This window comes from Alteromonas lipotrueae (assembly GCF_019249255.1).
Classification (GTDB): Bacteria; Pseudomonadota; Gammaproteobacteria; order Enterobacterales; family Alteromonadaceae; genus Alteromonas; species Alteromonas lipotrueae.
Genome location: NZ_JAESDJ010000021.1, coordinates 1 through 51,763 on the forward strand (window position 1 = coordinate 1; position 51,763 = coordinate 51,763).

The window sequence follows — 51,763 nt, forward strand, 5'->3', positions numbered from 1 at the left end:
ATACCTTGAAGGGGGTTAATAGTGGAGAAACATAATGAAGCTTAATAACTCAAAAGAACTGGCTGATTATATAAAGCTGCATCGAAATAATCTGGCGCGTACGCAGACCGATGTGGCCGAGCATGTTGGTTTAAAGCAAAAAACCATCTCGGCTATTGAAAATTCCGCCGGTACCTCCCGTATTGATACCCTCTTTAAAATTGCGCATGAATTAGGTCTCTCTATTGAGCTGAAGCCAAAGCAAGAAAATGAAAGCGGCCAAAAGACCGATAGTGGCTGGGATCAGGAGTGGTAATATGGAGCTGATGGTAAGCCTTAACGGGGTCAAAGTAGGTACACTGTTAAAAGACAAGAGCGGTGGGCTCCATTTTTCTTATACCGAACGTTGGATGAAGCGCGCAGGCGCACGGCCTATTTCTTTGTCGCTACCTATTACTAAGCAAAAATACGCTGGCGACGTAGTGTATAACTTCTTCGACAATTTGCTTCCCGATAGTCTAACCATACGAAATAAAATACAGGCTAGGTTCAATGTAGGCTCTGGACATGCGTTCGATCTTTTAGCGGCGGTAGGCAAAGATTGTGTGGGCGCTATTCAATTAGTTTCAGAACAAACCGAGTCTGTACAACAGCTAAACTACAAGGTGCTGTCAGATCTAGACGTTGAGAAGTTATTGCAAGGCTACAAACATACAGCGCTTGGAATGGAAAATGACGATGATGACTTTCGGATTTCAATTGCTGGCGCCCAGGAAAAAACCGCGCTACTTAAAATTGGCCAACAATGGGTGAAACCGACGGGCTCAACACCAACAAGTCACATAATGAAATTACCCATGGGCGAGTTACCGCAAGTGGGTATCGATTTAACCGATAGCAGTGAGAACGAATTTATTTGCCTAGAGCTGGCGAGAGCCTTTGATTTTAATGTGGCTAATGCAGAGGTGCTTTACTTTGGCGACCAGAAAGTTCTAAGCGTTGAACGCTTTGACCGTAAATATGCATCTGACGGTTCATGGCTCATGCGCCTACCCCAAGAAGATTTTTGTCAGGCAATGGGCATTTCATCTGCTCAAAAATACCAATCTGATGGTGGCCCAGGAATTACAGACTGCTTAAATTTGCTCACGGCTTCGTCTAACGGGAAAGATAGAGAAACTTTTTTTAGGACTCAGTTATTCTTTTGGCTAATTGCTGCTATTGACGGTCATGGTAAGAATTTTAGCGTATTTTTAGAGCCTGAAAACACGTATAAAATGACCCCTTTATATGATGTCGTGTCGGCGTTTCCTGTAATGACTAAAAAAGCCTTACAGCCGCAAAAGATTAAAATGTCCATGTCTTTAAAAGGTAAAAATACGCACTGGAAATGGAACGATATTCAGCCTCGTCATTTTGTATCGACTGCATTACAGGTGAAATACCCTTCGGACAAAGCTGCATCACACTACGAATACTTTGTCGATAATGTTGAAAACGCTATTGCTAAAGTCGAAGGTAAAATTCCCGATAACTTTCCCCCCTATGTAGCGGAGGCAATTTTTTCTGGACTGAGAAAGCAAGCATCTAAAAAGTTGTTATAAATAACCAAAGATTAAGCGCAACTATCTTGGCCAGTTGTTCTTTTAAAATTCGACACAAGAATTCGAGGAAAATGGCGCACCCGACAGGATTCGAACCTGTGACCTTCGCCTCCGGAGCGGAATTTTTGGGTGTTTTTCAGTGAACAGCAATGAACCACAAAACACCAAATAAAGACGGTAAACCACTGTTTTATAACAACTATATAAATTCATAGTTTGTTCATAGTGGTTCATGTAAACTCACCCAACATCACTCACTCTGCTACATATTTGCTACATATACGAGTTATGGCTATCAAAAAGAAGATTACTAACAGCAGTATAAATGCCCTTAAACCTGATGATAAACGACTTAATGATACTGAGTTATCAGGCTTTCATGCACGTATAACTCCAACAGGAAGAATTACCTACTTTTTGTTTTATCGGCATAACGGAAAACAGCAAAATGTGAAGCTGGGTTCCCATCCTGAAATTACTCCTGCTCAAGCCCGTGATGCTGCAAAAGTAGCAAATGCATCCATTGTGCAAGGTATTGATCCGCATGAAAGTAAGAAAGAGTTAAAAGCGAAAGAGAAGCTAGCACGGCTTACTACCCTTCAAGCGTTTATCGATTTAGAGTTTGCTAAGTGGTACGTGGCCAAGTATCCAAAGTCGGGTGAGCAAGAACTTAAAAGCCTTAAAAAGAATTTTTCTAATCTACTCCCTATGCAGCTACGAGATATTAACGCTTCATTGTTAGAAAAGCTTCGTACTGAAATGCTTACCCAGAAGAAAAGCAACGCTACCATCAATCGGAGATTTACTACGTTAAAGTCCGTAATGAGTAGAGCGGTAGAATGGGATGTAATACCCAGCCATGATTTACGCAAACTGAAAGCGCTAAATGAAGACAATAGTCGCATTCGTTATTTGGGTTTTGATGAGGAAGAGAGACTTAAAAAAGCGTTATCGGCAAGAGATTTTAGAATTAAGCGAGAACGGGAAAGCGGGAATAAGCACAGACAAGAAAGAGGCTACCCTCTTTTGGCCGATTTGAGCGAAAGGAAATTCGCTGACTATTTAGAGCCACTGGTTATTTTGGCGATGAATACAGGCTTGCGTAAAGGTGAGCTACTTTCACTTACATGGCAAAACATAAATCTAGAACGAGACTTCATCACCGTAATTGCTGCAAATGCTAAAAGTGGAAAAACGAGGCATATTCCCCTTAATCAAAAAGCTAAGTCAGCACTAACAAACTGGAAAGGCGACTGTAAAAGCCTTCACTGGGTTTTTGAACGTGAAGAAGGGCAACCACTCAAAGATATTAAGAAATCGTGGTCAGCGATCTTAGAGAGCGCCAATATCAAGGATTTTCGCTTTCATGACTTACGACATCACTTTGCCAGTAAGTTAGTTATGGCTGGGGTAGACTTAAACACTACACGAGAATTACTGGGGCATGGCTCACTGGATATGACGCTCAGGTATTCGCATCTAGCACCTGAGCATAAGGCCGCAGCGGTTAATTTGATATAATTAATCATTACAGTTTATTAGCAATAAATTACTCTGCATGAAATTTTATCAAATAGAAACTCTATACCGTACTTCAGTAAAGTGATTAGAATTAGTATTTGAAGAAAACTTAATCTAGTGTTTCACTGGGTAGGATTTCTGTATACATCTTAAAATATAATCAAAAGGAACTTGAATGAAATTTAACTTACTCGCTATTACGCTTTTTGCTTCCATAAGTTCTCATGCCGCTTCAATCGATAAGGCTCAGACATATTCGCAATTTGGGTTAATCGAAGATGCGAAGCATGAGCTTATCGAAGTTTTATATGAAAAGTCTAGTGCAGAAAATAAAGCTGAGGCCTTATACCTTCTAGGCTCTATCGCTTTTGACGAAAGTAATATTGCAGTAGCATTAAATACATGGACTGACCTAGTTAAGAAATATCCGAGTTCTCAGCAGGCTAGCCAAGTTATAGAGCGTATTGATGTTCTTCAAAGCATCGCAGGCTCTACATCAAAAGAGAAATTAGAAAACGCAGTCGCGCAAGCCTATCTTAAGAATGCCGACTTTTGGTCTGATGACCGTTCTAACGTCTTTACTATTGATGCGAGCTGGATTCCAAAGGTAGAAGCGTCATTGCATTGGTATGACAAGGTGATTTCAGAGTTTCCTAATACTACTGCTGCAAAGGTCGCTTACCAAGATAAACTTAAGACCCTAATAGGGTGGAAGGAATCGGGTAAATATGGGAGTTCTTATGGAGTAAGAAAAGACTTCGCCCAATACATGCCTATGCTTTTAGAAACATTCGATAGTTTTAAGCAGGAATTCCCAGAGGCATCTACTCTTCAAGCATTTAGATATCAAATAGCGCAAGTTTATTGGTCACAAAAAGACTGGGTAAATACTAGAAAATGGCTAAACGAGATAATTAGTACTGCGGGTGACAAAGATAGTTTCTATAGCGAAACTGCAAAGCTGAGACTCAAAAAAATCGAATATTAAAGAAGAGTGGTTAGGTAGTTCATCGATTACTACCTAACCTCTATTTTATTTATTCTTAAATTAGATTGATTTCAGTTCATCTTGTCTAAGAGATATCCGTTGATAAGCTTTTTTCTTGCATGGTACAGACCCTCTTACATCATAATCCCACCCAAAACCGCTAACAGATGTTGGATTATATAAACGCTTGGTTGGTGTAACTCACCTTTCATATTCTTTATATATTGATAAAGTATCAAGAATACTTAAAATTCTTTTTGGTGTAAAAAGCTACTTTGAACAGTGCCCACCATGCTGTCGCACAAGAGATTGGCAACTACTTTTAGCATAACCACAGCGCCTTTCACCATTTATTACATGACAATAAGAATCATAACTTCCCTGAGTTTTTGGCGTGTGACAATGGTAATCACCTGTCCTGCTATTTGTATGGCAACCGTTAGCATTAGTTCCACCGCCGTGAGAGCTTACAGGTTTTGAGATTAAAAATGATGCGCATAGAAGTAGTGCGATTGAGAGAACTTTCATAGGATTTCCTTATCAAGATTTGGTTTCTTTAAAAGAGTAAGAAACCTATACTTTAGTATAACATGATGTAGTAAAAACAAAGAGACTTTCGATGATCGAAAAAAAGTATTACAGAACCCCCGAATTTAAAAACCATTTTAATTTCAACCATTTCGATTATCAGTATCTTTGTGAATCCTTTAATGTTCCCGTCCATATATTCAGTTATGCCCGTTACTTCATTTTAGCGGAACGAATACCGAAATCTTTTAAAAAAATCATTCGAGGAGTCGCATTTTATAGTGGGGTTGCAGAGTTATCTTTAAATGATAAGAAGTTACTCTTAAGGGATGGTTCAGTTTCGGTGAAGACAGTTTTTTTAGATAATATTGGAAGTATCCAGACATTGGAGTCTTGCTCCAGAGAGGTGTTAGATGTGCTACTCAAGGACAACTACGAAATAGACTATGTTTCTAGTACAGCAGAATTAGACCTCTCTCAATGTGATGCAATTCTTATAGATGAAGAAAATAGAGATTTACTTCATCAGAAAGATACACCGCTACCAGAAAGTTTAAATATTAAGTTTGAAGACTTGGTTTTAAAGCGAGAGTTAGTGGATTGGTGCAAACTTCAACTCAATATTGAGGAAACTACTCCCGATACTCGCGAGCATGCAATAAAAGAACAAATTAGAATTATCCACAGAGACAACCCAAGCTTGGGGGGCACTAAACTTTATAAGCTCGTTTTGGATAACTATGAAAACGATATCGATACTACCGACCCCCTCAGCATATTGATAAGCATAGATAGAGACGAACTTATTTGGGGGAAAGCTGGCCGAAATGAATACACCATATCTAAAAAACGCTTTCTTAATATTTTCTCAGAGATAAAAAATAGAAATTAATTTTTCCCGCCTAAGTTCCCGGGAAGCCTGGGAAAGATAAATTCAGCCCTAACTTCGGAAGAATAAGTAGGGTTGAACCATGAATAACGAGATTAAAAGTAGAGCACTTTCTGAAAAAGAAGCTTCATCATATATCTGCATGAGCCGTTCTTTCCTGCGCCAAGCGCGCATGGACGGCAATCGCGAAAACCGCACTCCAGCGCCACCATTTATCAAAATAGGTCGAGCCGTTCGCTATCTTCGAGAAGATCTCGATGCTTGGCTAGAAAGTTTCGTTCGTCGCACTCACCTTTATCAAGATGAGAGAGCAGCGTAATGAAAAAACTATCTCAACATCAATTATTACTGCTGCGTTTTTTCGCTAATGGCGGAGCTGTTGTATTTTGCACTAGCGTAAGTAGTCAATTAGGCACATATCACTTCCCATCGACTAAGCCTGAAAAGTTTTCGAAAACTATTTTCTTTTCGTTAACTCGTTTCGGTTTCATAAAAGAAGAAAACGAAGAAATTGAATTTGGTATTCGCTGGAGTAAATTCGGTATTTCTGAACGCGGTTTGAGCTTCCTCGATAACTTGGAGGATGAAAATGAGGAGATTTAGAGAATCCCCAATAGCTAAATCATTAGATATGATGGGTGGTGTGTTCGGAGATTTTTACCGCTCGCTGTCATTAGAGGATAGGCAATTCGTTAAGGAGCAAATTTCCCACTTTCATAACGATATTCAGAAAATTTTAATTCGAAAATATCAATCTTTTGATAAGCCTTTTAACGCTAATACTTATCTCAGAAAAATGAGTGATGACTTGAATGCATTGCTGCCAGAAAAAATTATCCCTTATTTTGATGCTGGCGAAAATGAACTTCGAGAGCTGGCCGAAGAGAACTCACAGCGCTGTAAGCGATTTGAAATCTACTCGCTTAATAACAGTATTACCCGTAACGTAACGGGTAATAATCCCGTTAACGGGAATTTAGCGCTTTATGACCTTAATGCTGAATTCGTTAACGGGTTTGGTATCAACCCACCTGAGGTATCAAAATCCGTTACGTTAACGGGCGCATTGAAACGAATGCAGGATAAATATTGGTGGCTTAGAAAGCTGCGTAAAGTCATAGCCCGTAAACGAGAAGCAGTGTTAATTCATTTAGGGCAAGTTAATAGTCGAAAGGGCAAATACTGTAGTGACTACACTGTTGAATATCGACTAATTCAAAAAGAACTTCAACGAAAAATGCTAGAGAATCTCGTTATCGTTAACGAGAACAACGAGTCATTTTCTCTTGCGGAATTATCAGATAAAAATGTCTCGAATCCCGTCAACCGAAAAAATGAGCTTATGACGCGTATGGCGGGCTATGAAAAAATAGCGAAAGAATTTAATCATAAGCCGCTATTCGTAACAATTACTTGCCCTTCCCGTTTTCATAACACCTATGCAAAATCAGGCGACCCGAACCTCAAATGGGATGGCTCTACACCTTACGACGCACAGCAATATTTAAATGACTTGTGGGCATTAGCACGTGCTGAGTTAAACCGAAAAGAAATTAAAGTTTACGGCTTTCGTATTGCTGAACCCCAGCACGACGGAACACCGCACTGGCACATGCTTATATTCGTTCAGCAAGAGCAGGCTGAACAGTTCAAAGCAATCATTGAGCATTATGCGTTACGCGAAGATGGTGACGAAGCGGGCGCGATAGCAAACCGCTGCGACTTTAAAGATATTGATTACTCAAGAGGGAGCGCAACGGGCTACATAGCAAAATACGTAAGTAAGAACGTAAATGGTGCGAACTTAGACAGTGATATTGACGGTGGTAATGCAATAGAAGCATCGCAACGTGTAGAGGCTTGGGCTAGCTGTTGGGGTATACGCCAGTTTCAGCAAATAGGGGCAGGCTCAGTAACCGTATGGCGAGAACTAAGAAGACTAAAAGAGTTATTAGGTGAAAACGAAAGCTTCTCAAAAATACATGACGCCGCTGACAAAGGTTCATGGGCTGAATTTGTAACCTTAATGGGTGGTGTATTCTGTAAACGTGATGAGCAGCCTATACGCCCTTTATACAAAGAAAAAGTCGACACAGCTACGGGGGAACTCAAACAAACTTACTTTGATGAAGTTATCTCGATTTCTTTGCGAGGCGTGAAGCTAGGAGAAAAAGAAGTGATTACTCGAATTCATGAATGGCGCATTGAAAACCGTGGAACTAGAGCCGCATAGCGGCTCAGATGCTTTTACTTGGAGTTCTGTAAATAAGTGTACTAACTTATGCTAACTCTCTAGAAGTTGACTTTTTCTACCTAAACCCTATATTGTAAATACATGCTGTATATACAGGTTGAATATACAAAAGCGGGCTGACAATGTATAATGTGCACCAATTAAAGGGAGTTAAATATTTTGGAGTTGAAGTTTTCAGAGAAAGTGATTGCTAAACTCAAGGAAAAACATAACGTTAATACTACAGAGGTGTTTGAGTGTTTTTTCAATAATGAGGGCGAAAGGTTTTTAAAAGACACTCGAGAGGATCATCAAACAGATCCACCGACACTTTGGTTCGTATCTACAACTGATGCTGGGCGCATATTAAAAGTTTGTTTTATTAATACAGGCAGGGAATTGTCAATTAAGACAGCCTACGAAGCAAACGATGTAGAAATTAACATTTACAGAAAATTTGGAAATTAGAATAAAAAAATCCACAAATCAAAAAGGTGGTTGTGATGACTAAAAAAACAAAAGGTCAGGAAAGTATGGAAAATACCATTGAGAATTGGGAAAATGGTACGCTAGGTAGAGATGAAGAGTTTGTAAAAATAGCTGAAGAGTTATCTGTCTCAGATGTGAATGAACTACTTGAGCTTCAGATGATATCAATAAGACTTCAGAAAGGAATGATCAAAGATCTAAAAGCTATCGCTCAATATAATGGATTAGGCGGTTATCAACCTCTAATTCGTAGAGTCCTTGAAAGATTCATTAACGCAGAAATGAAGCTTATAGCTAGAGACTCCTTAAATAAGAAAGTTGAAGATAATGAAACTTCTGAGAGAGAAGTTACATACACTCAAGAGCAAATTGCAGCTTGTGGTTAGAAAGTTATAAGTAAAAAAGCCCGCTTTTAGCGGGTTTTTTTATATCTAAACACAAGTAACCAACGCTACATATTTGCTACACATATCAAAAAATGAATTTTTAGAAAAAAGATACGGAGCCACAGCCCTTTAAAAATGGCGCACCCGACAGGATTCGAACCTGTGACCTTCGCCTCCGGAGGGCGACGCTCTATCCAGCTGAGCTACGGGTGCATTGAAAATGGCTTAATGTGATAAAAATTTAACCTGTTCTAAAGGAATAAGAACGTGGTGTAGGTAAACTTCCTGCTTAAGCGCGGCGTAATAATACTTAGGCCATGGGCTCGCATCAACTGGTTTATGTAATTCTCTTACTTTAATGGGTTTTAAAGGTACTTTATCCTTACTTTTTATAGGTAATTGGTAGCAAATAGTTGTTCGCCCTTGAATTCCCGTTATAATCTGGCCAGTTATACTTTAATTAAAGTTCGTGATTGCCTGGAGACAGATGTGAAATTGAAAACCTGGTTTATTGTTGCAGCTACAGCACTTACTGTGTTTGCGGCGCAAGCACAAGAAATGAGTAACGACGATATTGCTAACCGTATTAAGCCGGTTGGTCAGATACACGTAGCTGGCGCTGAAGCTGCTGGCCCTGCTGCTGCAGGTGGTGGTGCTAAGTCGGGTGAAGATGTTTATAACTCTGCCTGTGTAGCGTGTCATAGTTCTGGCGTACTTGGTGCACCAAAATTACACGTAGCCGCTGATTGGCAGCCTCGTTTAGACGAAAAAGGCCTAGACGGCGTTTGGCAAAATGCCCTTAACGGCATTAACGCTATGCCTCCTCGTGGAACTTGTGCTTCGTGCTCTGATGATGAAATTAAAGCCGCAATTGAGTACATGATTGAAGGTATATAACCTTCCTCATTTACTAACAATTTGTTGGAAAAAGTAGCGTTTTTCGAGTAGATCGGGTAATTTAACCGCATCTAAGAATAAGCTCTTTTTACTTGCCGGCGAACGGAATGTCATCAGATTCAACGCAATATGAGTTGACAGAAGAAGAGCTGCGGGAAATTATACCGCAGCTTCAACAACTCACTAATAAATATAAGCGTGCTGAACGCGTTCAGAAAGCGCTATTCGACATTTCCGAGCTTGCAAGTTCTGTTAGTCATCTAAACCGCCTTTATACTGCTATTCATGAAATCATTGCTGATTTCATGAACGCTGATAATTTCTTTGTTGCCTTCTATGAACAAGAAAGTCAAATTGTCGACTTCACCTATTTTGTTGACGAATTTGACGAGCAAACTGTGAAGCAATTACCTGCCGATTCGTTAATGGACGGTATGACTGGCTATATACTGCGCACCGGTCAGCATTTGTTTTACAAACGTTCAGAAGAGCAAGTGTTCGCTGAAGATCATGGTATCAAGTTAGTAGGCTCACAGCCTTTCGAATTACTTGGGGTTCCTTTGAAACGTGGCAGCCAGGTAATAGGTGCCATGGTGGTTCAAACCTACGACGACGGCGTGCATTACACCCAAGAAGACTTAGAAGTACTGCTGTTTGTTTCTCAGCACATTGTGACCACGGTTGACCGGGTTAAAAACCGCGAACTTACCGAACGTACCATTCGTGAACGTACTCGCCAGCTAAGAAAAATTAACGACGACCTTCAAGAAGAAATTCTAGAGCGCCAAAAAGTAGAGTCGTTACAGCAAGCCTTGTTTGAAATTTCTGAATTAGCAGCAAACCTAGAAGGCGACATGTCGGTCTTCTATTCTAGCTTGCACGAAATTCTAGCCCGCTTAATTAGTGCACCAAACTGCTTCATCTCTATTATTGATGAATCGAAGCAAATGCTGGAGTTCCCGTATTTCAGTGATATGGAACATGCGGAAGTGGAATCTCGCCCTATGGGGTTGGGGTTAACTGAATTTGTACTGCGTACCGGCCAAGCTGAACTGATTAACCCACCTAGGGTATTAGAACTTGCCGAGGCGGGTGAAATTGACGTGTCTGTTGCCCAAACCATGCTAAACAGTGCCAACTCTTGGCTAGGGTCGCCCCTAGTGGTAGATGGTGAAGTGTTTGGGGTAATTGCGGTGCAAACCTATGGTAAGCACGCCAAATACACCGCAAGAGACTTAGAGCTACTACGCTTTGTTTCGCACCATATTGCAGTAACCATGGAGCGTAAGCGCAGTACTGAAGAAATTCATCGCCACAACAGTGAGCTAGAGCTTAGAGTTGCTGCGCGCACAGCCGAGCTTGATAGAGCTAACAAATACTTAAAGCAGCAGATTGAAGAGCGTAAAGAAATTGAGCTTAAGCTTATTCACGACGCGCATCACGACTCACTTACCGACCTTCCGAACCGGTCAATGTTTACCAGTAGGCTTGAACTAGCCATTGCCAGTAAGCAGCGCTACGCCGAAAACTACTTTGCTGTTTTATTTATCGACTTAGATAGGTTTAAGGTTATTAACGATACCTTAGGCCATCACGCGGGTGATGAGTTCTTAGTTGAAGTGGCTAGGCGTATTGCAATATGCATTCGTGGGCATGACTTGTTAGCCCGATTAGGTGGCGATGAGTTTGTTGTATTACTCGATAATTTTGAAGATTTAACCGACGTACAAGAAGTTGCGTCTCGTATTATCAACTCTATTTCAGAACCATTTTTATTAGACGGCCGCGAAATGTATTCGGGTGCCAGTATCGGTATAGCTAATTTAGAATCGTATTATCGTAGTGCCGATGAAGTACTGCGTGACGCTGATGCCGCTATGTACCAAGCCAAAACTTTGGGCCGTGGCCGATTTGTTATGTTCGATAAGAGCATGCGCGACCGCCTAATTGAAGAACTTGAACTAGAAAACGAATTTCGCCGGGCCTTGCGCGATGAAGAGTTTGAATACTTTTTACAGCCTGTGATTGATTTAAGAGACAACACAACGCTTTATAACGAGATGTATGTGCGTTGGAGTCACCCTACTTTTGGCAAAATAGCCCGAGAGCAGTTTCGCCAAGTGGCTGAACAAAGTGGCTTAACGTTAGATTTAGATTTGTTTCAGTTACGCAAAGCCTGTGAGTTACTGGCCCACGCGAAAACGACAGGTGAAGACACTGGCCGTATTGCGGTGAACGTTTCTATTATTCATTTGCTGCAAGCGTCTATGGTGAATCAAATGATTTCGCTGATAGACGAATACAAAATATCGTCACATGATCTGGTATTCGAGTTCGATGAAAACGACTTAAATCGCCGTTCACAGTTTATATTACCTGCTATTAAGAAGTTGAAACGCGCTGGGGTTACCTTGGTGCTAGATAACTTTGGTAGCGGTTTAGCATCGCTTAGTTACTTATTTGCCTACCCGTTCGATTTCATCAAAATAGACCACAGGTTTGTGCGTTCGCTACCGCGTTCGCAGCGAAACCTTAAACTTATTCAATCAGTAATGCTTATTTCTGAGCACCTTAAATTTAAGGTTATTGCCGAAGGCGTTGATGCCCCCGCACAACTAGATGCGCTAACTGACATTGAGTGCAATTATGGGCAGGGTAAAGTGCTTACTCGCGCTACCGTTCTTGATATGAAAAAGCTAGCAGGCTAGCTGTTTGTTGTTATTATCCCCCCGCTATTTATCACTAATATCTTTTCATTCAGATTATCAGTGAGGGTTGTTGCTGTGACTTGTATCACCCTACAATAGTAACCGTCTGCGCTACTTTTTACCCAGCATGTCTCTTAAATTAGCGATACTACTTTGCCCTTTTTGCTGACGCACTTCGGCACTTTCTTTAGGCTTTTGATTTTCCCATTGAAGATCGTCTGTGGGCAGCTCATACAGGAAGCGGCTTGGCTCGGGGTTGATGACTTCACCGAATTGACGACGCTCTTTTGCTAGACTAAAAATAAGCTCTCGCTGCGCGCGGGTTATGCCTACATACGCCAAGCGACGCTCTTCTTCTACGTTGTCTTCATCTACACTGCTTTGATGCGGTAACAAACCTTCTTCCATGCCCACTAAGAACACAATTGGAAACTCTAGCCCTTTGGAAGCGTGCAGTGTCATTAGTTGTACTTGATCGCCATCGCCGTCGTCTTCGCCTCGCTCCATCATGTCGCGTAAAATAAGGCGGTTTACTACTTCGGTTAGGTTCATGGGACTATCAAGCTCGTTGCCTTCTAGCATGTCGGTTACCCAGCCAAATAGCGTACTCACGTTAGCCATGCCCATTTCAGCCGCTTTAGGGCTAGCGCTTTGTTCGTATAACCATTCTTCGTAGCTCATCGACTTGATCATGCCACGAAGGGCGTCCTTAGTGTCGCCACGAGTTGCGTTATCAGCCACTTCTACTATCCAGCGAGCAAACCCCGATACGGCATCGTAAGCTTTACCAGATAGCACACTGTTCAAATTAGGATGGGTAGCCGCTTCAAACATGGGTACGCCTAAGCTATTGGCAAAGTTGCCGAGTTTTTCCAGCGTTACACGCCCTATGCCGCGACTTGGCGTGTTAATTACCCGTAGTAATGCGTTGTCATCATCTTGGTTCACCAACAAACGCAAGTAAGCCATGATGTCTTTCACTTCGGTGCGCCCGAAGAACGACATACCACCACTAATTTTATATGGAATACGGTTGCTCATCAGTAGCTTTTCGAACAAGCGACTTTGGTGGTTTCCTCGGTATAAAATGGCGTAGTCTTTAAACTTAGTACGGTTCATAAACTTGTGCGCTAACAGTTCAGCCACCACTCGTTCAGCTTCGTGTTCTTCGTTTTTTGCTTCTATGACTCTAAGCTGCTCACCGTATTGCAGTTCTGAGAACAGGGTTTTGTCGAACAAATGGGGGTTGTTCTGAATAAGGATGTTCGCGCAATGCAGTATTCGCCCTGAAGAGCGGTAATTCTGCTGTAGCTTTATTACATTCAAGCGCGGGAAATCTTGCTGTAGCAAGTTTAAGTTTTGTGGCTTAGCACCGCGCCATGAATAAATAGATTGGTCGTCGTCGCCTACCACGGTAAAGCGCGAGCGCTCACCTACCAATAGCTTTACCAGCTCATATTGACTGGTGTTGGTATCCTGGTACTCATCCACCAGCAGATAACGAATTTTGTTTTGCCACTTGGCTCGTGCGGTTTCACTGGTTTTTAATAGCAGTGTGGGCAACAAAATAAGATCATCGAAATCAAGCGCGTTGTAAGCACGTAAGTTATCTTGATAGCGCTTATAAGCTTCGGCAAATTCCCGTTCACCGGTACTGGTGGCTTGCTTTAATAACGCCTCGGGCAGCAGTAAGTCGTTCTTCCAATTCGAAATACAGCTTTGTAATAGCGAAAGCTGATCTTTGTCGCCGTCTAGCGTGTCTTCGGTTAAATCGGTTAATAGTGCCAACGAGTCTTTGTCATCGAACAATGAAAAACCAGGCTTTAAGCCTAGCTCTTTAATATGGGCTTTTATAATGGTTAGCCCCATGGTGTGAAAGGTACATACCTTCAAACCGCGTGCTTCTGGCTTACCTAAGGTTTCGGCTACCCGCTCTTTCATTTCTCGGGCGGCTTTGTTGGTAAAGGTTACCGCGGCGATATACCGTGCTGGCATATCGCAATTTCTTACTAGGTGCGCAATTTTGTTGGTAATAACCCGAGTTTTACCACTGCCGGCACCGGCTAAAACTAAGCAGGGGCCCGACACAAAAGTGACAGCTGATTGTTGCGCATCGTTTAATTTCATTGCGTTCCTAAAACCTAACAGGTGTAATGTGTGCCATGCTTTTCTTTAATGTGCTTTTTCATTGCAAGAAGTGGCGATACCGATAGAATAGAAGCCTATTCTAACGAAGCGCATTATAAGGGAAATCCATGTTGGATCCGAAAAAACTCGAAGATTTAGCGAAACAGATTGCTGACGCCGTACCACCGGGTGTGCGTAACATGGCTGAAGGCGCAGAAGGTAAAATTAAACAGGTTTTACAGTCGCAGCTTTCGAAGCTTGATTTAGTCACTCGTGAAGAGTTCGATATTCAAAGCCAGGTGCTTATTCGCACTCGCGAAAAGTTAGACGCAATGGAAGCTCGCATTGTTCAATTAGAAGCGAAAGCGGCAGAAACAACCAAACCTGAATAGCTTTTTACTCATTAATGATAAGCGGTTCATTGTGTTAGCTAATAACTGAACCGCTTAACCTATCCAAAAATTTGCCACTAAACCTAACGTAAATACCAAGCCCACATAGTGATTTTCAATAAAGGCCGTAAAGCAGCCTTCTCGCTGTCTGTTCTTAATAAATTGATACTGGCGGTAAAACAGCCCTGCCCCTATGATTAGCGATAAGTAATACGGCCAATGTGCTTCGATAGCCACGCCAATAAAATACAAAATAACTAGCATGGTGGCTTGAAGCCCAATAATGATAGGCACGTCGTATTTGCCGAATAAAATGGCGGTTGATTTCACCCCTATTTCTAGGTCGTCGTCTCTGTCTACCATGGCATACATGGTGTCGTAGGCTACCGTCCATAATAGATTCGCCACAAACAGCCACCAACCATACGCTGGCACAGTTTCAGACACGGCCATAAACGCCATGGGTATTGCCCACCCAAAGGCAGCACCCAATACCACTTGCGGTAAGTGGGTGTAGCGTTTCATAAAGGGGTAACTAGCAGCTAGTAACAGCGCAATTACAGATAAAGCAACGGTTTGCCAATTTAGCATCAGCACTAACAAGAAGGCCAATACGATTAGACCCGCAAACAGGGTTAGTGCTTGGTTAGTGGTAACTTCGCCCGTGGCCAGTGGCCGCGTGGCAGTGCGTTTTACGCTGCCATCTACTTTTCTATCGGCGTAGTCGTTAATAACACAGCCCGCTGAACGCATAACTACCACGCCGGCGGTAAAAATAAGCGCGATGCCGACACTCGGTAAGCCTTCAGAGGCCATAAGTAATGCCCAAAAAGTAGGCCAAAGCAGCAGGTAAATACCCACTGGCTTATCTAGCCTCATCAGGCGAATATAAGCAGATGGATGCTGCTTTATATGATTGATATTCTGGGCTAGATTAAGAGTCAGTGCCATTGTCGTACCTTGAATAATAAACGGGGGCATCGGGTAGAAATACTTCAGCCACTATCATGCTGTCTTCACCCAACGTAAACAATGAACGTCTGCCCCATAATTGTTGGTCGCGTTCAAAGCCTAATGCTATTGCTGGCAAGCAACATAGTTCAAATTCTGAACGTAAAAACCTAGCATCATTAAACAGTCGCTTACCTAAAGGTTCACTGCCTAAATTTGCTAACTCAGCTTCAACCAAACGCTGAGGAATAACCGAACGAGCAAAAACCCATGGTAGAGTATTGCCACACAACAGTACTTCTCGCACCTGGAATGCCTGTGAAGTCTGATGTGTTAGCGAATTCGATAGCAGGCTTTGCTCATTGGCATGAAGTGCAGTTTCAGCCTGCCCTAGTACGTTTAACGAAAATTGATGGCAAAGCGACTGCACCCGCTCGGTTAACGAACCTGTATCTAACAACCAATTTTTTAAATATGGATTGTTACGGGGCGCACTGTCGGCTTGCATCCACTCTACATTTAGGCCAACGGGAAAGCTGCTAGGAAAACTCACTACCAAATCTCTGTCATAATTTTGCACGATAAAAAAAGTATCATATCACTTGTTGGTGACATGGTGGTTTATCTGATTGCAAATAGCTAGCATATTGATTTTACGTGTACCTTAGTACTTTTGCAGTAGTGTCATTAACCTATGATTTGCTACACTACAGCCTGTCATTTAAATTAATTGGTATTTTCGGCTCAAATCATGACAAAGTCACTTGCTTCACGTTTTATAGCTACCGCTCTATTAGTTAGTAGTGCTTTCACGCCTGCATTTGCGCAAGAAAAGGCAAACTTTGCTTATCTTGGGTTAGAGCCAGACATCGTTACCAATTATATTGGCGAGTCTTCAAAAAAGCTGGGGTACGTTCGCGTTACCGTTGAATTAATGATTTATGACGTAGATCAGTTAGAAATTGCGGAGCACCATATGCCGCTATTACGTGCAACCGCCATCGATATTTTCGGCAGACAACCTGAAGAAAAAGTAAAATCGCTAACGGGCAGAGAAGATATTCGCCGTGCCATTCTTAAAGCGCTTCAAGATCATATGAAAAAAGAAACCGGTGGCGAGGTTGTCAAGAACGTTATTTTCACTAAGTATTTATATCAGGGCTAAACGCTACTACAGCAGCACCGAGTCAATAAAGCAGGCGCTATTGCCCCTGCTTTCGTTTATCGGCCCCAAGACTTAGCAGCCCCGCTAGTAAACAGCCGGTAATTAACCCCGCAGTGTGCGCCGCGTTGGCCATATTCACCCACAACACATCGGCAAAGCCTAATACTAGCCACACCAACATAAAACCAACTACCGATTTAGGCAGCGACAAGCCCCACTGTGGCTTCAACCAACCTAACCACCATACAAAGCCCATTACGGCGTATACTACTCCTGACAAGCCGCCAAAGAGCATTAAGTTACCCTGCACTGGCGTGGTAAACATGGCTTGAGCCACGTTTGATATAATGGCCGACAGTGCAAACACCACAAGCAGCATACTTTTGCCAAAAGTACTCTCAATTTTGGCGCCTAGCATGCACCACCAAAGCAGATTGAAGATAATATGTAGTGCGCTGAAATGAATAAATGCGGGGCCTAATAGCCTCCACCATTCATGATTTTCGGCAAGCACACTAAGTGGCTGCATGAGTAAATGTTGCGCGATAGGACTGAATAAGCCTAACAACGATAAACCGTATACCAGCACGCAAAGCAAAAACACAATGCTAGTAAAAGGCACTGATAAAGCGTTGCTAATAAACCCTTTTGCATCGAACTGACGTGAGGGCACTAAATCGACGTTCTCGCCATGCTGCCAAGCGGCTTGCTGGTATTTAGGATTGTTCGGTTGCTGAATAAATTCTTCAGTAATGGCGCGGGCTTTCAGCGCATCGTTGTCGTCTGCCAATAATACAACAAACTCATCCCCCGCTTCAGTAGGCTTAACCGTGGCGCGAATATTCTGGCTACCTAAGTAGTTAGCCAGTAAATGCGCCACGCCTTGCTGACGAAAAGCAATTAAAGGATGGCTCACGAATTTTCAGACACCACAGACTGGCCTAATCGCCATGCTTCAAAACCGCCATCCATACTATAAACGGTGTTAAAACCTTGCTCAGCAATAACCTGCGCGGCTTGCTGGCTGCTTACGCCGTGATAGCACACCACTACAACAGGGGTTTCTTTTGGCGTTTGTTCTACAAAGGCCGCGAAGTTATCGTTATTTAACGGCTTCGCTTCTGGCATGTGACCATTGGCAAATGATTGTGGGTCACGAATATCTACAATGGCTACATCGCCATTGAAGTTTGCTACGTCTTGTACACTAATGTGTGAAAATGCTGTCATTATTGCCAGTCCAGTATAACTTTGCCTGATTGTCCTGACCCCATGGTATCAAAACCTTTCTGAAAGTCATCAACCGAAAAGGTATGTGTGATGATTGGCGATAAATCTAAGCCACTTTGCAGCAGACTTGCCATTTTGTACCAGGTTTCGAACATTTCACGACCGTATATACCTTTGATCACCAAGCCTTTAAAGATAACTTGGTTCCAATCAACTGAAACATCTTGTGGTGGAATACCTAGCATTGCCACCTTACCGCCGTGATTCATTTTCTTTAGCATGTCGCGAAAGGCTACCGGTACGCCCGACATTTCAAGGCCAACATCAAAGCCTTCACTCATACCAAGCTCGTTCATCACGTCTTGCAAGTCTTCTTTGCTAACATCAACGGCGCGAGTAGCGCCCATCTTGCTGGCAAGCTCTAGGCGATACGGGTTGATGTCGGTGATAACCACATGGCGGGCACCCACGTGACGCGCCACTGCAGCTGCCATAATACCAATAGGGCCTGCACCGGTAATGAGTACATCTTCACCCACTAGGTCAAAACTTAGTGCGGTATGTACGGCATTTCCAAATGGGTCGAAAATAGAAGCCAGTTCATCAGAGATGTTGTCAGGGATTTTGAACGCGTTAAAGGCAGGAATAACCAAATATTCTGCAAATGCGCCTGGACGATTTACGCCTACACCTTCGGTATTGCGGCATAAATGGCGACGGCCTGCACGACAGTTTCTGCAGTGACCACAAGTAATGTGGCCTTCGCCAGACACTCTATCCCCAACAGCAAAGCCGCGTACTTCTTGACCCATGCCAACCACTTCACCAACATACTCATGGCCCACTACCATAGGTACAGGAATGGTTTGTTGAGACCAATCGTCCCAGTTGTAAATATGCATGTCGGTACCGCAAATGGCGGTTTTACGAATTTTGATTAATAAATCGTTGTGGCCAACTTCAGGCTCTTGGGTATCTTGAAGCCAAATACCTTTTTCGGCTTTTGCTTTAACTAACGACTTCATGCAATCACTCCCATTTCACGGCCTACTTCAATAAATGCATCAATGGCTTTGTCTACGTGTTCAATAGAATGCCCTGCTGACATTTGGGTACGAATTCTGGCTTGTCCTTTTGGCACTACTGGGTATGAGAAACCAATCACATAAATGCCTTTTTCAAGCAGCTTGTCTGCCATGTCGCTAGCAATGCGTGCATCGCCTAGCATTACCGGAATGATGGCGTGATCTTTACCAGCAAGGGTAAAGCCCGCGTCTTCCATGCGAGCACGGAAGTGTGCCGAGTTGCGCCACAGTTGTTCGCGTAGTGCGGCGCCATCTTTCATCATCTCGAATACTTTTAAAGACGCCGATACAATAGGTGGCGCAACAGAGTTTGAGAATAAGTAAGGACGAGAGCGTTGACGCAACCATTCAACCACTTCTTTTTTACCTGATGTATAGCCGCCTGATGCGCCGCCTAGGGCTTTACCTAAGGTGCCGGTGATAATATCAACGCGGCCCATTACGCCGCAGTATTCATGGCTACCTTTGCCATTTTCGCCTAAAAACCCCGTGGCGTGGCAATCGTCTACCATTACCAGTGCATCGTACTTTTCAGCCAGATCACAAATGCCTGCTAGGTTGGCAATAACACCGTCCATCGAGAATACGCCATCTGTGGCAATCACTTTAAAGCGTGCCCCGTCGGCAATGGCTTGCTTAAGCTGGTCTTCCAATGCTTCCATGTCGTTGTTGGCATAACGGTAGCGCTTAGCTTTACATAAACGTACGCCGTCGATGATGCTGGCATGGTTTAGCGCATCGGAAATAATAGCGTCTTCTGGGCCAAGTAAGGTTTCAAATAACCCACCGTTAGCATCGAAGCATGAGGGGTATAAAATGGTATCTTCGGTACCTAGGAAGCCACTGATTTCAGTTTCTAGCTGCTTGTGTATGTCTTGCGTACCACAAATAAATCGCACAGACGCCATACCAAACCCGTGGGTTTCAAGGCCGTTTTTGGCCGCAGCGATAAGGTCGGGGTGATTAGCCAACCCCAAATAGTTGTTCGCACAGAAGTTGATGACATGCTCGCCATTAGCCACGTCTATATCTGCTTGTTGCTGTGAAGTAATAACACGCTCTTTTTTATACAGACCATCTTCTTTAGTGGCCTCAATTTGCGCTTGCAGGTGAGAGATAAATGCCGCTGACATGTCAGACTCCGAAATTAAAAAAATGTATTTTAAAGAAAGCGATAGAAAGCTTACACAAGAAAGGGGGCGTTTTAACAGTATTAAAACTCGCAGCCGTAAACTTTTTCGTACACTTGTTAGCTATAGCTAACAAATCTAGCAGGCTAGTAGGCCTTACTCGTTAGATTGCGTGCTGTCCCATATGCCCAAGTGTACGTTTTTGCTTAGGGTAGTCCAAATATCTGGCTCTGGAATAGGCCGACTAATTAAGTACCCCTGCCCCATCTGACAATCAAAGTGACATAGCATTTCAAATTGCTCTGCTGTTTCAATACCTTCAGCTACCACAATTAACCCCATTTTTCGCACCATGGCAATAGTGGAATGCACGATGTTTCTATCGTCAGCATTCTCGATGATATTGGCAACGAATGAACGGTCGATTTTTATGAAGTCTGCAGGTAGTGATTTTAAGTAACTGAGTGACGAATAGCCCGTTCCAAAATCATCAATGGCCAGTGTACACCCCATATCTCTAATAGTACGCATAATAGAGGTTGCCCGCTCAATATCGGTGACCAATACCGTTTCAGTTAATTCCAAACATACTTGGGATGGCGAAATATCATTGCGAATAATTTGTTGCTGTAAAAAATCAGGAAGACTGGGATCGAGAAACTGCCCCGCAGAGAGGTTAATCGCTAACTTCACATTCGGGTAACCGTTCGCGTTAAGCTCTCTAATGAGGTAGGTAGCCTTGGCTATCACCCAGTAATCAAGCTCTAGCATGAAAGAGGTATTTTCAAGCGAAGGAATAAACTCTGCCGGTGATATGGTGCCCTTAACAGGGTGATACCAACGAAGCAGTGCTTCGAACCCTATTAACTCATTGGTTCGCAGGTCGATTTGTGGCTGCAAGGCTAAACTAAACTGACTTTCCCTTAGGGCCACCCGCGCTTCGGCTTCAAGTTCAACCTTTTTCATTACCTTCAGGTTCATGGTGGCATCGTAAACTCTAAAGCTCGCGCCTTTTTTCGATTTTGCTTCGTACATAGCAATATCGGCATGCCGCAATAGCTCCACTGGCGTAGCTCTGGCATGGCGGCTCACGGCTACACCTATACTGATAGAGACGTAGAATTGCATGCCATCCACTTCAATGGGCTGGTCGAATTCTTCAATAATTTTCTTCGCAACGTGTTCCACTTGTTCTTTGTTTTCGATGCTAGATAACAATACAACGAACTCATCACCACCAAATCGTGACGCAATATCGGTTTCCCTGATAGGTCGTGATATCCGCATAGCGGCTGCTTTTAAAAGCTTATCCCCCACGTCATGACCATAGCTGTCGTTGACTTTTTTAAAGTCGTCTAAGTCCATGAACATCAGTGCAACCAACCTATCGTCTCGCGCGGAGTGGGCAAGTTGGTTTTCAATCTGAAAGGTCAGCATATTCCGATTTGGCAGGCCGGTAAGCACATCAAACATAGCCATTTTTTCAAGCTTGGCAGTATTCACCGCCATTTGGCCATCGAAATCTTCCAACTGTTTTGCCAGTGCATTGGCGGCATCCTCTACCACATCAAGTTCGTCGTTTAATCGCCAAAGCGATGCGTGCTGCTTTTTTTCAACCAGTTTGCGGTATTCGATAAATTTGTGGTCGGCAAGCATAGGCAAACGTTCACTTATACCTAATAGCCTCAAGCGGTATTGATTAAGAAAGAGCCTTAGAAGCAATGAGAACACGATAAACAGCACAATCGCACTGATTATAACCAGTAGTTCGTACTGCTCTTTTTGATGTACTAATGCAGAAATATCTTGCACAACCATGAGGTAAGGCTGCTCTGTTAAGCTGTGGGGGAAGGCCAATAAACTGACCGATAGTTCTTTTCCTTGAAACGACACCCGAAGCCCTTTAACCACTAACTTTTCTACACTCCAATCTTTAGGGAAGGCGGCAATGAGCTCGGCTAAATAATCTTGGTTAGATTGTGAAAGCTGGCTGGACAGCGTTAAGGCGGGTTCATTTTCAGTGCCTTGTTTATGCTGAACCATCACAACCTTATGAGCGTCGGTAGAGCGATTAAACAACGACAAAAGTTCACGCAATGAAGCAGACAAAATAACGACAGGAACCACCTCGTCATCGGTCATAATAGGCACTGATAAATAATGTGTGCATACACCCTCGCAGCGAATTAACGCTCTACTGCTAAGAGACTGCTGCGTGCTACGCACCAATTTTAGAACAAAATCACTGACGGGGGCTGGCTGCTCTCCTACTACGCCGTCTTGGTCAAACAGATACAACTGTTCCACATGAAAGTTCAGCATCAGGTATTCCTGATTTCGCTGAAGTTTTTCATAAAAATAATCTAAATCTTGATGCTTCGCCATTTCGATGTGGCTAAACATGTCTACCCATAACACCATACGGTTATGCAGAATATCTTCAAAAAGCTGAAGTCGACGCTGGTTTTTTAGTTGCTCTTCTTGCTGCTGAAAAACCAGGCTTGAATCAGACTCTCGAATCAGCACCATAGAAATGACCACTGTGACGGTTAGCACCATCGCCATCAACATAATGATGGTTTTAGTGGTAAAGGACATCTCCACTTTCATGAGTTAACCTAGAACCAGTACATCAGCTGTACAGACCACATACGCCAGTGTTCCTGCGAATGATCTCTTATACTAGGGTCGAGTAAGCTCACGACTCTTGCGGCTCCGTCAACCCAATGATGCTCGGCCTGTAAACGCCATCTAGGCGAGATATCCCACCTTGCCCCAACGGTCACTGTATCCATATAACCAAAGTAAGAAGGAACAAGGCCCCCAGTACTTATTTCAAGGGCATCCCCATTGGGATCATTGTCGTTGTTCACATAGGTGTCGTAGCCAATAAGGCCGCTAAAACGGTTGTTAAATAGGTACCTAAATTGAACAAAACCGCCTTCACCGGTTAGCCTATCGACATAATCAGGTGCAAAGAGGCCATCATATTCTTGTAATTCTCTTACTAGCTCGGTACTTAATTGCCATTTTTCGCTAAAATATTGCATAGAAAACATTAATCTACGAATGCTAGCGCCACCGTCTAATCGATTGTCCACTTCTGCTGCCTTATATCCGAAATCGGACTCAAGCCAACTTACGCCAACTCTCCAAGCCATACTAGCCGGTTGCCAAAAAGCGCTGGCTTGGTGCACAAAGTCTTGCTCTATACTCCCCTTGGCATCGTCGCCTAGGAAGAAGTCTCTTTGAGCGTCATTCAATGGAGAACGACCGTAACTCCAATTTACTTCCCAAATGTTGTCCGTTGAGTATTTCTTAAATTTTGCCTGAAGCCCGTCACTACCTAACGCGATATCACGAAAGCCATCGAAGTAAACTGATTGAGGGAGAAGCGTGGTATCTCTCGTTTGGGGAACATCGCGAGTTACTGAATATAACCAGTGCGTATTTTTGAAGCGGCCTATGTGTACTTGTGCTTGCCACCCAGCCACATCGGGCATAGTCCAATCTACAAACAGATAATCTAACCTTGTCCCCTTTTCAAACCTATTCCCCGCATCCAAATAAACCACCTGCCCGGCAACTGATAAATTATTACTCAAGCGGTAATGGCCGTTAATACCTACTTCAGACAACTCACCAGTAATATTATTATCTTCGGTAATAAAATTGCCATCAATCGATTGTGTTAGTCCTTGCGCTATATACCCATGCCATGAAAACTTAGGCTCTTCTTGTGCCATGACCATTGAGCTAGATGCCGCAAGTAAAACCGCGCGTAGAAACCATACGAACACTTGCTTATTCATTGTTCACGCACCTCAATAATTTGTTCATTTTTTATTTTGTCGATATCTGCATACCCTATAGCGCCTGCAGTACTCTCTACCATTTTAAGAAGGGCTTCTTGGGATGATACCCGTGTAGGTGTAACACCTTGACCAGAATACGTAAGTTGGTCCCAAAGGCGAGAGAGTTGGTAAGGAAACATTTGTAAGTTTTCACGACAAAATGCTTTGTGTAGAGTGTGAACATCTTCAAGCACAACAACGTGGATTTTTTCTCCGTCGCGCCAGTATTGTTTGTGGCCGGTAAATATTTGGCGCAATTCTGACTGAGTAAGGGATGTGGTATCCACTGACTCATTGGCGACCACGACGGCCTGTTGTGCGAGCGCAACTGGACTACAAGTTAAAAATAGCATGCTGAGCACCAGTGCCGAGTACTCGGTATTGCTAGTTAAAGCTCGTATTCGCTTAATCAATGCGAGCATAATCACCAAAGGGGGCTCTCCATGTCTTAGAAAAATTGGCGCGTGTAAGCTAAGTGTAGATAATGGTTAAAAGAAATTCCCAGAAATAGTGCGTATTCGTTAAAGCACTGCTTTAATTTTTGAAAAAACCGCATCAGTGGTAACACCTTTCATCAAGTTATCGCCCTTCGCGCGAATTCCCCAAGGTAATTGTTCCCACTTTTTTCCTTTTTGCTTTTCAATACACGCATCGTACACAGAAACCGTGTTATCTATACTGTTATACGGCCCCGTGCGAATAGGGTTCGAATGCGCATATAATCCAATAACGGGTGTGCCTACGGTAGTAGCCATGTGAGCAGGACCGGTATCGGGTGCAAGCACTAAACTCGCGTGCTTTAGCAATACCAATAATTGGTGAAGACTGGTTTTGCCAGTAAAGTCTGCTTTTATACTTGGCTTATACGCTGAAATAGCATTGGCAGTGGTTTTATCGAGCTCACCAGGCCCCCCGACTAATATGACTGATTTACCTTGTTGTGATAAGTAGTCAGCAGTTTCAGCGTACCTTTCAGGAAGCCAGTTACGTTCTGCCTTGCTGGCAGCAGGCGCAATTACAACATAGTCGCCTAATGCCTCGGCTTGCTTTCTACCCCAACGCTCATCTTCTTCGCTAACAGGAATATTCCATGATGGCGTATCGACTTTTGGTACACCTAGCGCATCGGCAAAATCCATAAAGCCATCAAGCACGTGAGAGTATTGACGTGGCGCGACTCGCTCGTTAGCGAATAACCAGTGCAGCTCTTTGCTTCTGGCCCAGTCGAAGCCAATTCTGCGCTTCGCCTTTATAACTCTAGAGGCTAGGTTCGCGCGCAGGGCAACTTGCATCATAAGCAGTGCGTCGAAGGTTTCACCTTTCACTGCATTTTTTAAGCTCTCAACGGCGGCTTTGCCTTGTTTTTTATCAAAAATGATAAAGCGCACATTCGGCATTAGCTTAACCAGCTGATACTCTACCTTGCCAATGACCCAAGTTAACTCAGCGTCCGGCCAATGGGTTTGAATACGTGTTACCATAGCGGCTGCATGGCAGACATCACCAATAGCAGATAGACGCATTAAGCAAATCTTTTTTCCCACAAATGCTCTCTCGTTGCTGAAATGCCGAAATAATTCATTAGAATGGTAAATTTTACCATAAGTAACGGGCGTCATGGCGATAATACGACGAGACTTAGGTGCTGGGCATCACTTCTTATACAACGATGAACTCATGACTGAACCTAGCGTAGATATGTTCAGTCATGAATTTTGGCTATTCCAAAATAAAATTACCGGTGAGGCCAAAGGCCGTGGTACCACTGTTTTTATCGACCATGATGCTCAGCATTGGGTGCTACGACATTTTAAGCGTGGCGGATTGGTTGGGAAATTACTTAGTGATCAGTATTTTTTTCTTGGTGTAGAGCGTTCTCGTCCGTTTGAAGAGTTTCGCCTTTTGACTAAAATGCGAGAACATGGCCTTCGCGTGCCTGTACCGGTTGGCGCCCGTATTCATCGCCGTGGTTTTATTTATCGTGGGGATCTTATTACCCAGAATATTCCTGAAAGCCAAGACTTGCATCACATGCTTACCCGAGAACCCTTATCAAAAGATGATTGGTATGCGGTGGGCGAAGCTTTGGCTAAAATGCATGCCTGCCAGATTTATCATCACGATGCGAACATCAGAAATATTATGATGGATAATGAGCGTAATATTTGGTTGATAGATTTTGATCGCTGTCATGAACGTCGCGGACACCATTGGAAGAAAGATAACCTGTCCCGTTTGTTACGCTCGTTGAATAAAGAAAAAGGCTTGAATACCCAGTTTTACTGGACTCAAGATGACTGGCAGTATTGTTTAGCGGGCTATAGAAGCAGCTGAATTGCAATTGCATCTACCCATATTTATCGATACTGTTGCCCTACAACAATAAAGATTAGATTAACATGCATACACGAGCACTTTATCCAGGCACTTTTGATCCCATTACCAATGGGCACGCAGACCTGATAGAAAGGGCATCACAGCTTTTCTCTCGGGTCATAGTTGGTATCGCCGCGAACCCCAGCAAACAACCCTTATTCACCCTTGATGAAAGAGTGGAAATGATTCGCAAGGTCACCGCCGATTTACCGAATGTAGAAGTGATGGGTTTCACAGGCTTACTTGCAGATTTTGCCGATGAACAACAAGCCACCATTCTTATTCGCGGATTACGTGCGGTATCTGATTTCGAATACGAATTTCAGCTAGCCAACATGAATCGCCGTTTGAATCCAAAACTAGAAAGTGTGTTTTTGACACCAGCAGAAGAAAACTCTTTTATATCATCTACGTTAGTAAAAGAAGTGGCGCTGCATCGGGGTAAAGTAGGTGGTTTTTGCCATCCGGTGGTCGATCAAGCATTGCAAGATAGACTGCGCCGCGAAGACTAAAACACTTTAATAATAATATTGTAAAACACACTGGTCTCAACCTGCCTATTGAGCGCAGTGTGTTCTATCTAGCGTCTATACTGACTAGCGCTGACACTGTTTACAAAAGAATGTATTTCGCTGGCCAATCACCTTGCTTTGTATTTCTGTTTTGCATACCTCACATGGTTCCCCTTTTCTTCCATACACATTTAAATGCTGTGCAAAGTACCCAGGGTTACCATCGGTTTGTGCAAAATCTTTTAGCGTTGTGCCGCCTTGTTCTATCGCTTTTGCTAATACTTGTTTAATAATTTGCGTAAGGTTCTTATAGCGGGCGCGGCTTACTTTACCCGCCTCTCTTCTTGGGTCGATACCCGCTAAAAATAAAGCTTCGTTGGCATAAATATTCCCTACGCCCACCACAACAGCGTTATCCATGATGAAGTTTTTTACCGTACTTTTTTTGCCTCTAGACAGAGTGAACAAACGTGTATCATCGAAATCGTCAGTTAATGGCTCTGGCCCAAGGTTGGCAAGTAATTTCAACGCTTCCCCTGGGGGTTGCCATAAGAAGGCCCCAAAACGTCTAGGGTCGTTAAAACGTAAGCATTTCCCCGAAGCCATTACGATATCCACATGATCGTGTTTCGCAACAGGTGTAGACGCATCAATGACTCGCAACTTACCCGACATACCTAAATGCAAAATAAGCGTGCCCGCTTCGGTTTCGATCATGAGGTATTTGGCTCTACGCTTAACGGCTGTCACCTTCTGATCGATAGCTAACGCCACTTCCTCGGGAATAGGCCAGCGCATTCTGCGTTCACGCACAATGATATTTTCTATCGTTTCGTTTAGCAGATAAGGAGAAACGCCTAAACGGCTTACTTCAACTTCTGGTAACTCAGGCATTTTCCCCTCCACCTTTGGGTGATCTAATTCGTTGTAATGAAGATTGGTTAAGTGTCATAGGTTACGGGTAGCAATGATTAGGCTAATACGCTTAATTAACTAGCGGGTTCACTAAGCCAAGGAAGAAGCGTATGCAGCTCAGTATTTTCAAGGGTGTACCAAACGCCGTTGTACTTTACGGTAACCGGCTGCGTATTGTTATAAAACGCAAAGACATGGCCATTTGCTTGCCCTGCTAGCCAGATAACCACCACTATGGGCTCAATTGAGTGAAATGCTTCGTCAACCAAAGACGTGGTTTTAAGCTGAGCAACTTGCCACGCTGCAATTTGATCCTGTGCTGATACTGGTAAGTCGCCTTCAGAGGACACTTGACGCCACTGCTGCCCGTTTCTCTCTAACTTGTTACTGGCATGCTCTATTTTAAGTACGTAGGCGTCAGGTGGCAGTAGCGGCCTTAATTCGGGAGCACTTCGTTTAGGCAGAAAACTATCTAAATTGAAAAGCGCAATCATGACCAACATGGCAACTATAACCACATTGTTCATAGCGCGTTGTGAGAGTCTTGCCACCAGCAGTCCTATTTAACGAATATAGTTTGTATGGTAATGCCTGAGACTGACATATTCCAGCGGCAATATTTTCATATTAGTAAAAGCAAAAAACCCAGCAAAGGCTGGGTTTTCGTGGAGACAAAAGCAAGTTTATTACTTGATTTTGGCCTCTTTGAACATAACGTGCTTACGTACAACAGGATCAAATTTTTTGATCTCCATTTTACCAGGCATGTTACGTTTGTTCTTATCAGTGGTGTAGAAGAAACCTGTACCTGCTGAAGAAACTAATTTAATTTTATCACGCATTGTAGGCTTCCTTAGATTTTCTCACCACGGGCACGGATGTCAGTTAGTACTGAATCGATACCATTTTTATCGATGATACGCATACCTTTAGCAGATAAACGTAGCTTAACGAAACGGTTTTCGCTCTCAACCCAAAAACGGTGAGAGTGAAGGTTTGGTAAAAAACGACGACGAGTCGCGTTTCTTGCGTGCGAACGGTTATTACCAACCGTAGGGCGCTTACCTGTTACTTGACATACTCTTGACATTGATTTGTCTCCAGAACAACGATAACTGTCGCGTCAATCGATTCCACCTATCAAAAGGTCACTGGATCAAATGACGTATTACTATAAATTAGAGGGCGCATTTTATACAGCAAACAGATCCCAATTTCAATAAGAAAAGGAAAAAAGCTCAATTTTTGTCACATTTTTAGTCAAAAATGACGATTATCTTTAAAAAGAGCTAAAAAATTACACTTAAGTGTAAAGTCATCGCGCTTTAAACTCTGTTACTGTTTTACGAACGCGCGCTATACTGCGTTAAACGCAGATTATACGCAATAAAAATAATAATAATTGACGGTGCGCCTGTTTAATAACTTTGCCGCCGCGATGTTGGAGCGTTTCAAATGCTAGGTAAAGTCCTCTTTGATGTGCAACACCTTTACTACATTCCGCAATATATACCTGTCGCTCGTATGCTGTTAAAAGCGGGTATTTTATGCGAGTTCGTCCTACACCAAGAACTTGGGTTAGATGCTCTGAAACAAGAAGTCATAGAAAAAGAAGGCTTTCGGTTTCAGTTTATTTCAGATAAAACTGAAACGCTTTCTCTTTACACCAAAAGCAACGCTGACTGGATTGTATTCGGAAATCGCCCTTATTTTAATGCGGAACAAAAAAAGCATATTAATGCCCGTCTTGCACTTATGCTGCACGGCATTGGGCCTAAAGCTTGTTATTACGATGTGTCTGAGTTTCCCTTCGATGTCAGATTTGTTGAAGGGGAAAGCCGCCTTCAACGGTTACAAAAAATGTATCCCGATAGACATTTTATAAACTCAGGCTATGCGAAACTCGACCCAATATTTAATGCAACTGAACAATTACTCGATTTGTCAGCATTGGGGCTAGATTCAAATAAGCCGACCGTGTTGTATGCACCCACCTTTTTCCCATCAAGTATCGAGTGCTTTCCCCCAAACTGGCCTGAAACATTGAGCAATGTAAATATTATTGTTAAACCTCATTTTTTTAGCCTGACAAAACCTAAATATAAGTCTCAAAAACAAAGAGTTGAAGCCTGGGAAAGTTATGAAAATGTGTATCTGGCAAATGCAAAAGACTTTGATCTACTGCCGTTCATGCAGGTCGCTGATATTATGCTTTCTGATGCATCATCCGCCATTTTTGAATTTGCTTCTATCGATCGTCCTATCGTATGGTGCGACTTTTTTCATACACGCTGGAATTATTCAGGTCTCTTCAATTTCAGATTAAAGAAACGACTCGATCCTGATATCGCATTATTTAACGAGATTTCCCATCGAGCTAACAATGCTTTTCAAGCGAATATGTTAATAGAAGAGTGTTTAAAACAACCGATGGAATTAAGCGCAAATCGTAAAAAAATCACGCAAGAAATGGTAGGCATTACTGATGGTCAATGCAGCAACCGCATTGCCGAATATCTTACAACACAATAATCAGGTGGTATTTTGAGACGCGTTATAACCTTCGGAACATTTGATGTACTGCACATAGGTCACATAAGAATACTTAAACGTGCTCGCGCAGAAGGTGATGCTCTCATAGTGGGCCTTTCTTCAGATGAACTCAATTTGAGCAAAAAAGGGCGAAATCCTATTTACCCCTACCACAGCAGAGAGGAATTACTTGCATCCCTGCGCTTTGTCGACAAAATTTTCACAGAAGAATCTCTAGAAAAGAAACGCGACTATATCATTCAACACCAAGCGGACGTGCTGGTCATGGGAGATGACTGGCACGGTAAGTTTGATGAGTTTAAGGATATATGCGATGTGGTTTATCTACCCCGAACTCCCTCTATTTCAACCACTGAAATTATTGAAATAATAAAGGATAGTAACGAGTAAGCACGGAATTGCTGTTATTCCGTGCTTACCAAACCCGCTAGTCGTAAAACGGTGAGCGTACTGCCGTAGAATCGATAAGACGCACGGGACGTCTTAACACCTGGCCACCATCACGAGAGATCGGCACCCATGGGAATGTTCCTCGACCTTTCGAAGGTTGCAGCAAGAATAAGTCTGAAGGAATTGAGATATAGAAACCTTTGGTAAAGCTACCTTCCCCATATTCTTCAGATGAGACATCGGTGAAAGCCGCATAAGCCCCCACAACAATCCCACTATCGAAACGTTTTGCGAAATCGATATTCACGCCTTTGTCTTTTGCTAAAAATTGCCCAGCACTAACGGTTAATTGCGTACCTTTCAGCATTTCAGGTTGCCAATACACGCTGGCATGGCCGGTGATAGCGTCATAATCTAAGGTTGAATATTGGTTGTAGGGGTCCCGCTGCTGCACATAGTTTATGTCAACCCCATATGCCAATCGGCTATCAACAGGACGATATAAAATCTCACCACCGACACCTGCAAACATAGTTTCTAGATAACCCGCGTATACCTGCCCAAATACGTTCTCACTAATATTGTCTTTATAGTGAATGAAGGCGGTATCCATGCCCACTTTATTCTCAGACACATACTCTCGTACCCGCGTTCTTACTCGCGGTAATGCAGTTTCTTCGTTATCAACCAAAAAGTTAAATTTATCAAAGTTATCTAATAAGGTTACCCGCGCACTGCCCATAACAGATAGCTTATTATTAAACGCATATCCTGCATTCAAAATTAGACCTGTTTGATATAAATAGAAGTCTTCAGGATTACCGAATGATTGCGTCCAGAAGAAGTTAGCGTTATAGAACAGCCCATGGGTGTTCGTAGGCTCATAAGCATCCATCATCTCTTTGGAAGGTGTAGTACGTGCGTATGACGTGGTGATGTCCGCATCTATCGACTCATAGCGTGCTGCCGCAATAAACGGTTCAGCATCAATTGTGGTATCAACCATGGGCTGACCACCGCTATTTTCAACAATGTGATATTTCGTCACTGAATCTGGAAGTTCTGAGGCAACAATGCGCCCTATCCGCTCAATCGCTTCATCTTGGTCGCGGTAAGCGAACTGGGTACCATAAAATACAGCTTTATCTTCTTCAATACTGGCATCAGAGAGGGCAAATCCGGCTGAGCGATACAAGGTATTGTACAATCTAGATTTATCAACGTTGTCGATAGTGTCAGGTACTTGCCTAGCCATTAAAGTTTTGGGTGGTTTATCGTACTTAGCTTGGCTTAAGGTGTTCATGTTGAAGCGATACGTTACGCCAAAACCAAACGTGTTTCCGCGCTGATAATTCATACTGAAATCAAATTCTTTCCAGCGATATACCGCGCCCACATTCCAACGAGAATCTTGCTCTAATTCCCCAGCCCTATCCAACGAATAATCGTTACCTTCAAACTCAAGTTTAAGGGTTAATGGCTCCCAAGGTGTTTGATATTCGATACCACCAAAAAAGGCCGTCGTTCCCTTGAAAAATTGGTCGTAATCAACTTTTCCACCGCGCCCAGAAAACCCCGCGGGTCGATCACAGTAACTGTCTCTAAACTCACAAAGCGGGTTAGTAATATCGTCTGCCGTGCCTAAGTAGCCCCAACCTAAGCCTAAGTGAACATCAAAAGGTCCAAATGATTTACTGGCGTTAATATACTCGCTTTCGAAGAAGCCTGTACCACCAAAATCGCGAAAACCAACGGAAATATCTGGCGTATAATAGCCTTCTTTCCACAACCTAAATTTTACATCTAAGCCTTTATCTTTAAGGGTTTGGTCACCACTAAACGACTCAACATCGCTATAAAACTGCGTTCGCACGTCAGTATAGCGAGCCGTAGCTTCCATCCAATCGAATAATTGTAGGTTGACTGACCAAAAGCGATATTCACCATTGTCGGTATAATTTATTGCAAATCCCCCTTCTTCACGCATACGCGCTGTAGGGGTTTGGATAAGCCCGTTCCCACCTTGTACCATTTGCGAAGGGGTAACCCGGAACTCGGTATCAACGGTATCTGTATCAGCCAAGACGGGACAGGCTGATGCACTAATGATGAGTGCTAACGATGTTTTCTTATAAGGAAAAGCGCTCATTGAGGAAGGATCCTATGTACTGCTAAATTTGCGATGCGGGTATTGAGTGCATCCAAGGTTGAACTGAATATCTGTCCCGTGATGGGTACATAAATTTGGCTTCCTGGCATTAATTGTGAGTAATCTATATTCCAGTAAGCAATACCACGTTTCTCTATCTCGCCCATTGGGGTAATCACGAAAACATGGCTTTTATCAGCGTCTGTGGCTTTAGTGACTGACTTTGCAGTAGAAAAAATAGAAAGATCATTACCGTGTCTGTAAGCACCAGGTTTAATAACTAACCCAGAAAAGTGTATAACTGATGGACGAGGACTAATGCGAAGCAAATATCGTCCAGGTTGAAACATAGGATTTTCTTCTGCATTCAAACGTGCACGGTTATAGGATATTGGCGTGATAATACGCGTAGATACTGTCCATGAAGAGACTTGCTGATACAGGTTTTCTAATGCGCGGTATGTATCGCTGTTCGCATTGTAATCTTTCAATACCATACGAATTTCTGATAAAACAGCGTCTTTTTCGCGCTCAGCATAAGCATCATTTAAGTTATATATGCCTGATGTTGGCCAATACCAATCACCAGATTCAGCCACAATTGACAATACACTGTTAAGCCTAATGGGCTGCGCGAACTCGTAAGATTGCTTATTAATTATGATAGTCACTTGGGCAGATACAGACGCGGAAAATAGCAAAAGCCAAAAGCTCATTAGTAAGGTAATAAAAACTCTCATTTTATTTACTGCTCCTTACTTTTCATTAAACGCACTACTCGACTTAAATACACCATGTCGTAGACATCACCTTGTGGGCTTAACTTTTGCGTAGAGGCTAAAAGCTGTTTCGATTTTGCGTCAAGATAGTAAGTATTTTCCCATTCCAAATGGGTGTCGATATAAGGCGTGGTTTCTGGAAAAATAACACTTTCCGTTATTTTAGTGACCGTAAAAATGGTATCTAGATAGGTTTGGCTTTCCTCACCGTGCACTCGCCATGTAGAGCTAACAGGTAACCCGTAACCTACATTTTCTAAGTCGAGTTTTCTTTGCCACGAGTAGGCTAAAACATCGTTGCTGGCCAAGGGGTTATGCTTTAAATTTCCCGTATAGTACAACTCATTATCTAGCCCTTCAGTGCGAACAATCACGCCATGATGCATAGTGAAGATAACCTTATCGCCTGATACCCAACGGTATTTATCACCATCAATATAGGCAAGGGCAAGTGAAGCAGCATCACGCCCACCCGCTTTTATCTGTAATAAGTCTGCTTTGCTTGCCGCTATTTCATCTACTGTGTAGGAAACGGTGCGATCCTCAAGGGCAAGACTAACAGTTTTAATATAGGCATTAATGGTGGAGGAACACCCAGAGACAAAAAGAGATAATAGGCTGATAGATATCAGTAATAGGGATGTTTTCATTGAAAATTTCGACAACTGTTATTTAGTAATAAGAACACTTTCTTGGTATAAATAAAAAAGCCGCTAATGAAAGCGGCTTTTTCGAAACTATTTATTATTACTGTACGGTCGGTGCGTAAGTAAATGTCACTGGAACCGTGATAGTAGAGGTTGCAGTTGCAGTACCTGTAACTGTAACTGTGTTAGTAGTACCAACACAAACGCCATCTACTAATGGATCATCGCCTTCACAAGTAGCTGTACCTTCATCATCAACAGCTGTTGATGAATTGTTAGAAACCACACCAGCAACAACGCCAGCAACAACAGCAGCAGTCGCTACAACTGGAGCAGTTACAGCGCCAAGTCCTGTAGTTCCAGCTCCGCCTTCGGCATCTTGAGCGCTAACACCAGCAGACATAGCAGCTGCTGCGAACAATGCAATAATTGACTTTTTCATATTAGTCCTTTCAGAAAATTTACCCATTAGATTGATATGCTAAATCATTTTCAACGATTTGACTAGATTATATTCGATGAATGACTAACAAAATCTATATTAACAGGCCTCGCTGGGCAAATGAAACCGTTTCCGTGTCTCCGACCACAAAATGATCTAAAACAGAAACATCGATCATTCCCATCGCATTTTGGATCTCCCCGGTCAGCCTAATATCTGCCTGACTCGGTTCAGCAACGCCTGAGGGGTGATTGTGAACTAAGATCACGGCCGCTGCATTATCTTTGATCACTTGCTTTAAAAGTTCTCGAGGATACACCGCCGCACTATTAATTGTTCCGGTAAACATGGTTCTACAAGCAATAAGTTGGTGCTGACTGTCTAACATTAACAGCAGGAATTTTTCTTGCTGACAGTCTCGTAGTTTTGCTTGCAAGTAACGCTTCGTATCATCCACATTATTAAATACGTCTTGTCGAGCAAGTGGAATTTCTAAGTTTCGTCTAAATATCTCAAAGGCAGCTTGAAATTGTGCAAATTTACAAGCGCCGAGGCCATTTACATCGGTAAATTCGGCTTCGTTTGCCACGACTAAACCTCGTAGCGATCCCACTTTTTCTAACAGATCTCTGGCCAAACCTACTGCGGTTTTCCCTGCCACACCTGCACCTAGCATAACGGCAATCAACTCAGCGTCACTTAAGTATTCTGCGCCATAATAAAGTAGTTTTTCCCTTGGCCGTTCTTTAATAGGCCACACTTTTATCGACATTATCAATTTCTCACACACCAAATGAATATAGGGTTTATAGCGCAGTAGTCTATTTACAATCGACTGATCATTGGGCGAGTTCTTGTTGAAATGACATACTATTTTGTTGTTCGAGTCGGTGAATGTACTTTTGTTCAGCTACCGCAAAAATCGCCATCATGATAGTCTTGGGTTACGTAAAAAATGATGTTTCAAATATGTCTTTAGCCAATAAAAATGTTCTGCTTGGTGTTAGTGGTGGGATTGCCGCCTATAAAACCCCTGATTTAGTGCGTAAGCTTACCGCGCTAGGCGCGAATGTACGCGTGGTATTAACGGGGTCAGCGGCTGAATTTGTAAGCCCGCTTTCGTTACAGGCGGTATCTGGTAACCCGGTACACCAACATTTGCTAGACCCAGCTGCAGAAGCGGCAATGGGTCACATTGAGTTGGCTAAATGGGCTGATGCGTTACTTATCGCCCCCGCTACAGCCAATATTATGGCTAAGCTGGCTCATGGATTGGCTGACGATTTGCTCACCACTTTATATTTAGCCACAGAAGCGAAAACTTTTATTGCCCCTGCAATGAATCAGCAAATGTGGAAGGCCACGGCAACGCAAGTGAACTTAGGCATCTTAACGCAGCATGGTGCGTTATTTATAGGTCCAGCTGATGGAGAGCAAGCTTGTGGTGATGTAGGCTCTGGCCGCATGGTGGAGCCAGTAGAAATAGCTTCTACCATCAACCGAAACCTAAGCGCACCAAACGATAAGATCTTGTCAGGTAAGCACGTCCTAATTACAGCAGGCCCAACCCGAGAACCCCTGGATCCGGTCCGCTACATCTCCAATCATAGTTCGGGAAAAATGGGTTTTGCTATTGCTGACATGGCCATTAAAGCAGGCGCCGACGTCACCCTTATCGCAGGGCCAGTAAACTTGCCTACCCCTGATGGATGTAAGCGTATTGATGTCACTACCGCTGATGAAATGTTAGTGGCATGTGAGCAAGCGGTTTCTCATTCCGATATTTTTATAGCTACGGCTGCGGTAGCTGATTATAGAGCAGTGCAGGTTGCCGAAAATAAAATTAAGAAAATCGGTGATGAGTTAACACTTACTTTTGTTAAAAACCCTGATATTCTAGCAACGATTGCAACGCGAACTGATAAGCCTTTTTGTGTTGGATTTGCTGCAGAAAGCCAAGATGTGGAGTTGTACGCCCGTGGAAAGCTGAAAAACAAAAAGCTTGATATGATTGCGGCAAACGACATAACTGCCGACGGACTTGGCTTCAATAGCGATAATAATGCGTTACATGTAATTTGGGACGATGGCGATAAACACCTACCTGCCACCACAAAACCTAAGTTAGCTGAAGCATTGTTACTACTTATTGCGAATCGATTTAACAGTAAGAATATTGTTCAATAGCCAAGCTTAGAACATCATTTAAAAATAAAAAATAACGATATACGCTAATACAAGTATTCAGCGTGTCGATAATAACAAGAACTCATCATAACGATTTGGCCTGAGCCAACTTAACATGGAACGGACTTCTTAAGTCCGGTTGCGGAGGAATTACTCTCATCATGCCTGCTGTCAAAAAAACAAATCGCAGAGCCCAAATTCTGCAAGCCCTAGCGGGAATGTTGGAAACAAACCCTGGTCAACGTATCACTACAGCAAAATTAGCTGAAAAAGTGGGCGTTTCAGAAGCGGCGCTATATCGCCACTTTCCAAGTAAAGCCAGAATGTTCGAAGGACTCATTGAGTTCATCGAAGAAACCTTGTTTACCCGCATTAATAAAATAGTTAACGAAGAGAAAGACTCGCTGACTCGTTGTCAGCTAATTCTTCACCTCATTTTAGGCTTTGCCGAAAAGAACCCCGGCATTACCCGTATATTAAACGGTGATGCATTAATGGGAGAGCAAGACCGACTTCGCGCTCGTATCGCAAAACTCTTTGAACGTCTTGAAACCCAGCTTAAACAAGTACTCCGTGAACGAAAGTTGCGTGAAGGGAAAACCCTATCAGCCGATGAAGCGATAATTGCTAACATGCTTATTTGTTACACCGACGGCCGCATTAACTTGTTTATTCGAAGTGGTTTCACCCGTAAACCAACTGAACAGTTCAATGAGCAATGGGCAGCTTTTAAGCAGATGTTTGTATAAGGCAGATCTCAGATTAGAAAAAGGCGCTTTAATACAGCGCCTTTTTGATTTGTGTGGGGTTAAATAATTTCAGCAAATTAGATTTTATTTATTTTCGTCTTTAATAGTTAATTAAGAAAATAACCTTCTCTCTAATAGCTTGAAGTTAACTTTCCAATTTGTTCTTAGCTTATGCTTAAAAGCGCCAGCGCTGTTTAACTGAAGATCTTCAGCATTAGATTTGAAATTTTCTAATGCTTGCGGGTGCAAATTAAATGAATCAATAGCACTCTTTGCTACGTTACCGTAACCTTTATATTCATTTGCTTTGTTTTCAATGTGAATAACTGACATCCACAACCTTTTACCACGTAAAGGAGTAACTTCTTTTACACTGCGCCAATAGCCATGCCTTTCCTGAGTCCATATTGTTTTAAAGTTTTCACTCTTTTCAATCAAACTCATAAATGGGTTGTGAACATGTGAATGCAGACCAAATCTTACCCGTGGCGAAACCTGTAGCGTATATCCGTCAACGAAATCGATAACTCTAAACTCTTGCTTAGAGAATTGATTGTGTACTTCTTTTACAAAATCTTGATGAAGACTGTCGTCGTTATCTAGCCTCGTTGTAATTAAATAAGGCGTTGTGAGACGATTTTTTATTTCTCTGGTAATAGACGGTAAAAAATCGTCCATTCCATCTGCATAAATAGGTATGAATTTGGAAAAATTTGAAGAGAGCTCACTAATTTTTTCACGAAAGAGTTGTGGTGTCGTTTTATCGAAAAACACTAACCATTCAAAATCCTTTTTAGTTTGCGCTTTTATCGAAGAATAGCAATACTGTTCAAACAGCTCTAATCTATTCTCCATCCACTTATCGGTTAAAACTTTAGATTGAGATTTTGTCTCATCCCAACCTTTTTTCCTAAGATTAAAGCGCGTCAATATAAAGTGCTGAAACATAATGATACCATTAAATATTTAGAAGATACTTTTTTACTAATTGATAACTCAAACGTAAAAATTCCATGTAATCCCTGATTTAGAGTAAAAAAAAGCTTACTAGTTCTGTATTAGTAAAAAATAAGTTTAAATATTCTCTAATATCATCTTCCAAGTGCAACATCGCTCATTTGCGTACAATCATCATGGTGGTATAAGGCTAGAATGTTTTCTCTAGCGAATATCAACAACGACTCTATCTCGTTACATCGATACAGGTTATGTTTAACCTCAATGGGCTTTCAAATCGCATAACGTAGTTCGCTACGTTACCTACAAAAAAGCAGCATAGATATGCTGCTTTTTTATTTAAGATAAAGCTACGTTATTTACTAAACGTATTCCCGAAGAAATCACCCTCATTCCATTTCGGTTTCTCTTCTTGATTAGCTAGGGTCCAACCAATTTGCGCATTTACTTTGGTAAAGGCTTCAGCAGCATTCCAATTAAATGGCTGGTTAATATCGTCGCTAGGTTTGTGATAATTCGTTGATAAGAAGTGACCAAACACTTTACTACCATCTACCTCTGGATCTTTTGATGTTAAACCAGGAACTAAAAATACGGCTGGTACGCCTTGTTTCACAAATGCGTAGTGATCTGAGCGAGTAAATAACGCTTGGTCTGGCCAAGGATCTGGGCTTAATGAAATATCGGCGTTACTTGCAGCGGTTTCAACTGAGGCCTTCAAATCACTATGGTTAGCACCAAACGCAATTACGTCGGCAAACTCATACGTTAAAATAGGCATATCAAGATTGACGTTTGCCACCATTGACGTCACCGGCACGGTAGGATTGCGAGCAAAATAATCTGCCCCTAATAATCCTTTTTCCTCACCCGTTACCGACACAAACAATATCGAACGTTTAGGTTTTACGTCCATTTCACTGAATAAGCGTGCAGTTTCTAGCATTACCGACGTGCCAGATGCGTTATCCATAGCGCCGTTGTTGATATTGTCTTTTTTAACTGTTTTCGCGAAGCCGATGTGATCTGAGTGCGCCGAAAAAACAACGTATTCGTCTTTAAGCGCAGGATCTGAACCTTCAAGCACGCCAACAACATTCGGGCTGGTTACTACTTCGTGAGTGCTTTTTTTACTTAAGTTAACTGTGCCTGGTAACGCAAAGCCGGTGGGGACTTTATCGGCTTCAAGATCGGCATAAATATCATCAAGTTCTCGTTCTGCACCTTCAAACAAGGTTTTTGCCGCAGCTTCACTTAAATAAGCACCGCCTTTAATTTGTGGGAAGGTATTGGCAGGCTGACCTTCGTCGTTTAGCCATGCCATGCGCGGTGTATGAATATAGCTTAAGCGACTTTGATAAGGCCGAACTTTTTCGTTTTTAGGCGTGGTGATGGTGATCATACCAATTGCACCATGCTCAGCGGCGTATTTTTGCTTTTGATACCCTGAAGCAAAATGCGCACCTTCTTCCGAAGGAAAATCACTTGGTTTACCGGCTAGGGAAACCACAATTTTGCCTTCCACATCGATATTTTCATAATCGTTGTGAGACAATTCGTCAGCCACTATGCCATAGCCAACAAACACAAGTTCGCCAGAAACATTAGCATCTACACTAAGTAAACTAGGACCCGCTAAATATTCTTTGGGATAAGCAAAATCAATTTTTTCGCCATTACGGTTAAGCGTAAATTCTGGCGATTCTTGCAATAGGTTTGCTTTACGGAAGCTTACCTGTTGCATGTAACCGTCGGTACCCGCTGGCTTCAAACCGTATTTTGCGAATTCTGTCGCAATATATAACGCGGCAATTTCATGCCCTCGAGAACCCGTATCGCGACCTTCAAGTAAGTCATCGGCTAAGAAAAATAAGTGTGACTTTATACGCTGAGTATCAGGGTTAAAGCTATTTTCTGTCGTTTCATGGTTGTGCGCAGTGGCCGCCAATGCCATCGCCGTCATCGCACTTCCAAGTAATAGTTTTTTTATCATTGTATTTCCACTATTTTTAAGGTCTTTACATAATACCTTACCCAAGCGATTCCGTAACGTTTAAGCCAAGGGATTTTCGACCATTGCCCGTATTCATAGACCATTGTAATATTCACGCTCTTCAAACCATCATGAAATTAACGACCCCTTTATGACAAAAGCTGACCCTTTATATCGCGTGCAGTTCATCAGTAATGGCGAGCGCTACGATGTGTACGTCAAATCACTTTCTCAAAGTGGCTTATTTGGATTTGTAGAAATAGGTGAATTTGTGTGGGATACCCATACCGGCATAGTGGTAGATCCCAGCCATGAAAAGCTCAAATCAGAGTTCTCAGACGTTACCAGTACTTACATTCCTATGCATAACATCCTTAGAATTGATGCGGTCAGTAAAAAAGGTACGGCCAAAATTACTAAATTAGATAATAAGTCTGATAAAGTGATGCCTTTCCCTAGCCCAATTTATACACCTAACAAAGAGTAACCCGCCGAGATAATCCGGCTTAAGGTTACCGGAGGCTCTAATGTATCGTTATTTGTTACTTTTTACGCTGGCTATGAATAGCTTTTCTTCTATGGCGAATGCCAATGAGGATAAACCTTTTTATGCTCTGTTAGACGAAATTTGGCAGTATGAGCTAAGTGTTTCTCCGCTTCTCGCGTCGAGACAAGGTAATAGTTCGCAAAATAACAAGCTACCCGATATTTCACCAGAAGGGTTGGCAACGCAAGATCAACAATGGCAAGCGTATCGTAAAGCGTTAAAGGCGTATTCTAAGGAAAACCTATCTGATGAAGCGTTTATTTCCCTACTTATGCAGCAATATCGGCTAGAGAACTATATTAGCCAATATCACTTCCGCGCTTATCTTATCCCCATAAACTCCGAATACGGTTTTCATGGTGCCATGGCATCATTGCCAAATTTATCCACGTTTAAAACTGTGGAGGATTACCAAGCATATATATCTCGTTTGCATGCACTTAAACCCTACTTTGAACAGCAAATTGTCTATATGCGTCAAGGCCTAGAAGAAGGTTATACTCAACCTAAGGTTGTTTTAGAAGGCTTTGAAAACGCTGTAGCCGCCTATATTGTGGATGATGCAACTAAGAGCGGCTTCTACAAGCCATTTCTCCAGTTTTCCAAACACATTGATACTTCACAACAAGCAGCGTTGAAGCAACAAGGCCAAAAAGCTATCGCCACCAGCGTAATGCCAGCTTACCAAGCATTTTATGACTTTATGGTTGATGAGTATATTCCTGGCGCCCGAGCCGCCATTGCTGCTAACGAGTGGCCTGATGGCAAAGCTTATTACGCTAATCGCGCTAAGCATTACACTACAACAGATATAAGCCCCGAAGACATTCACACCCTTGGCTTAAAAGAAGTGAAGCGCATTCGCGCTGAAATGCAAAGCGTAGTAGATAGCCTTAATTTCGATGGCAGTATTGATGAATTCATTACCTTTTTGCGTGAAGACCCACAATTTTATGCCACCAGCGCAGAAGAGCTGCTTAAAGAAGCCTCTTTTATTGCAAAAAAAATGGATGCAAAATTACCTTCGCTATTTGAATACTTGCCTCGCACACCTTATGGTGTAGCGTCGGTTCCCGATAGTATCGCCCCTAAGTACACCACGGGTCGTTATATTCATCCAAGTCGTGACGATCAGCCTGGTTACTATTGGGTAAATACTTATGCACTAGATAAGCGCCCGCTTTATGCCCTTCCAGCACTTACATTGCACGAAGCAGTACCTGGGCATCATTTACAAATATCTTTAGCGGCGGAATTAGAAAACTTACCCATGGTTCGTCGTAACACTTATATTTCGGCCTTTGGTGAAGGTTGGGGTTTGTATTCTGAATTCTTAGGAATTGAAGCGGGAATCTATGAAGACCCCTATGATAATTTCGGCCGCTTAAGCTATGAAATGTGGCGCGCGTGTCGTCTTGTAGTAGATACCGGCATGCACACCATGGGATGGAGCCGAGATAGAGCCATTGATTTTATGATGTCCAATACGGCTTTGTCAGAGCACAATGTGAATACTGAGATTGACCGATATATATCATGGCCTGCTCAAGCCCTATCCTATAAAATTGGTGAAATTAAGATAAAGGCGCTGCGTGAAAGAGCTGAGGTTGCACTAGGCCAGCATTTCAACGTACGTAAATTTCACCGAGCAGTATTGGAAAATGGCTCTGTACCTTTATTCATATTAGAGCAAAAAATTAATCAATTCATAGAAGAACAAAAGGCGGCAATGTAATGATATTTGCATTTGGGATCATAGGGCTGCTTGTCCTGTTTTTGATTTATCTAGCGCTTCGTGTGCAAACACTACAACGAGAACTTACGCTTACACGCTCATCAGCAAAACAAAATGGCAATAAAGTTAATCATGCCTATAGAAACTTAGTGCTAGTGACAGATGCGTTAGAAAAAGCGTATGCAGCTCGCATTGAAAGTGCTTACAAAAGTCGCTTGATAAGTCAGCAACAACATACTGCTCTTATGCCGCTTATGCATAACTTCTCAAGTATCGTAATGGCTTGCTGTGAAAAAGGCGCTACGCTAGAAGAAGCATTAGACTCTGCATTAAGCAGCACCGATGTATCGCAAAGCGATGTACGAGACGTGATTAAAGAAATGCCTGGCCCCATTCGTATGGCATGGTCTAAAAATAGCGCTGATGGCTTTATCGCGGCCTGCCAATTAATTACTAGTTCGGTTGGCGGTAACACTAAAAAAAGCCCTGCCAGTAGCGATTCCAGCACAGCATAAAAATTTGAGTAACTTTTTCAGATAGTTAGATGTCTTCTCAGATTTAACTATTCGCCTCATCTTGAAAAGACAAGCCTCTACACTATAATACTGTACACATATACAGTATTATAGTGTTATGAATATTCCTACATCACCCATTAATGAAACTCGTTCTAAAGCGGCGCTTTTTGATAAGCACCCTCATATATGGCGAGCCCGAGAGAAGCCTGTAAGCGAAAACAAATTTTTGCTGGGTGCTCGTGTTTTAGATGAAGCCCTGCACGGTGGTATCGCTACTTCCGGAGTAGTAAGAATTGCGTCATTAACCGGTATTGGGGAAATCACACTTTTTAAACAGGTTTTGACTACGCATCGGGCGCACAAACTGCGTGTATTTATAAAACCTCCAGCTCAGCTCCAAGCGCCTTGGTTAAGCAACTTAGGCGTAGACCTAGAACAAGTCATCGTTGTGCTTCCAAAAACAGACCAAGAAGCCTTGTGGGCAGCAGAGCAATGCTTAAAAAGTGCTGCTTGTCACTGTGTATTGCTTTGGAATAATACCATGGAAGCAAAAGCAGCTCGGCGTTTGCAAGTGGCTGCATCGCATAACGATACACTTTGCTTACTGTTTACCTCCCCTCATCACCAAGGGGCTTCTTTTCCTATTACTCTCGACTTAACTCTGCATATTCGTGATGCGAAATTGGTTGTTAACATCATTAAACAACGTCATGGATGGCCCGTTTCCGATATAGTCATCCCTCATTCATGGACCCCTAACAACCACGCTATTCAAGCAGCCATGCAAAATAATAAGAAAACCGAGCCAGCATTACACTCGGTGATTTAATCATGCTATGGGCTTATTTTTACTGTTATCAGTTAACCCTTGATGCCTATAAAAAAGATGGTGGCTTTACCGACTGTGAAACTCCCGCTGTGGTTTATCACGAACAAGGCAATCAAGTAGTACAAGCTAATTCGCAGGCTATTAAAGAAGGTGTTGAATGCGGCCAAGGGCTTGCACAAGCCGCTGCGCTCTGCCCTCACGTACACATTCTAGCGTTTAATCGTGAAGCCGAGAAAGAGACGCTTCTATTTCTTGCACATCGGATATACCCACTCGCATCAGATATTGTAATTGACTCTCACAACGCCATTGCTATTCGATTAGACAATTTACTGCAGTATTACGGTGGCCTTGACGCTTTATGGCATGTACTTATAAACGAACTACATTCTGCGGGTATTCATTTTTACTTCTCGACAGCATGGGGGGTGGAGGCAGCTCGTCTTCTCGCTCACAATAAAACAAACAGTTATACCGATAATAAAGAAAGCATAACATTGCTATTGTCACGGTGTAAGCTAGAGCAAACCTCGCTTGATTCAAAAACCATTGCCACACTTGCCAAGGTAGGAGTTAGGCAGGTAGGTCAACTACTTAAGCTTCCTATTCATGAACTTGGACAGCGCTTCTCAAACGATACGATTCGCTATTTAACCGCCCTGCGGGGGGAAACCTTTCCCAAATACGTTTTATTCAGGCCTTCGATAAGTTTTCAGCAAACGAAAACGCTATCGTTTGAAGTGGAAAACACTCAACACTTATTGCCGAGTATTAAAACCCTGCTAGTTACGTTAGAGCACTACTTACGCGCACGAAATTTACTCACCTCATCTATTCTTTTTCAGGTGCACTTTAGAGAAGAAGAGCCCTTATCAATAGAGGTTAATGGGGCTATGCCTTTTGCAACACAAAAGGACTGGTTGGCGCTGGTTGAACTTAAAGTTGAGACTCTTCTGCTGCCAGAACCCGCCGTTGCTATATCCCTAACCTGCCAGCAATTCGAGCCCATTGAAAATGATGGAAACGATTTATTTTCCCATCGATTTACCACCGTGGCACAAAAGCAACTTATTGGAAAATTAAAAGCCAAATTAGGCGATGACAGTACGCTTCATCCTAAGGCGGGAAACAGCCATGCGTTTGAAGGCATGACAGTAAATCAAGTAGAGGAAACTACACCTGCTTATACCGCTGATATGGCTCCTGCGTTCTTGTTTCTACAGCCTATGCCCTTAAACCTAGCGACACGTATTTGCTTTGGCCCTATACGACTTCAGACACAGTGGTGGAGTGGTACTGCCAGCAAAAAAGATTATTTTATAGCCGAAACTAGTCACGGTGTGCGCTTGTTAGTCTTTAAAGATGCTAAAGCCTGTTGGTGGACACAAGGCGTATACAGCTAATGTATAGCGAGCTTTTTTGTCAAAGCCACTACAGCTTTTTAACAGGAGCATCTTCTCCTGCACAGTTAGTGACTACCGCCTCTTTTCTTGGATACGAAGCGTTAGCGATTACCGATGAATGTTCTGTAGCGGGCGTGGTGCGAGCTTATGCTGAAATAAAACAGCAAAAACTCCCTATTAAGCTCATTATCGGCAGCTATTTTCGCTTCGATGATGCATTGTCTTTTGTATTACTCTGCCCCAATAAAGCGGCATATACCGAACTTTGCCGCATAGTTACTAATGCCAGAAGGCGCAGCCAAAAAGGTGAGTATCAACTTGCAGAATGGGATTTGCGGACGATACGTCACTGCACGCTTATTTGGATACCCAGTACGCAGGAAGAAAAAGATAATTACTGGGCGACTTGGCTAACCAGCCTACCCAATATCAAAACATACATAGGTGCTCAACGTTTACTTGATGGTTATGACCATCGCCGATTTGCGACTTACACACAACTACAGGAAAAATTTGAGTTTCCTATTCTTGCTTGTACTGGCGTGCTTATGCACCATACGGATAACCTTCCACTTCAACATGTTCTTCATGCCACCCAAGCGCATACGCAAGTAAGTAAATTGGGGCGAGCAGCACTAAGCAATGCTGAGCGTAGCTTGCGTACCGTTTCAAAATTAAAAAAGCTTTTCCCTGAAAAGTGGATTTTCAATGCTATTGATGTCGCGAGAGACTGCCTTTTTTCGTTAGCAGAACTACGCTATCAATATCCTTCTGAACTTATACCCAAAGGTGCATCGCCCACTTCATATTTAAGAGAGCGCGTAGAAGCAGGGATAAAGGTGCGTTTCCCAGATGGCCTGACCGATGCGCTTAGGGCGCTTATTGAAAAAGAGCTCTCACTTATTCGTGAACAAGAGTACGAGTACTTTTTTCTTACCATTTACGATATTGTTCAATTCGCCAAAGCGCGCAAAATCCTCTATCAAGGTAGAGGGTCGGCAGCTAACTCTATTGTGTGTTATTGCTTAGAAATTACCGCCGTTGATCCACGCCAAATCAATGTGCTTTTTGAACGCTTTATCTCTAAAGAACGAAACGAACCACCTGACATCGACGTAGATTTCGAGCACCAACGTCGTGAAGAAGTTATCCAATATATCTATGAAAAATATGGCAGGGAAAGAACCGCCATTGCTTCTACAGTTATCAGTTATCGCTTCAAATCAGCGTTTAAAGATGCAGGTAAAGCCTTGGGCTTCAGTGAGTCGCAATTAAGCTTTGTGATGAAGCAAATTAATCGCCGAGACAGTGTCATTCCTTGGCAGTCTCAGCTTGCGAATTTAGGCCTCGACCCGGCAAATGAAAGGGTAAAACATTTAATTAGTATCACCGAGCAACTTCTCGGTACTCCTCGACATCTTTCTCAGCACGTTGGTGGTTTCGTTATTAGTTCAGGACCACTGTATGAGTTGGTACCTGTTGAGAACGCAGCGATGCCAGAGCGTACAATTATCCAATGGGACAAAGATGATATTGAGACCCTAGGGCTACTTAAAGTTGATGTATTGGCTTTAGGTATGCTCAGCGCCATTCGCCGTACCTTTGACTTACTTAATATGCAATTTCCTATCGGTGTAGATATTCCTTTCATTACCAAATTAGGCGATGACAAGCAGGTTTACGATATGATTTGCCAAGCAGATACCGTCGGCGTTTTTCAAATTGAATCCCGTGCACAGATGTCGATGCTTCCTCGTTTAAAGCCTCGCCGTTATTACGACTTGGTGGTGCAAATAGCTATTGTTAGGCCAGGGCCTATACAGGGGGATATGGTTCACCCTTATCTTCTAAGACGGCATGGGAAAGAAGCCATAACCTACCCTTCAGAAGAAGTAAAAGAAGTGCTATCGCGCACCATGGGCGTTCCAATTTTTCAGGAACAAGTGATAAAACTCGCCATGGTAGCGGCTGGTTTTAGTGGCGGTGAAGCAGATCAATTACGTCGTGCAATGGCTAGCTGGAAAAAAGACGGTCGAATTTTTGAGTTTAAAGAAAAGCTAATAAAAGGCATGGTATCGAGAGGCTACGAAGCCTCTTTTTCAAATAATCTATTCGAACAAATTAAAGGCTTTGCTGGCTATGGTTTTCCAGAGTCCCACTCAGCATCGTTCGCCGTGTTAGCTTACGTATCATGCTGGTTAAAATATTATTTCCCTGTTGAGTTTTATGTCGCCTTATTAAACAGCTGGCCAATGGGTTTCTATACGCCATCTCAGCTGGTACTAGATGCAAAGCGCCATCATGTTGCGGTTCATGCGCCTTGTGTGAATGCATCAAACTACGAACACTTAATTGTTGAATACAAAGGCGAGAAACAGATACAACTTGGGCTAACGCTTGTAAAAGGCTTAAGTGAAAAGAGTGCTAACCTCATTGTGAGCCACAAGCCGGCTACAGGTTATAAAAATATAGAGGCCGTGCGAACGCTCGCAATACGTTCTGATGAATTAGAGGCTCTTGCTAGTGCTGATGCATTTAGAGCTATTGCAGGTAATCGCTATCAAACTCGCTGGCGGTTAATGGATAAACAAGCCGATTTACCGCTTTTTGAAAATACTAATAACGCGGACACTTTTAAAACTGCTCCAAGCGTAGCTGAAACCTTAATTGAAGATTATGCTTCTATTGGACTTTCGGTTAACGACCACCCTGTGGCACTTTTACATAGAGAACGAAAGTTAAGTTTTATTACCCCAGCTAAATCTTTGCTGCAAAAAAACCATAAATCAATTGTAAAAGTACTCGGATGCGTAACTGGTCGACAAGCGCCAAGCAGTGCCGCTGGGGTTACATTTCTAACGTTAGAAGACCATACCGGAAATATTAACGTCATAGTATGGCAGGCCACCTCTCGCGCCCAGCATAAGACCTTTTTAAAGGCTAAACTTATGCAAGTTGATGGTATTATTGAACGCTCTAAAGAAGGAGTTATTCATATTATTGCGGGAAAGTTAATAGACCGAACACCATGGCTTGAGGATATCAGTATGCCATCCAGAGACTTTCATTAAGTCCAATTGCGTACATACGCGTTTTGCAGTCTTAGGTATTTTAGTATCAAAATTAGTAGGAGTATGGCATGAAACACGGGGTGTTTTGCCTTTTACTGATATGGATTAGTACAGCGGTAACTGCTGAAAAATTTATTGTAGGCTCACAAAACATTGAGTATTACCCACATTACGATTTTGCTTCACCTATTGATAAGGGAGTAGGCTGGGCAATACTCGAAGCCTTTTCAGAAGCATCTGGTCACGAATTTTCGTACCTAACAATGCCTATTCGTCGTCTTCAAATGGAAATGCTTAAAGGTCATGTGGATTTTGTATATCCCGATAACCCTGGCTGGTATAACGAGGTCACTAAAACCAAAGAAAAATATTTCTCGGTTGCACTTACCCGTGCCGTTACCGGTACTTTTGTAAAACCGAAAAATGTAAATAAAGGTATCAATTCCATTAAGAGAATTGCTATGCCTCTTGGCTTTACACCAGTGAATTGGCAAACGAGGTTAGATCAAAACCTCATTAGGATAGTTTCCATATCTGATACTTTTGCAGGCTTGTCGTTACTACAGCTAGAGCGTGTAGACGCCATAGACTTCGAATACCACGTGGGTAATTACTATTCTAGTCAATCGCCGCAAATCGGCCCTTTCGTATTAGATATTACTCTACCCCATAACGAGATCCCTTTTATGCTTTCTGCTTTAAGACACCAGGACGTCATTGAGGAGCTAAACAGTTTTATAAATAATAACCCAACGCTTATTGATTCGATTAGGGCACGCTATGGCATGACTTCATTAGAAGCACTGACACAACAAATACAAACTGAATTTAGTATAGAAGATAAAGACATTTGGCAGCCTCAATAGCCTTTTATACGCTACTATTAACTTTTGTGTTTAGTAATAGTATTCATTCAAAAAGGTAATATCAGTGGGCTACATAAAACGGACTTTCTACTGCCTTCTCTTTTTTTTCGGCGGTAACTTAGCGCAAGCAGAACAGTATATTATTGGGGCTCAAAATATTGAGTACTTTCCTCACTATGATTTCACATCTAAAGTTGATAAAGGTGTGGGATGGGCAATCTTACAAGCATTTTCCGATGCGTCAGGACATGAGTTCGTATATTTAGACATGCCGGTTCGAAGGTTACAAATTGAATTAAATAAAGGGAATGTAGATTTCATTTACCCTGATAACCCACGCTGGAATAGCGGAGATACTACCGCTGCCGAAAAAACCTTTTCGAAACCTATTGCTCATACATTATCTGGAACACTTGTTAGATCAGCAGATCTTGGAAAGGGGATAAATTTTGTTAAGAAATTAGGGATTCCGCAAGGGTTTACGCCAGTTAAATGGCAAAGCAGAATAGATGACAAACTTGTATCTTTAGTTCCCATTGAAGAAACTTATAACGCACTTTCACTACTTCAACATGAAGAAGTGGATGCTGTAGATCTTGAATATCACGTTGGAAAGTATTTTACGCAAAGTTACCCCCAACTAGGCCCGTTCTCCATTGATGTTACCCTTCCCTTTATTGATGTCCCTTTTCTACTATCTACTTTACGTCACCCCGAAATTATAAAAGAGCTAAACCTATTCTTAGTGAATAACCCTAACTTAGTATCTGACATTTATGAAAAGTACGATATTAGTTTACCTAAAGCGCTTATAGAGAGGTTTCGAATAGAGCAAGGCATTGGAAAAGACGATTTATGGAAGCCTCTGTAATAATTACTTATTCCAAGGATAATAGAAAAATAGCTAAAAAGGTATAATCACTCTAAATTACCTCAAAGCCATGAAAGTTATCACTTTTTATTTCTGGTAATGATTTTGCTTTTCTCCTTATATATTAAAGGAGAAAACATGCTTAAAAACATTTTCAAAGTAACTACTTTTGCATTTTTATTACTACCCTGCATGCTTCAGGCTAAACAAACAGTCAGTGTCGACTTAATGAAAGGTTTTGACGACATAGACGGTATTCGGTTGGCTTATAGACCACTAGAACATAATTTCAGTTCTCAATGGTTCGGAGATATCAAATTATATTGGGAACTAAGCGCCTACCATTGGGAGTATGGCGAAGATAATAACCACAGTACTAGTTACGCACTATCAATCACGCCAATTTTTATGAAACAAATCAGTACGGTATATAATTACCCGTTATATGTCGAAGCAGGCATAGGCGCTAGTTTCATAAATGATGAGAAAGTAGCCGGTAAGGACATTGGTTCAAATTATCAATTTGAAGATAGAGTAGGTTTATTGCTCGAACTCGATAATAGCCAGCAAGTAGCACTTCGCTATATGCATTTTTCAAACGGCGGGTTTAACAGTGACAACCCTGGTTTGGACTTCATCAACCTTTCATACGCTTACCGCTTTTAATTACACGCTCTTATAATTCTTTGTGCACTGACATAGCACTCAAATTAACTCGGTAGTGATCTGTAGGCGTATTTAAATCGAGCTTAGATATCATGGGAAGCAATTGAAAGATAACCTGCATCTGTAGCTATCTACCGTCTATTATATAATTCTTCAGATATCGATTCACAGTTCTTGCCGCTAATACGTTTCACTTCTGAGTTCGGTTACTTATACAGTATCGGGGTGCAGAATCATGATTCTTTTTTGGAATGAGCACGCGAGGAGGCTCTTCAGTACGCTCAGTTTTTTCTACGGCGTACCTGCTAATTTCACTTTCAATAAGGCATAAAAAAGGGCTATCCGTTAGGATAGCCCTTTCTTCGAATGGGAGCTTGGCAGTGTGCTACTCTCACATGGGGAAACCCCACACTACCATCGCCGCTAATACGTTTCACTTCTGAGTTCGGAAT

Annotated in this window: 52 protein-coding genes, 1 tRNA gene and 1 rRNA gene; 29 read left to right on the forward strand and 25 right to left on the reverse strand. The window is 42.5% G+C overall.

Annotation, left to right across the window (positions count from 1 at the left end; all coding sequences use genetic code 11):
• Positions 1-34: 34 nt before the first annotated feature.
• The 4 genes from KYS23_RS18945 (at position 35) to KYS23_RS18960 (ending at position 4,092) form a co-directional block, all read left to right on the forward strand.
• Positions 35-295, forward strand: coding sequence for a helix-turn-helix domain-containing protein (locus KYS23_RS18945; RefSeq protein ID WP_159527915.1), 261 nt, complete (start codon positions 35-37; stop codon positions 293-295).
• A gap of 1 nt (position 296) precedes the next feature.
• Positions 297-1,583 carry a type II toxin-antitoxin system HipA family toxin gene (locus tag KYS23_RS18950; protein WP_218419790.1) on the forward strand — a complete coding sequence of 429 codons (1,287 nt, stop codon included), beginning with the start codon at positions 297-299 and terminating at the stop codon, positions 1,581-1,583.
• Positions 1,584-1,871: 288 nt separating this feature from the next.
• Entirely contained in the window at positions 1,872-3,104 is a 1,233-nt protein-coding gene (locus tag KYS23_RS18955; protein WP_218419791.1) for a tyrosine-type recombinase/integrase, read from the forward strand.
• 175 nt (positions 3,105-3,279) lie between these two features.
• Positions 3,280-4,092: a tetratricopeptide repeat protein gene (locus KYS23_RS18960; protein ID WP_218419793.1), complete on the forward strand. Its 813-nt coding sequence runs from the start codon at positions 3,280-3,282 to the stop codon at positions 4,090-4,092.
• Between the two features lie 270 nt (positions 4,093-4,362).
• Here KYS23_RS18960 and KYS23_RS20870 read toward each other — a convergent pair whose 3' ends face one another.
• Positions 4,363-4,620, reverse strand: a complete 258-nt coding sequence (locus tag KYS23_RS20870) for a YHYH domain-containing protein (protein ID WP_218419795.1) — start codon at positions 4,618-4,620, stop codon at positions 4,363-4,365.
• 91 nt (positions 4,621-4,711) lie between these two features.
• Here KYS23_RS20870 and KYS23_RS18970 point away from each other — a divergent pair, with 91 nt between their 5' ends.
• From KYS23_RS18970 to KYS23_RS18995, 6 genes are all read left to right on the forward strand, one after another.
• A complete protein-coding gene (locus tag KYS23_RS18970) occupies positions 4,712-5,512 on the forward strand; it encodes a hypothetical protein (protein WP_218419797.1) in 801 nt (266 codons plus the stop codon).
• Between the two features lie 79 nt (positions 5,513-5,591).
• The gene (locus tag KYS23_RS18975; RefSeq protein ID WP_218419799.1) at positions 5,592-5,828 is read left to right on the forward strand and encodes a helix-turn-helix transcriptional regulator; all 237 of its coding nucleotides are present in this window, start codon (positions 5,592-5,594) and stop codon (positions 5,826-5,828) included.
• Complete coding sequence (locus KYS23_RS18980) at positions 5,828-6,112, forward strand: hypothetical protein (protein WP_218419800.1); 285 nt, start codon at positions 5,828-5,830, stop codon at positions 6,110-6,112. Before KYS23_RS18975 ends, KYS23_RS18980 begins: the two co-directional genes overlap by 1 nt.
• The gene (locus KYS23_RS18985) at positions 6,099-7,742 is read left to right on the forward strand and encodes a replication endonuclease (protein ID WP_218419802.1); all 1,644 of its coding nucleotides are present in this window, start codon (positions 6,099-6,101) and stop codon (positions 7,740-7,742) included. Before KYS23_RS18980 ends, KYS23_RS18985 begins: the two co-directional genes overlap by 14 nt.
• 180 nt (positions 7,743-7,922) lie before the next feature.
• Positions 7,923-8,210 carry an ADP-ribosyl-(dinitrogen reductase) hydrolase gene (locus KYS23_RS18990; protein WP_218419804.1) on the forward strand — a complete coding sequence of 96 codons (288 nt, stop codon included), beginning with the start codon at positions 7,923-7,925 and terminating at the stop codon, positions 8,208-8,210.
• Positions 8,211-8,245: 35 nt separating this feature from the next.
• Complete coding sequence (locus KYS23_RS18995; protein WP_246604507.1) at positions 8,246-8,617, forward strand: hypothetical protein; 372 nt, start codon at positions 8,246-8,248, stop codon at positions 8,615-8,617.
• Positions 8,618-8,753: 136 nt separating this feature from the next.
• Here KYS23_RS18995 and KYS23_RS19000 read toward each other — a convergent pair.
• Positions 8,754-8,830: transfer RNA gene (locus KYS23_RS19000), tRNA-Arg, on the reverse strand.
• Between the two features lie 276 nt (positions 8,831-9,106).
• On the opposite strand from KYS23_RS19000, the gene KYS23_RS19005 reads away from it, so the two are divergent.
• Both KYS23_RS19005 and KYS23_RS19010 read left to right on the forward strand, forming a co-directional pair.
• The gene (locus KYS23_RS19005; protein ID WP_159527913.1) at positions 9,107-9,514 is read left to right on the forward strand and encodes a c-type cytochrome; all 408 of its coding nucleotides are present in this window, start codon (positions 9,107-9,109) and stop codon (positions 9,512-9,514) included.
• 107 nt (positions 9,515-9,621) lie between these two features.
• Positions 9,622-12,222, forward strand: coding sequence for a sensor domain-containing phosphodiesterase (locus tag KYS23_RS19010; RefSeq protein ID WP_159527912.1), 2,601 nt, complete (start codon positions 9,622-9,624; stop codon positions 12,220-12,222).
• Between the two features lie 111 nt (positions 12,223-12,333).
• Here the strand turns inward: KYS23_RS19010 and rep are convergent, their stop codons facing one another.
• Positions 12,334-14,349, reverse strand: a complete 2,016-nt coding sequence (rep, locus tag KYS23_RS19015) for a DNA helicase Rep (protein WP_218398437.1) — start codon at positions 14,347-14,349, stop codon at positions 12,334-12,336.
• A 128-nt stretch (positions 14,350-14,477) separates the two neighbouring features.
• Here rep and ubiK point away from each other — a divergent pair, with 128 nt between their 5' ends.
• A complete protein-coding gene (ubiK, locus tag KYS23_RS19020) occupies positions 14,478-14,741 on the forward strand; it encodes a ubiquinone biosynthesis accessory factor UbiK (protein ID WP_159527910.1) in 264 nt (87 codons plus the stop codon).
• 54 nt (positions 14,742-14,795) lie between these two features.
• Here the strand turns inward: ubiK and ubiA are convergent, their stop codons facing one another.
• On the reverse strand, positions 14,796-15,692 hold the full coding sequence (gene ubiA, locus KYS23_RS19025) for a 4-hydroxybenzoate octaprenyltransferase (protein WP_220100017.1): 897 nt from the start codon (positions 15,690-15,692) through the stop codon (positions 14,796-14,798).
• Entirely contained in the window at positions 15,676-16,245 is a 570-nt protein-coding gene (locus tag KYS23_RS19030; RefSeq protein ID WP_218398433.1) for a chorismate--pyruvate lyase family protein, read from the reverse strand. The genes ubiA and KYS23_RS19030 overlap by 17 nt, the downstream gene beginning before the upstream one ends.
• 198 nt (positions 16,246-16,443) lie before the next feature.
• Between KYS23_RS19030 and KYS23_RS19035 the strand changes: the two genes are divergently transcribed.
• A complete protein-coding gene (locus KYS23_RS19035) occupies positions 16,444-16,857 on the forward strand; it encodes a flagellar basal body-associated protein FliL (protein ID WP_159527908.1) in 414 nt (137 codons plus the stop codon).
• A gap of 37 nt (positions 16,858-16,894) precedes the next feature.
• On the opposite strand, the gene glpG is transcribed toward KYS23_RS19035, so the two are convergent.
• From glpG to KYS23_RS19075, 8 genes are all read right to left on the reverse strand, one after another.
• Positions 16,895-17,773: a rhomboid family intramembrane serine protease GlpG gene (gene glpG / locus KYS23_RS19040; RefSeq protein ID WP_218419806.1), complete on the reverse strand. Its 879-nt coding sequence runs from the start codon at positions 17,771-17,773 to the stop codon at positions 16,895-16,897.
• Complete coding sequence (gene glpE, locus KYS23_RS19045) at positions 17,770-18,087, reverse strand: thiosulfate sulfurtransferase GlpE (RefSeq protein ID WP_013786137.1); 318 nt, start codon at positions 18,085-18,087, stop codon at positions 17,770-17,772. Before glpE ends, glpG begins: the two co-directional genes overlap by 4 nt.
• On the reverse strand, positions 18,087-19,112 hold the full coding sequence (tdh, locus tag KYS23_RS19050; protein WP_159527906.1) for an L-threonine 3-dehydrogenase: 1,026 nt from the start codon (positions 19,110-19,112) through the stop codon (positions 18,087-18,089). Before tdh ends, glpE begins: the two co-directional genes overlap by 1 nt.
• Positions 19,109-20,305: a glycine C-acetyltransferase gene (kbl, locus tag KYS23_RS19055; RefSeq protein ID WP_159527905.1), complete on the reverse strand. Its 1,197-nt coding sequence runs from the start codon at positions 20,303-20,305 to the stop codon at positions 19,109-19,111. The genes tdh and kbl overlap by 4 nt, the downstream gene beginning before the upstream one ends.
• A gap of 153 nt (positions 20,306-20,458) precedes the next feature.
• Positions 20,459-22,912 carry a bifunctional diguanylate cyclase/phosphodiesterase gene (locus tag KYS23_RS19060; protein ID WP_159527904.1) on the reverse strand — a complete coding sequence of 818 codons (2,454 nt, stop codon included), beginning with the start codon at positions 22,910-22,912 and terminating at the stop codon, positions 20,459-20,461.
• A gap of 8 nt (positions 22,913-22,920) precedes the next feature.
• Positions 22,921-24,114 (reverse strand): hypothetical protein, encoded by a 1,194-nt coding sequence (locus KYS23_RS19065; RefSeq protein ID WP_218419808.1) that lies wholly within the window; start codon positions 24,112-24,114, stop codon positions 22,921-22,923.
• Entirely contained in the window at positions 24,111-24,509 is a 399-nt protein-coding gene (locus KYS23_RS19070; RefSeq protein WP_232370547.1) for a substrate-binding domain-containing protein, read from the reverse strand. Before KYS23_RS19070 ends, KYS23_RS19065 begins: the two co-directional genes overlap by 4 nt.
• 168 nt (positions 24,510-24,677) lie before the next feature.
• Positions 24,678-25,679, reverse strand: coding sequence for a glycosyltransferase family 9 protein (locus KYS23_RS19075; RefSeq protein WP_049791843.1), 1,002 nt, complete (start codon positions 25,677-25,679; stop codon positions 24,678-24,680).
• A gap of 94 nt (positions 25,680-25,773) precedes the next feature.
• Here KYS23_RS19075 and KYS23_RS19080 point away from each other — a divergent pair, with 94 nt between their 5' ends.
• Together KYS23_RS19080 and coaD are read left to right on the forward strand one after the other, a co-directional pair.
• Positions 25,774-26,490: a 3-deoxy-D-manno-octulosonic acid kinase gene (locus KYS23_RS19080; RefSeq protein ID WP_218419813.1), complete on the forward strand. Its 717-nt coding sequence runs from the start codon at positions 25,774-25,776 to the stop codon at positions 26,488-26,490.
• Positions 26,491-26,555: 65 nt separating this feature from the next.
• Complete coding sequence (gene coaD, locus KYS23_RS19085; protein WP_159527901.1) at positions 26,556-27,044, forward strand: pantetheine-phosphate adenylyltransferase; 489 nt, start codon at positions 26,556-26,558, stop codon at positions 27,042-27,044.
• A gap of 84 nt (positions 27,045-27,128) precedes the next feature.
• On the opposite strand, the gene mutM is transcribed toward coaD, so the two are convergent.
• From mutM to rpmB, 4 genes are all read right to left on the reverse strand, one after another.
• Positions 27,129-27,938: a bifunctional DNA-formamidopyrimidine glycosylase/DNA-(apurinic or apyrimidinic site) lyase gene (mutM, locus tag KYS23_RS19090; protein ID WP_159527900.1), complete on the reverse strand. Its 810-nt coding sequence runs from the start codon at positions 27,936-27,938 to the stop codon at positions 27,129-27,131.
• 95 nt (positions 27,939-28,033) lie between these two features.
• Entirely contained in the window at positions 28,034-28,510 is a 477-nt protein-coding gene (locus KYS23_RS19095) for a hypothetical protein (protein ID WP_309475350.1), read from the reverse strand.
• Positions 28,511-28,645: 135 nt separating this feature from the next.
• Entirely contained in the window at positions 28,646-28,801 is a 156-nt protein-coding gene (rpmG, locus tag KYS23_RS19100) for a 50S ribosomal protein L33 (RefSeq protein ID WP_013786148.1), read from the reverse strand.
• A gap of 11 nt (positions 28,802-28,812) precedes the next feature.
• Entirely contained in the window at positions 28,813-29,049 is a 237-nt protein-coding gene (gene rpmB / locus KYS23_RS19105) for a 50S ribosomal protein L28 (protein ID WP_013786149.1), read from the reverse strand.
• A 365-nt stretch (positions 29,050-29,414) separates the two neighbouring features.
• On the opposite strand from rpmB, the gene KYS23_RS19110 reads away from it, so the two are divergent.
• Together KYS23_RS19110 and KYS23_RS19115 are read left to right on the forward strand one after the other, a co-directional pair.
• A complete protein-coding gene (locus tag KYS23_RS19110; protein WP_159527899.1) occupies positions 29,415-30,491 on the forward strand; it encodes a CDP-glycerol glycerophosphotransferase family protein in 1,077 nt (358 codons plus the stop codon).
• A 12-nt stretch (positions 30,492-30,503) separates the two neighbouring features.
• Positions 30,504-30,902 carry an FAD synthase family protein gene (locus KYS23_RS19115; protein WP_159527898.1) on the forward strand — a complete coding sequence of 133 codons (399 nt, stop codon included), beginning with the start codon at positions 30,504-30,506 and terminating at the stop codon, positions 30,900-30,902.
• 37 nt (positions 30,903-30,939) lie between these two features.
• On the opposite strand, the gene KYS23_RS19120 is transcribed toward KYS23_RS19115, so the two are convergent.
• The 5 genes from KYS23_RS19120 to radC all read right to left on the reverse strand — a co-directional run bounded on the left by KYS23_RS19120 (position 30,940) and on the right by radC (position 35,691).
• A complete protein-coding gene (locus KYS23_RS19120; RefSeq protein WP_159527897.1) occupies positions 30,940-33,051 on the reverse strand; it encodes a YjbH domain-containing protein in 2,112 nt (703 codons plus the stop codon).
• The gene (locus tag KYS23_RS19125; protein WP_159527896.1) at positions 33,048-33,791 is read right to left on the reverse strand and encodes a capsule biosynthesis GfcC family protein; all 744 of its coding nucleotides are present in this window, start codon (positions 33,789-33,791) and stop codon (positions 33,048-33,050) included. Before KYS23_RS19125 ends, KYS23_RS19120 begins: the two co-directional genes overlap by 4 nt.
• Before the next feature lie 5 nt (positions 33,792-33,796).
• The gene (locus KYS23_RS19130) at positions 33,797-34,480 is read right to left on the reverse strand and encodes a YjbF family lipoprotein (protein ID WP_218419815.1); all 684 of its coding nucleotides are present in this window, start codon (positions 34,478-34,480) and stop codon (positions 33,797-33,799) included.
• A 97-nt stretch (positions 34,481-34,577) separates the two neighbouring features.
• Positions 34,578-34,919 (reverse strand): hypothetical protein, encoded by a 342-nt coding sequence (locus tag KYS23_RS19135; RefSeq protein ID WP_159527894.1) that lies wholly within the window; start codon positions 34,917-34,919, stop codon positions 34,578-34,580.
• Positions 34,920-35,013: 94 nt separating this feature from the next.
• Positions 35,014-35,691, reverse strand: a complete 678-nt coding sequence (radC, locus tag KYS23_RS19140) for a RadC family protein (protein WP_159527893.1) — start codon at positions 35,689-35,691, stop codon at positions 35,014-35,016.
• A gap of 197 nt (positions 35,692-35,888) precedes the next feature.
• Between radC and coaBC the strand changes: the two genes are divergently transcribed.
• Both coaBC and slmA read left to right on the forward strand, forming a co-directional pair.
• The gene (coaBC, locus tag KYS23_RS19145; protein WP_159534309.1) at positions 35,889-37,106 is read left to right on the forward strand and encodes a bifunctional phosphopantothenoylcysteine decarboxylase/phosphopantothenate--cysteine ligase CoaBC; all 1,218 of its coding nucleotides are present in this window, start codon (positions 35,889-35,891) and stop codon (positions 37,104-37,106) included.
• A gap of 161 nt (positions 37,107-37,267) precedes the next feature.
• Positions 37,268-37,855, forward strand: a complete 588-nt coding sequence (slmA, locus tag KYS23_RS19150; RefSeq protein WP_013786158.1) for a nucleoid occlusion factor SlmA — start codon at positions 37,268-37,270, stop codon at positions 37,853-37,855.
• A 111-nt stretch (positions 37,856-37,966) separates the two neighbouring features.
• Here slmA and KYS23_RS19155 read toward each other — a convergent pair whose 3' ends face one another.
• Positions 37,967-38,803 (reverse strand): glycosyltransferase, encoded by an 837-nt coding sequence (locus tag KYS23_RS19155; protein WP_218398430.1) that lies wholly within the window; start codon positions 38,801-38,803, stop codon positions 37,967-37,969.
• Between the two features lie 364 nt (positions 38,804-39,167).
• Complete coding sequence (locus tag KYS23_RS19160) at positions 39,168-40,805, reverse strand: M28 family metallopeptidase (protein ID WP_218419816.1); 1,638 nt, start codon at positions 40,803-40,805, stop codon at positions 39,168-39,170.
• 151 nt (positions 40,806-40,956) lie between these two features.
• Here KYS23_RS19160 and KYS23_RS19165 point away from each other — a divergent pair, with 151 nt between their 5' ends.
• The 9 genes from KYS23_RS19165 (at position 40,957) to KYS23_RS19205 (ending at position 51,311) form a co-directional block, all read left to right on the forward strand.
• Positions 40,957-41,292, forward strand: a complete 336-nt coding sequence (locus tag KYS23_RS19165; protein WP_218419820.1) for a DUF1820 family protein — start codon at positions 40,957-40,959, stop codon at positions 41,290-41,292.
• 40 nt (positions 41,293-41,332) lie between these two features.
• Entirely contained in the window at positions 41,333-43,087 is a 1,755-nt protein-coding gene (locus tag KYS23_RS19170; protein ID WP_218419821.1) for a DUF885 domain-containing protein, read from the forward strand.
• The gene (locus KYS23_RS19175; RefSeq protein WP_159527888.1) at positions 43,087-43,602 is read left to right on the forward strand and encodes a hypothetical protein; all 516 of its coding nucleotides are present in this window, start codon (positions 43,087-43,089) and stop codon (positions 43,600-43,602) included. Before KYS23_RS19170 ends, KYS23_RS19175 begins: the two co-directional genes overlap by 1 nt.
• A 118-nt stretch (positions 43,603-43,720) precedes the next feature.
• Positions 43,721-44,434 carry a translesion DNA synthesis-associated protein ImuA gene (imuA, locus tag KYS23_RS19180; RefSeq protein ID WP_159527887.1) on the forward strand — a complete coding sequence of 238 codons (714 nt, stop codon included), beginning with the start codon at positions 43,721-43,723 and terminating at the stop codon, positions 44,432-44,434.
• 2 nt (positions 44,435-44,436) lie between these two features.
• Positions 44,437-45,837, forward strand: a complete 1,401-nt coding sequence (locus tag KYS23_RS19185) for a Y-family DNA polymerase (RefSeq protein ID WP_218419823.1) — start codon at positions 44,437-44,439, stop codon at positions 45,835-45,837.
• Positions 45,837-48,908, forward strand: coding sequence for an error-prone DNA polymerase (locus KYS23_RS19190; RefSeq protein ID WP_218419824.1), 3,072 nt, complete (start codon positions 45,837-45,839; stop codon positions 48,906-48,908). The genes KYS23_RS19185 and KYS23_RS19190 overlap by 1 nt, the downstream gene beginning before the upstream one ends.
• Positions 48,909-48,976: 68 nt before the next feature.
• The gene (locus tag KYS23_RS19195; protein WP_159527884.1) at positions 48,977-49,774 is read left to right on the forward strand and encodes a type 2 periplasmic-binding domain-containing protein; all 798 of its coding nucleotides are present in this window, start codon (positions 48,977-48,979) and stop codon (positions 49,772-49,774) included.
• Positions 49,775-49,838: 64 nt separating this feature from the next.
• The gene (locus tag KYS23_RS19200; RefSeq protein ID WP_218398420.1) at positions 49,839-50,645 is read left to right on the forward strand and encodes a type 2 periplasmic-binding domain-containing protein; all 807 of its coding nucleotides are present in this window, start codon (positions 49,839-49,841) and stop codon (positions 50,643-50,645) included.
• Between the two features lie 138 nt (positions 50,646-50,783).
• Positions 50,784-51,311 carry an acyloxyacyl hydrolase gene (locus KYS23_RS19205; protein WP_218398418.1) on the forward strand — a complete coding sequence of 176 codons (528 nt, stop codon included), beginning with the start codon at positions 50,784-50,786 and terminating at the stop codon, positions 51,309-51,311.
• A gap of 372 nt (positions 51,312-51,683) precedes the next feature.
• On the opposite strand, the gene rrf is transcribed toward KYS23_RS19205, so the two are convergent.
• Positions 51,684-51,763 (reverse strand): 5S ribosomal RNA (gene rrf, locus KYS23_RS20995); the annotation flags it as partial.

Excerpts from the sequence above, each read along its gene's own strand:
- KYS23_RS19125 (WP_159527896.1), bottom strand. The coding sequence starts at position 33,791 with ATGAGAGTTTTTATTACCTTACTAATGAGCTTTTGGCTTTTGCTATTT.
- KYS23_RS18975 (WP_218419799.1), top strand. The coding sequence starts at position 5,592 with ATGAATAACGAGATTAAAAGTAGAGCACTTTCTGAAAAAGAAGCTTCA.
- KYS23_RS18985 (WP_218419802.1), top strand. The coding sequence starts at position 6,099 with ATGAGGAGATTTAGAGAATCCCCAATAGCTAAATCATTAGATATGATG.
- KYS23_RS19135 (WP_159527894.1), bottom strand. The coding sequence starts at position 34,919 with ATGAAAAAGTCAATTATTGCATTGTTCGCAGCAGCTGCTATGTCTGCT.
- KYS23_RS19110 (WP_159527899.1), top strand. The coding sequence starts at position 29,415 with ATGCTAGGTAAAGTCCTCTTTGATGTGCAACACCTTTACTACATTCCG.
- KYS23_RS19065 (WP_218419808.1), bottom strand. The coding sequence starts at position 24,114 with ATGAATAAGCAAGTGTTCGTATGGTTTCTACGCGCGGTTTTACTTGCG.
- KYS23_RS19195 (WP_159527884.1), top strand. The coding sequence starts at position 48,977 with ATGAAACACGGGGTGTTTTGCCTTTTACTGATATGGATTAGTACAGCG.
- KYS23_RS18970 (WP_218419797.1), top strand. The coding sequence starts at position 4,712 with ATGATCGAAAAAAAGTATTACAGAACCCCCGAATTTAAAAACCATTTT.
- KYS23_RS19160 (WP_218419816.1), bottom strand. The coding sequence starts at position 40,805 with ATGATAAAAAAACTATTACTTGGAAGTGCGATGACGGCGATGGCATTG.
- KYS23_RS18960 (WP_218419793.1), top strand. The coding sequence starts at position 3,280 with ATGAAATTTAACTTACTCGCTATTACGCTTTTTGCTTCCATAAGTTCT.
- KYS23_RS18955 (WP_218419791.1), top strand. The coding sequence starts at position 1,872 with ATGGCTATCAAAAAGAAGATTACTAACAGCAGTATAAATGCCCTTAAA.
- KYS23_RS19175 (WP_159527888.1), top strand. The coding sequence starts at position 43,087 with ATGATATTTGCATTTGGGATCATAGGGCTGCTTGTCCTGTTTTTGATT.
- imuA (WP_159527887.1), top strand. The coding sequence starts at position 43,721 with ATGAATATTCCTACATCACCCATTAATGAAACTCGTTCTAAAGCGGCG.
- KYS23_RS19120 (WP_159527897.1), bottom strand. The coding sequence starts at position 33,051 with ATGAGCGCTTTTCCTTATAAGAAAACATCGTTAGCACTCATCATTAGT.
- KYS23_RS19010 (WP_159527912.1), top strand. The coding sequence starts at position 9,622 with ATGTCATCAGATTCAACGCAATATGAGTTGACAGAAGAAGAGCTGCGG.
- KYS23_RS18995 (WP_246604507.1), top strand. The coding sequence starts at position 8,246 with ATGACTAAAAAAACAAAAGGTCAGGAAAGTATGGAAAATACCATTGAG.
- KYS23_RS18980 (WP_218419800.1), top strand. The coding sequence starts at position 5,828 with ATGAAAAAACTATCTCAACATCAATTATTACTGCTGCGTTTTTTCGCT.
- KYS23_RS18950 (WP_218419790.1), top strand. The coding sequence starts at position 297 with ATGGAGCTGATGGTAAGCCTTAACGGGGTCAAAGTAGGTACACTGTTA.
- KYS23_RS19170 (WP_218419821.1), top strand. The coding sequence starts at position 41,333 with ATGTATCGTTATTTGTTACTTTTTACGCTGGCTATGAATAGCTTTTCT.
- KYS23_RS19130 (WP_218419815.1), bottom strand. The coding sequence starts at position 34,480 with ATGAAAACATCCCTATTACTGATATCTATCAGCCTATTATCTCTTTTT.
- KYS23_RS19080 (WP_218419813.1), top strand. The coding sequence starts at position 25,774 with ATGGCGATAATACGACGAGACTTAGGTGCTGGGCATCACTTCTTATAC.
- KYS23_RS20870 (WP_218419795.1), bottom strand. The coding sequence starts at position 4,620 with ATGAAAGTTCTCTCAATCGCACTACTTCTATGCGCATCATTTTTAATC.
- KYS23_RS19070 (WP_232370547.1), bottom strand. The coding sequence starts at position 24,509 with ATGCTATTTTTAACTTGTAGTCCAGTTGCGCTCGCACAACAGGCCGTC.
- KYS23_RS19165 (WP_218419820.1), top strand. The coding sequence starts at position 40,957 with ATGACAAAAGCTGACCCTTTATATCGCGTGCAGTTCATCAGTAATGGC.
- coaD (WP_159527901.1), top strand. The coding sequence starts at position 26,556 with ATGCATACACGAGCACTTTATCCAGGCACTTTTGATCCCATTACCAAT.
- KYS23_RS19205 (WP_218398418.1), top strand. The coding sequence starts at position 50,784 with ATGCTTAAAAACATTTTCAAAGTAACTACTTTTGCATTTTTATTACTA.
- tdh (WP_159527906.1), bottom strand. The coding sequence starts at position 19,112 with ATGAAGTCGTTAGTTAAAGCAAAAGCCGAAAAAGGTATTTGGCTTCAA.
- KYS23_RS19075 (WP_049791843.1), bottom strand. The coding sequence starts at position 25,679 with ATGCGTCTATCTGCTATTGGTGATGTCTGCCATGCAGCCGCTATGGTA.
- ubiK (WP_159527910.1), top strand. The coding sequence starts at position 14,478 with ATGTTGGATCCGAAAAAACTCGAAGATTTAGCGAAACAGATTGCTGAC.
- rpmB (WP_013786149.1), bottom strand. The coding sequence starts at position 29,049 with ATGTCAAGAGTATGTCAAGTAACAGGTAAGCGCCCTACGGTTGGTAAT.
- KYS23_RS19185 (WP_218419823.1), top strand. The coding sequence starts at position 44,437 with ATGCTATGGGCTTATTTTTACTGTTATCAGTTAACCCTTGATGCCTAT.
- mutM (WP_159527900.1), bottom strand. The coding sequence starts at position 27,938 with ATGCCTGAGTTACCAGAAGTTGAAGTAAGCCGTTTAGGCGTTTCTCCT.
- ubiA (WP_220100017.1), bottom strand. The coding sequence starts at position 15,692 with ATGGCACTGACTCTTAATCTAGCCCAGAATATCAATCATATAAAGCAG.
- slmA (WP_013786158.1), top strand. The coding sequence starts at position 37,268 with ATGCCTGCTGTCAAAAAAACAAATCGCAGAGCCCAAATTCTGCAAGCC.
- rpmG (WP_013786148.1), bottom strand. The coding sequence starts at position 28,801 with ATGCGTGATAAAATTAAATTAGTTTCTTCAGCAGGTACAGGTTTCTTC.
- KYS23_RS19060 (WP_159527904.1), bottom strand. The coding sequence starts at position 22,912 with ATGAAAGTGGAGATGTCCTTTACCACTAAAACCATCATTATGTTGATG.
- radC (WP_159527893.1), bottom strand. The coding sequence starts at position 35,691 with ATGTCGATAAAAGTGTGGCCTATTAAAGAACGGCCAAGGGAAAAACTA.
- coaBC (WP_159534309.1), top strand. The coding sequence starts at position 35,889 with ATGTCTTTAGCCAATAAAAATGTTCTGCTTGGTGTTAGTGGTGGGATT.
- glpE (WP_013786137.1), bottom strand. The coding sequence starts at position 18,087 with ATGACAGCATTTTCACACATTAGTGTACAAGACGTAGCAAACTTCAAT.
- kbl (WP_159527905.1), bottom strand. The coding sequence starts at position 20,305 with ATGTCAGCGGCATTTATCTCTCACCTGCAAGCGCAAATTGAGGCCACT.
- KYS23_RS19035 (WP_159527908.1), top strand. The coding sequence starts at position 16,444 with ATGACAAAGTCACTTGCTTCACGTTTTATAGCTACCGCTCTATTAGTT.
- KYS23_RS19155 (WP_218398430.1), bottom strand. The coding sequence starts at position 38,803 with ATGTTTCAGCACTTTATATTGACGCGCTTTAATCTTAGGAAAAAAGGT.
- KYS23_RS18945 (WP_159527915.1), top strand. The coding sequence starts at position 35 with ATGAAGCTTAATAACTCAAAAGAACTGGCTGATTATATAAAGCTGCAT.
- KYS23_RS19190 (WP_218419824.1), top strand. The coding sequence starts at position 45,837 with ATGTATAGCGAGCTTTTTTGTCAAAGCCACTACAGCTTTTTAACAGGA.
- rep (WP_218398437.1), bottom strand. The coding sequence starts at position 14,349 with ATGAAATTAAACGATGCGCAACAATCAGCTGTCACTTTTGTGTCGGGC.